Consider the following 57671-nt stretch of genomic DNA (forward strand, 5'->3'; position numbering starts at 1 on the left):
ACCCGCGCCGGGACGCTGGGTCAGCAACCCGGTGCTGTTTGCCGGCAAGGGCCGTCAAGGCGTCGGTGTTCTGGTCGATCCGTTCAACCCGGACAAGACATGGCTAGCGTCGATTCAGGTCGACCCTGACTGGCAAGGCCTGTCTGACCAAACGCTACCGTTGGGCGGCAACTGGTGTCGTTTCAAGCTGCAGCCGAGCGACAGCGATCCGATGGGTTCTGACTGGGTCGTCAGTGAGCGGTTTGAAATCGAATCAGTGCCGACGGATAAAACCCGGTTGTAAATTTCCGATGAGCGGTCATAAAACCTGTCATTTCTGACAGTTGGCAGCGACTGCGTTCAAGCGCTAAATCCTTATGCAACGCTGGGTCCGCCTGACACGACAGTCAGGCGGTCCAGGCCAGTTATCGACTCAAGGAAAGTGACCATGGCTGATTCACTCCGTCCCGCTGCGCAGTTGTTCATTCAGCTGTTTGGTGAGCAAACGTCCACTGTGCAAAACCGGCTTTCGAAGCTCTGGAGTTACGTTGAGCAGGGGGGATCGTTTTTCCCTCTGGTCGAAAAGGGTCTTCCGGTGCTGATGGGCGAGTACGGACTTGAGCAGGAGGAGGCCCGGCGCTTTTTGCGCCGGGCCAACAGCCTGGCGACCTATGTGCGGCGTCGGTTTATTGAACATCACGCGCAGCGGGACAAACTCGGGTCGACAGGACCGTCCAGCGGTTTGATGTCGATCGTTGACGGGCCGCAACTGCAGCGAATATTCGATCTGCAATTGGGAGCCAAATGCCCCTCGGATTCTCTGGAGTCCATGTTCGGGCCTTCGGCGTATCTGGTCTTCTTGTATCGCTTGATTCGCGACTTGATCGAATCCGTTGGTGACGACACCAAGCTGCCATTGCATGAGCGTCGCACGGATTTGATGAATTTGACGGTCGACAGTAAAACGGTGAACGCGCCGGAGCCATCAGTCGACGTGATCGTACGCGTGCTACAGGCGTTCATCACTACGAACACGGAGGTTCCAATTGAACAGGCATTGATCAACGCACGCTATCCCAATGGGCTGCCGTATTACCAACATTGGGACACGATTGATGGGGTTGCGGGTTTCAACGGACGATCAGTGGGGGATTTTGCCAACATTGTTGACGGGAAATTCCCCAACTTCTTGCACTCCGGGTCCCTGACCAGGCTTGCCGCTGCTGCCTTGGCTCATGCCTCTCGGCTTGGTCCGTACCAGCAGCGTTTGGTGACTGAGGAATACAAAAATTCCGAGGATATGTATCAGTTCTATCTGGAGAACTTTGGCACCGAAGACGTTGAGTATATGAATCTCAACCAGATATTTTATTTGGCTCAACGTACAAATCTTGTGGCCGAGGAGGTTACAAGTCTTTTTTCGGTTGGGGACTACGCGCCGCGGCGTTCGGCCAATGTGGACTACTCCAGTAAACCCGACGTCCCGGAAGGCGGCCGATCCGGCTCGGTTTACATCAATGATAACGCTCACCCCGCTATCGGTATCACCACGCAGTCAGGGAATAATCTTCATCGGATAATCGTTAATCCCAATACCCCAAAAGGCTTGAATACATTTGATCGGCTCAACCGCAAGTTACGCCTGGACAAATGGCTGAATCTGCCTCCTGAGCAGACTGACGCCTTGTTGGTGGCGGCGATCAGGGCTGAAGCACGTGGTGCCGAAAAACCTGAGGTGTGGGCGATTTCGGTAAACGTGATCCACGCATTGGGTCTGTTTCAGCGACTGCGTGAACGCTACAACTGCACGGCAGCGGATTTCGCCGTGTTTCTCGATGAACTGTCACTGTACGGTCGCGGTGATGCACTGTCGCAGTTCGATCAGGTCTTCAACAATCAGGACAACTATCGCAAGCCGCTGAAACTCGACGGCACACCGTTTGCGCTGATACCAACATCGGATCAAGACAATCTGACGGTCAGCCAGCTATGCGGTGGTTTGGGCATTGATCTTCAGACTTACCACTATCTGGCGTTGGCGATAGCCCAGGCTCATGATCTTACCGATGATCTGGTGCGCAGTTCGGCGGTCATCTCCAGTTTTTACCGTTTGGTAAAACTGCCCCGGCTGTTGAATATCACGCCGGTCGAAGGCGTGTTGATGCTCCGTGTACTAGGCGGAGAAACCTGGCTCGAAGGGCTGGCAGGCAAGCCGCGTATTGTCGACGTGGCGGTTGATGACAGCCGCACTGACGCTACGCCGGGTGTGCTGAGCCTGATCGAAGCCATGCAGGCCTGTGTGCAATGGTGCGAGCAAAGCAACATATCGGTGCTGTGGATGTTGCAGCACGTGAGTGCACCACTGCGTTTAAGCGAGTTCTCCGAGCAGGATCAGCAGTTCTTCGACAAGATCGGCGCCCTCCTGCCCAGCGCGCGGTTGTCCGGTAATTCTTTTCTCGTGGCCGGTATTCCGCCGGCCGGAGAAAGCGACTGGCTGGATTTACTCTCGATTGACAGTGAGGGGCTGGCGCCGGTTGTCGATGTCAATGGCCTGATACTGGCCACTGACCTGACGCCGGAAGATTATTTGGTCTTTGCCCGCGAGAAACTCGAATGGGCCGTCAGGAACGGCCTGGACATTGAGGAAACCCAGGTCAGCGTCTTGGCTGAGATCATGCTGACTGTTCTCCTGCAGGCCAGAGACGCGCAGGTGTCGCTGGTCAGGGAGTCGCTGGCAGTCTACGCCGGCATCGAGGGCGAATTGGCCATCATGGTGCTGAGCTGGGTCAATGCGTCGGTGTACCAACTGTTGCGCCAGGTGTATGACCGCACCGCACTCGAATCGCCAGCGGCGGAGCGCTGGCGCGACGAACCTTCGGATTCGTTACTCGAATTGCTGGTCGTTGTGCGCCAGCGCGCCGAAGTCGTTTCAATGCTTGGTTTGAGTGCGGCCCTGGTCCGGGATTATCTGGCTTATGGATTCGCCATGTGGGTCGACCAATTCACCATCATCGATCCCTCTCAAAAATATATCTTCTCGGTGGGCACTCTTTACGCAATGACCACGCTGACCCGCGCGTTCAGCTTGAGTGAACAGCCGGAGCAGAAATTGCTGGACTATCTGCGTCAAGTCCATTCGCTACCGTCCAGGCTCAGCGCCGATGCATTACGCGTGGTGCAGCAGGCAGCGGCCATCAAACTGGCTGAATTCTTTGCCTGGAGTGCGCAGGAAGTCAGCGAATGTGTTCGCCATATCGATCCTGAAACCCAAGTGTTGAAAACCCTGGAGCAACTGGATCTGCTGATGCGCGTTTATCAGTTGTCGATGCAGACCGGTATGGATGCCCAGACCATTTTGCGGATCGGTACCTTGCCGGAGACAACTGATGCCAGTGAGGCCTATGCACAAGCGGCTGAACTGGCTTTGCTGAGTCAGACCCAGACGCGTGTGCCGGTCGTGCAAATACCCGGCGAACTGAAACAGTTAGTCAGGATGACTTGCACCGTAACGCCTACAGAAGTCTTCGCGGGTAAACCAGGCGAGAAAGCGATCATCACGATGACGCTCACTGACGTCCGGGGCGCAGCGTTAAAAGGTGTTGCTGTTGACTGGCACTCCGAGCTAGGGACCATCAGTTCGGGTATCACCGATACTCAAGGAGTCCTCACGGCTGAGTATGTTCCGGGCAAAGTCTTGGGCACGGACAGCCTTTATTTTTCCATGAGCCTGCTCGAGCCTGAGTGGGCAGTGAGCATCAACGTCATTGCCGACGCCGACAGCATGAATTTCCCGACATTGCTCATGTCTCCGGTGCCAACGGACGTCGTGCCGCTTGGTCAGGCAATCACACTCTACGCCACGATGGTGGACCAGTACGGAAACCTTGGGGCCAACATGCTGGTGGACTGGGCCTGGGAAGACGGAACCGATCCCGAAAAAAGGCCAACGCTCCGCCCGGCACACGGTTTCACCAATCAGGACGGTAAAACCACGGTTTATATCACCAGCGATTTCAGCGGTGAATTCGAAGTCCGTGTACAGAGCCTGGCAAGCGGGAAGGGGACTGTCTTCGAACCCATCAGGTTTGGGTTGCCGCAAGGCCGCAGCCACTCGCTTGAACAAGCGTCACCGCCTTCCGACAGTGACGCGGGAACCTCTTCCACGGAGCAAGGATCATGACATCGAACAATATTGGTCTGTTGCAGGAAAAACGTCGTACCGCGTTGCTTGAGTATTGCATCGGGCAAGTAAGGGCGGAGCGTTACCCGCCTTTGCGGACCCCGGAGGACGTGTTCGAACTGCTGCGCATTGATCCGCTGGACAGTGCTCGGGTGCAGACGTCGGAGGTGGCCGAAGCGATCAGTTGTGCGCAGCAATATATCAGTGCGGTGTACAACAAAATGGAGCCCGGTTTCGAGAACCACAAGTTTCCCCCTGAGCAGCTGGAAAACTGGGCGCTGTACAACAACTACTCGGACTGGGCTGCGGTGCAGATGATCGCGCTCTACCCGGAAAACTACATCAATCCGTTTGTGCGTCAGCGCAAGACGGATCTGTTCAAGACCCTTGAAAACAATCTAAACCAGGCCCGTCTCAGCACCGATTCGGTTCAGGCGGCGCTGCAGGATTACTTGCAAGCCTTCGAGCAGATCTGCGATCTGGATGTCGTCAGTGGCTACATGAACGGCACAACCTCTGAGCGCGCCGATTATTATTTTGTCGGGCGTCAGCGGGTGCCGCCGTTCCAGTATTTCTGGCGCAAGGCGCAAATCGAGATCACGCCCACTTGCCGCGCCGTCAACCCGGCGGCGTGGAGTGAATGGAAAGCGGTGGACATTCAACCCGCCGGGCGGGTGCTGGACATGCGTCCGGTGGTCTGGAACGGCCGGCTGTGTCTGGTCTGGGCGGAGTGGCGGGACAAGGTCGGCGAGATCATCAAAGCCGATCCTCCGGGTGACGGAGAACTGCCATTGCCAGACGACAGATCCCGATTCGTGCCCCATCAGCTGGATATCAATGTGGCTTTCATGAGGCAGAACGGTCAGTGGTCGGCACCTTTGAATTTACGCCATCGCGAGTTTGATGAGGATCTCTCTGCAAGTGCCCGGCTGATTGCAACTGTGTGGGTCGACCCTCAGATCCCGAAAGGCAAGCTTGGGGTGATGCTGGTCAATGGTAAAACCGGCACGGGTGCCTTGAACGAGAAAGCGATCATCGATGTGCTGATGCGTCCCGTTACCGGGGACAGTGGTAACTGGCTTGAGCTGGCCAAGACGGATCGATTTGTTTCTGCCTTGACGGTTCAGCACCCCTTGGGCCTTGAAGTTAAGGTGGTGTCCACCGAGTCGCCGTCAGGCTCCATGGCCGCTTTTCTGGGGCTGAACGTCTTCGCCATGCGAGTGGATGACAACGACGTGCTGACGGTTGAGGGCTTTTGCAGGTCAACAGGGTTACCAGGCATCGAGAAGACTGCGTTTACCTTGCAGTTGGAACTTGCAAATGTTAACGACCCTAAACCTGTGAGAAGTGAGGTTGCAATCGCCGGCGATTGGACGATGCAGTTCTTGGGGACCTTCACTCGACCAAAAGGGGCTTGGAACAACGTCAGGTTCACTCTAAAGAATGATACTGAAGGCTTTGGCGGTAAACAGTTTGACCTGACGATTGGCGATCTCTCGGATTTCCTCGCGCCAACGCTGCTGAAAAACACCACGGATGCCGCCCAGTTCCTCGACTTTCAACTGGGCGCTGGCTGGGCGCTGCAATACGTTCGGCTCAATTCGCTGTTCGGACCCGAGTTGGTTACACGCTCCACTGTCTCTCCAGCGACTCTGATTAATTGGGACTCCCAGCATCTGTCCGAGCCGCCGCCTGCCGGTGTTGATTTCGAGGAACGCAATGGCGCTTTCGACGGTGCCAACGGGCTGTTCTTCTGGGAGCTGTTTTTCCATTTGCCACATTTGATCGCGACACGCTTGCGTGATGAAGAGCGGTTTGCCGAAGCACAGACGTGGTTGCATTTCGTCTTCGATCCCCGGGCTACTGCCGACAGCAGTTCGGTACCCGAACAACCCAGTTACTGGCGCTGCCGACCGTTGATCAACGATCTGGGCAATGTCGGCTGTGAAGCCGTGGCGCCCGCCGACCCGGATGCGATTGGATATTCGGCACCTGTGCATTTGAGGTTGCTGATGTTCATCGAGTATGTGAAGAACCTCATGGCCTGGGGGGACTGGCATTACCGCCAACTGACCCGCGAAAGCCTGGTGGCGGCAAAGCTGTGCTATGTGCAAGCAGGATCATTGATGGGCAAACCGCCTGTGACTCAATCGGTGAACTTGTGGCAGACCGCGACGCTGGGGAAACTTCTGGCGCAAAGTTGCACGCGTACGGCACTGGAAACGTTCGAGCAGACATTGAATTACAGCCTGGCAGATGTTCCGGCCGGCTCTGATACGGCTCCCATGCTGGGCATGTTGGGGTGTCCGCCGTTCAGGGCACCGATCAATGATGAGTTGTTCACTTGGTTCAACCAGCCGCAGTACCGCATGAACAACTTGCGCAACAACCTGACAATTGATGGCAAGCCCATGCTCCTGCCGTTGTTCAACCCACCGACTGACCCGAACCAATTGCTGCGCGCTCTGGCCGCAGGTGGTGTCGGTGGCGCCAGACCAATGGGCGGACGGCTGGTGGTGATTGCGTTTCGCTGGCGCGTGATCTTCGAGGTTGCCTTGCGTGCGGTGCAGGCCTTGCAGGATTACAGCAGCCAGGTACTCAATCTGCTTGAGCGGCGTGATCGTGCCGAGCAGGAAGAACTGCAGCAAAACCATCTGGTTGAGTTGGGCAACTACGCCAAAACCGTGCAGGAGCAATCCATCGCTCAGTTGGAAGCGAGCATGACGGCGCTTGAGCAGAGCCGGGCAGTGGCCCGGGAACGGGCTGATGCTTACGCAGCCCGCTATGACGAAAACGTGTCGGCTGTCGAATATCAGGTCATGGCAAACCTGGACCAGTCCAAAGAGCTGGCGCTGGCTGCCAAAATCCTCAAACCGATAGGCGCGGTATCTGCGACCTTTCCCAATATCTTCGGTATGGCGAACGGTGGTTTTCGGGTCGATAAAGTTACGGATGCCATCTGCTTTGGCCTGGAAATCGCTTCGTCGATGTTGCAGATCGATGCAGACAAGCAAGCCACCACCGAAGGTTATCGCCGTCGCCGCAATGAATGGGGACTGCAACGCGATCAGGCGCTGGCAGAAATCGCGGCCATCGATGCGCAAATTGTCGCGCAGAACCATGCGGTTGATGCGGCCCGAACCAACCTGGCGCAAACGCTGCGAGCTAACGCTCAGGCGTTGACGATGTACAACTATCTGAAAAAGCGCGCGACCAATGCCGAATTGTTCGGCTGGATGCTGGGCCAGCTCAAAGCCGTGCACTATCAGGCTTACGACGCGGTGGTCAGTCTGTGCCTCAGCGCGCAAGCGGCGATGAATGCCGAAACCGGCGATTACGATTCACATATTCCCTTGCCGCAGGTCTGGCAGGATCAACGCCATGGTTTGACCGCCAGCGAACATCTGCGCGCGCACCTGTTGCGTATGGAGCATGAGTACTTGCGACGTACCGAGCGACGGCTGGAGTTGGTGAAAACCATTTCCTTGCGTCGCCTGTTCAATGATGCAATTGACCCTCAGGGCATTGGTAGTTGGGAGGCTGCATTGGAGCAATTGCTGGCGACCGGCTCGCTGGTGTTCAACCTCACCCAATTGCTGTTCGATCGGGATTATCCGGGACATTACTGTCGGCAGCTCAGTTCGGTGGAAATGGACTTTGCAGTGCTGACGGGCCCATTCGAGGACGTGCGCGCGACCTTGCTGCAGGTCGGCAGCATGACGGCCAGCCGGGCTTCGCTGCAGTCAGTGCAGTACTTGCACAATCCGGATCCTGAGGCAGTGGCCCCTTCCGATGTGCTGTTCAACTTGCGTCCGGGCCAGCAGATCGCCCTGTCTGTGGGTATTGCCGACAACGGCATGACGGCGGCGAAGCCAGATGAAGGTTTGCTCTATCCATTTGAAGGTACCGGTGTGGTGTCCACCTGGGAGCTGAAATGGCCATGGCACAAAGAACCGCCGCAGGAGGCCATGCTGCGCTCGATGAACGATTGCATCTTGCGCATTCGCTATACGAGCAAGAACGGAGATCAGTCGTTTACCGATTCGGTGAAGGAGTTGGTCAATGCAGCGCAAAAGAGCCGGGCCGGCAAGGGCAAGGGAGTGCGCAGTCATGAATGATCCTATTGTTCAGGTGAATGAAAACCTGGTGTGCAACGGTGATTTCGAAGAAAGGTTCGAATATTGGGCAAGGACGGGGACCGTTGCCATAGGCACGGCGTATTACGACAACACGCCTGTCAAGCACATTAAAGCGCCGAAGGGCGCGGGTGTTACTCAGGACGTCACACTTCCCAGAGACCCCGATGGCAATGGTGCTTATTGGCTGAGTTTTCTATGGGAAAGCAGTTTCGGCCAATCAGGCTGGGTGAAGATTTCTCAGGATGGAATCAACCACTACTGCATCGAACTCAAGCCCGCCGGTAAACCTGATCAGACACAGCGCGAGGGTTTCGGATCAGGGTCAGAGAGGCGATTCAGTCCGACCCTGCATGAGGTAGAACTGACATCGCCCATCTCAAGTTCAAAGCCACTGCGCATCGAAATATACAGCTCGACAGAGTCTTCGAGTCCATTTGGCGAACTCTGGGTTACACGCGTCAAAGTCGAGTTAAAACTCGCGCCACTTGAGTTGCAGGAAATTGAGCTGGACGGCATGTCGTTCCTGCCCTTGCGCAAAATGTACCTGTGTCAGGGCGCCAGCAGCTTCGCAGCTTTTGGCAGCGACGCATTGATCACGCCCCACGTACTCGGTTTTGTACCTGTGCCTAATAACCCTTGGGACGGTACCCAGGTTGCATGGAGCATCGACAATAACCCGCAGGGCGCGATTGTCGCGACGCCTGCTTGGGACACCCTGCAATGCCTGAACGAGCCATGGACGCTCGATTGCCCGCTGATCGATGATCAGGAATACGAACTCACCCTGAGCTTGCGTAACCGTTACACCGCGCAGGCCTACGAGATCCCTGTATCGCTGGGGCATCACCGACTGATTTTTCGTGAGGTGGTCGAGGCCGCCTACTACCCATTGATTGAGCAAAGTGTCCGTTTGGGGGTGCAAGTGGCGTCGTATTATACCGGCCAGCCATTTGCCGGGCTTACGGTTAACTGGGCGACCGCCGAGCGGGGGGTGTTGGCGGCGGCCGTTACTGATGAACAAGGTTGGGCCTACTTCTGTTATGAGGCGAAGGCAGCAGGGGACTTCGTTATCGAAGCCTCTGTGGTCAGCCTTTATTACGAGCAGGGTGTGTGGACTCAGACGTTTGACGTGCGGGTACTGGGAGAGGATCCGTGGGCACAGATGACTGTCTGTGAGAATAACGAAATCAGGGACTGGATTGATAACAGTTATCCGAACCGGGGTTCTACCCATTCCATTGATGTAATGCTGGCGGCCAACAGTCCTCTGCGAGGCAGCGACTTCTATCTGCACTGGCACGGTGACAGGCATGAGCAACTGGGTGTCGTGGTCAGTCCGCCTCTGGAAACGGCAGTGCCCATGCCGATCGATGGTGAGGGCACTGCCTCGTGGAGTCTGAGTTGTGATGACCGGCGCGACGGGATGTTCGAATTGTCACTGGTCTGCTCGAAGCTGTTGTTGCCGTCGCCCAGAAAGCGCATGTCGCTGGCGCGCAACAGGATCAGGATCAAAGAGGTACGCCAGGCCGAGAATAGTCCGGTGGTGGAAGAGCAGGAAAGTGCCTACCTGCGCTTGCAAGTGGTGCATGTCACCGATCAGGGCGACGGCGAGCCGGTGATCGGTGCGAAGATCGAGTGGCAAACCGACGACGGCATTTTGCGCAGCCAGACGGGAAACGGTGGTTGGGGGAGCCTGAAGTTTTACACCAGAGAACCCGGGATTCACGCGATCACCGCGACGGTCCGAGCGCATGAATCGGCCGAGTCGCATGAGTGCGAATTTAGCGTGACCGCGATTGCCAGGAGTTCTTGGAAAGACAAGGTCAACATAACATTTGATCGTGGTCCGATCGAACGAGATCTAGGGGTTGCCTGCAAACGAGGTCTCACCCATTCCCTGGAGGTCACTGCCCTTGCCGGCAGTCCTCTTATCGGCCAGGAAATCACGCTGGCATGGGGCGTTGACGAACCAGACATCGGGCTGGCGGTGAGTGAGCTTGACGAACCCAGGGAGTTGCGGGCAGATGAACCGCTGATCTGGACTCTGAGTTCTGAATACGCCAAGAGCCGCAGCAGTATGTTCGGACTGCGGTTGTTGACCGATTCACTGGAAGATCGAGAGTTGCTCGGGCGCTTGGTTTCACCGGATATTAACGATGAGTTCACGCTTGTTCTGGATCAAATGAGCCCCGAACGAGGTCAGTCGCTGTATCCCTGCCTGGGCGCTGTGCACCGGTATATTTTTAGAACTCATGCGCTGAGTGCCCTTGTGGGTCTTACGATGGATTTGCAATGGAGCGGAACTCCAGCATCAGAATTGGGCATCGTCCTCGACCCTCCTCCAAAGAGCACCAATGTTATTGATGAAAGTGGCATGACTTGGACATTGAATTGTTTGGCGAGTCGGGTTGCCGGAAGTTTTAGAGTTAATTTTATTGTGGGGCTTGGGGGCCGAACCGATTCAAGCACGCTGCACTTGGGCCACAACAAACTCAGCATTGAAACCGTGCGTGAGTCTGCTGTTTTTCCGATCGTGGGTCAGGATCCGGCATGGATGTGGGCGAAGGTCCGTTCGGACTTCTCGGAAGATGCCATGGTTCAAGTACCAACGCAGTGGAAGGTTGATGGTCACTCTGAAGAACATGTGACTGCTGACGATGGCTGGGCAGGCTTTGCGCATTGGGCAACCACAGGCGGATCGGCGACGGTTGAGGTGTCTGTCAGCAGTCCGTATGACAATGTTACAGATACACGTTCGATGGCGGTCTGTTCGCTGGCCGACGATCCGTGGGTTCAATTGCAGTTCAGTATGGACGACGGGACTGCACAGCCTTTCGGCCAGGACACCGGTTTTGCGCGTCGCAAACAGACCCATAGAATCGATATAACTGCTCCGGAAGACACCTTCTTGTCCGGTAAAAGGTTGATGCTGGGCATGGTCGGCACCGGGCCTGAGGCACTCGGTATTCGTTTTACTCAACCAGTACTCGGTTTGCCACGGACCTTCAGCCGCGAGGCGGGATTCACCGATTCCTTCATGGTCGATGACAAGCGTAACGGCAGTTTCGGCTTGTTTCTGGCCTGCGAAAGCCTGGCTCGATGGTCACCTGTCAATGCAATCTCGGTGGGTGAAGGCGCGCAAGTGGTGAAGATTGCCGAGCGTTCGCGGCTTAGCCAGACGCTGTACTGGGGCGAGGCTGTGTCCGAGCGGATCACCCTTGTTTCGGCTGTCAGCGGCAGGCCGATGGCGGGGATGAATGTTGTCTGGCGCGCTCCGGATCTTGGCGAGGTGACGACGACCACCAACTTCTACGGCGAGGCGTGGATCCGCTTTGTGCCCAAGACTCCCGGAGCGGCGCAACTGACCGCGACGGTGGGGGACACGCAGTATTCGGAATCGATTTCATTGCCGTATTTCTTGCATGAGCCTCGACAGATCAAGGAACTGTTCAGTGATGTTTTGACCGGTTATCCGGGGCAAGAAATTTCAGCTCAGGCGTTGGTGGTTTCAGCCATTACCGGCGAGCCTTTGGCCAATGTCGAAGTGATGTGGGAATACGACACCACATCTTTACCGGCAACGCTGACGGGTACCGATGGGATGGCAACAGTGCGCTTTGTCTTGGGCACAGCAGGTGAGGCTTCGTTGTGGGCGTCGGTAAATGGCAGCTTGGCTGGCTGGGACGTGAAAGCGCTGTGGTTGACTGTCAATGAACGTCCAGCGGCTGTGAAGTCCGTTGTCGCCTCGCCGGATCCGGCTTTCGTGAACGACTGGGTAACCATGACTGCGTTGATCGTAGACAAGGCTTCTGGAGAGCCGATACAGAAAAGGAAAATTCTTGTCTCCATTAACGGGAGGCCATTCATTGAGTCCAGTACAAATGGCAGCGGTAAATACGAAACCTCCTGGAGGGTGATGGATCTGTCGGAAACCGTTTCCCTTGAGGTCAAAGTCGAAAATCCTGACGGGACCTCGAGCAGCGGATCTGTGCAAGTACGGATCCAGACATGATCAAAGCGCCGCACTTCTTTTCCAGCTCAGATACAGCGTCACCAGTTCGGCCCCCAATTCCGCGGGCCGGACATCCAACACCGGAACGCCATGAGCGCTCAATCGCTCATGGAGTTCTGCCCGCTCATTCATGTAGTTCACCGTGCCGCAGTAAGCCAACGCCTCGGGCAATGTTTGCACCGTGGTCTGACGTAACGTATCCAGCGTTTCTTCGCGCAGACTGGCGACCAGCACCCGATGCTGTGCGCTCAGGCGTTTGACCGCACTCAGCAGTTCCTCATCGTCTTCATCGCGCAGGTTGGTCACCAGCACCACCAGTGCCCGGCGTTTCTGGCGGCTCAGCAACTGATTGGCGGCGGCCTGAAAGTCGGCGGGGCGCTGCGTGCTGTCGAGGTCATAAACCGTGTTGAGCAGCACGTTCAGTTGCCCGCTGCCTTTGACCGGCGCGAGATGGCGTGGCTGATCGCAGGCGAAGGTATTCAAACCCACCGCATCGCCCTGACGCAGCGCCACATAACTGAGTAGCAGACAGGCATTGAGCGCATGGTCAAAGTGCGACAGCTCATCGTCCTGGCTGCGCATGCGGCGGCCGCAATCGAGCAGGAAGATGATTTGCTGGTCACGTTCGTCCTGATATTCCCGGGCAATCGGCGTGCGCTGGCGCGCGGTGGCTTTCCAGTCGATCTGGCGCAGGCTGTCGCCTTCACGAAATTCGCGCAGTTGATGGAATTCCAGGCCCTGACCGCGACGTTGCCGCTGGCGTACGCCGAGCTGGCTGAGCCAGTTGTCCACCGCCAGCAACTCACCGCCATAGAGTCGGGCGAAGTCGGGGTAGACGCGGGTCTGGTCGCTGACGTTGAGCAGGCGTTTGCCTGACCACAAACCCAAGGGGCTGGGCAGACTGATTTCGCAGTGGGCGAAGCTGAAATGACCACGCTTGAGTGGGCGCAGACGATAGCCGAGCAGGCTGCGCTGGCCGGGTTGCAGTTCAATCGCCAGCGGCAGGTTTTCGAAACTCAAACCTTCTGGCGGGTGGTCGAACAGTTCAATGTGTATCGGTTCGCTGAAGTCATGTTCGATTTCCAGGCGCACCTCACTCCAGCGACCGAGTGCCAGACTGCCGGGCATCTGCCGTGTGATGCGCGGTGTTGGCAGACGTTGCAGGCGTAGCGCATCCAGCGCCGCCAGAGCCAACAGCGCCAGCAGCAACCCCCAATTGATCGATACCAGGCTCGCTGGAGTTTCGATCTCCAGTGCGCGCAATGTGCCCAGCACAATACCGATGGCCAGCAGCAAGGCCAGCCAGATCAATAGCAGTTTCGACGGTTTCATGCCTTTACTCCCTGTAGGAGCTGCCAAAGGCTGCGATCTTTTTGGCTCATCGCGAATTTCACAGACGCGGCGCCGGAATCTGCTCGAGCAGTTGCTGAAGGACTTGATCGACCTGCAAACCTTCAATGTCCAACTCCGGGGCAATGCGTACTCGATGGCGCAGCACGGCCAGCGCGCAGCCCTTGATGTCGTCGGGAATCACGAACTCACCGCCACGCAACAAGGCGCGGGCGCGGGCGCAACGCACCAGGGCAATCGAGGCGCGCGGCCCGGCGCCAAGAGTCAGCCCCGGCCAGGTGCGCGTGCCGCGCGCCAGGCGCACGGCGTAATCGAGGACCTGATCGTCCAGTGGCAGGTCACTGGCGATACGCTGCAGGGCCTGCACATCCTTGGCCTGCAACACGGTGCGCAGTGGTTGCACATCGAGCATGTCGGCACGGGTCGAGCGGCAGACCTGACGCACCATGTTCAGCTCTTGATCAGCGTCGGGGTAGTCCATGCGTACCTTGAGCATGAACCGGTCGAGTTCGGCTTCCGGCAGGGGATAAGTGCCTTCCTGTTCGATCGGGTTCTGCGTTGCCAGGACCATGAACGGTTGCGCGATGGGCAGGGCACGACCTTCGAGTGTGACCTGACGTTCCTGCATCGCTTCGAGCAAGGCAGCCTGGGTTTTCGCCGGGGCGCGGTTGATCTCGTCGGCCAGCAGCAGATTGGTGAACAACGGGCCTTTGCGCAGCTTGAACTGTACGGTTTGCAGGTCGTACACGGCGTGGCCGGTGACGTCGCTGGGCATCAGGTCCGGGGTGAACTGAATCCGCGCAAACTCGCCACCGAAGCAACGGGCCAATGCTCGCACCAGCAGGGTCTTGCCCAGCCCCGGCACGCCTTCAAGCAACACATGACCACCGGCGATAAGTGCCGTCAGCACGTCGTCGATTACCTGGTTCTGGCCAATCAGCGCTTTCTGCAATTCGCCGCGCACCGCTTGTGCCAACTGGCTGGCACGCTGGCGTTGCTGGGCGGCGTGGCTGGCGCTGCGGGGCTCGATCTGTTCAGTCATAGCGTGTTCCTCAGGGTTTGCAGGTGGGCGACCTGGCGGCAGAAATCGGCGCTGGAGATCTGCCGGTTCGACACCGGGCTCAGGGCCTGGCTGATAGCGCGAGTGGATTGTCGGGTCAGGCGCGACAACGCCAGCCATTGTTCGGCAACGTTCAATTGGTCAAAGCCTGGATGGCGGCGGCGGGCGCGGCGCAGCACGTCCTGTTGCAGTGCTTGCAGCAGCGCCTGCTGGCCGTTGTGGCGCAACAGGAAATCGGCGCTGGCGCGCAGGTGTTCCTGCAATTGCCGACGCCCGCCTGGAGCGGGTAATTGCAATGGGCCGTGGCGTACGCCGACGTGCCAGAGCCACAGGCCGATCAATGCGAGCAGGGCGACGATGGCTTGCGGGAAGTAGCGCCAGAGCAAGGTGAGCAGACCATCATGCTCGGTGTTGTAGATCAACGTGACGTCGGTGTCGGCGCTCAAATACCAGAGCAGCCAGGCGTTGTCGTACTGGGCGATGGCTGCGGTTTTCCACAGATCGGCGTCGGTGACCACGGTAATCGTGCCCAGGCTGTAGGGCAGTTGCATCATGTGCGTGGCTTTGGCGCTGTTGGCCCAGGCTTGCGCAAGATTCTTCGGATCGTCGAGGTGGAAGTCGGTGTCGAAGCCAGCGTAGGCCGGTGCGTCTTCGTCTTCCAGATAGAGTTTGGTCAGTTGCGGGAAGCGATCGGGTTCAGCGTCGGCGGGCAAGTCTTTCAGATCCTTGCTCAGGGATTGATGCAGTTGCACCTGATCGAGCAACAGGTCGTTACTCTGTTTTGTCTGCTCGTCCCACAGCGATTCAGCGACGAACACCAGCCGCCCGCCGGCCCGCGTCCAGTTCAACACTTGATCGACCTGCCGCGGCGTCATTCGCGAGCGGTCGTTGAACAGGAGAAGCGTATGCCGGCGCGGATCGATATCGGGGAGCATCGCGAGGCTTTCGGCATGGCTGACGTTGAGGCCGCGCTCACGCAAAAACAGCTCGGCCGCCAGATAAGGATTGGCTTGCGCGGCGGGCGAGGGGCCGTGATCGACTGCTTCCTGATAAGGCTTGGCCTTGAGGACGAGGAAAACGCTCAGTGCGCCCAGCAGCAAGGCGATCAACGCAGCGACCCACCACAGTGTCCAGCGACTCAACGGGCGGCTCCGGGGCCGAACAAGGCGCGCCAGCCATCGCACAATTCCTGCTGCAGAGACGCCGCCGGCACGCGATGCCCATAGGCCATATTCTGCCAGTGGGTAGTGAGGTTGCGGCTGAACGCGAGCAGCTCGGGACGCTGCAATTGTTCAACGTGCGCCAGTACCTGGAGTTCGGTGTCGGCGGGTTTCAGCCTCAGGTCGAAATCGTGGAGCAGATGGCTGAGCAGCCCTCGATACAACAGACCCAGTGCTGCGCGGGGTTGGCTTTGCCAGAGTTGTCCGGCGCTGGTGGCGATGTCGTCAGGCAACGCGTCGCGGTTCAAGTCCAGGCCAAAGGCTTGCTGCGGCACCGCACGTTTGGGCTTTGCGGGCAGTCTCGGGCGGCGGCTGACGAAGGCTTGGAGAAATTCGCGATAACGCCAGATCAGCCAGCCGATTGCAGCGATGACCGCCGCCCACAGCAACACTTCAATGAGCTTCGCCAGCACGTTGAGGTGTTGCCCGTCGAGCCAGCCCAACAGGCTTTTCAGCCACTGCGGCGCTTCACCCGGCGTTTGCGCTTTGGCCGGTTCTGCGGGGTCCTCGCCGAAGCGATAGCGGGTGACGAATTCCTTGTTCTTGAACGGCGGTTGCTCAAGCAGTGCCTTGATGCTGTCGCGCGATGCCTGACTGGTCAGCGGCTGATTCAACAAGCGCGGTGTCTGTGGACCGTCATCGGGCTCGGCGGCCCAAACCGAAGGCACGTTCGGCACAATCAGACAGACTGCCAGCAGCAATCCCAACACACCGTTGTTGAGACGATGACGCAAGCGGCGGAATACCAGTTCGATGTCCCACGCTTCCAGTTGCGTGCGCCGGTTCAGATAAAGGCTGAAGCCGCAGGCGACGTAGACCGGTTCCCACACCACGAGCACCAGCGCATAGAAGACATTGGTCAGATGTTCCAGCCAGCGCCACTCGTTGTCCGCCGCGAGAACCAGCGACTGCCAGTCCCAATCCGTTTCGATCTGCTGCGGCAGCAACATGTAGAACAGCACCATCAGGCCGATCCACAACGCGGTTTCCAGATGCACGCCGATGATGGTCAGCCATTGCGCCGCGCCGGCGTTGCGTTGCAGCAGCACCTGCAGGCGTTGTTGTCGGGCGCTGCCGTCGAGGCCTTCGAGTTGCAGCACCGGCAATAAAAAGCTGCGGCTGAAACTCAGGCGGCGCCAGGTCAGGCTGGCCAGCAGTTGTGGTTTGAGCAGGCGCGGCCATTCACGCAAGGCTTGTTTGAGCGTCGGCGTTTCGCCAAACAGCGCTTTCGACAGGATGTACAACGGCAGGCGTTCATACGCCGGTTTCAGCCACCAGAAGATAAACACCGCCAGTGATGGCGAATCCCACAGCAACAGGCTGAGCAAGGCGAACAGCGGCAGGGTGACGATTGCCCAACTGGTCATCAGCAGGCGCCGATGTTGCTGGCTCATCAGCACACCAAGGTCCATGGCTTCCCAGGTTGTGCGCGGACGGATCACCACGGTGGCGTCACTCAGGCGCATGACGGGTCCTTCCGGCAAACGAGAGATAGAGCGCAACCAATGCCCAAAGCCCGGCCCCGACCAGATATTTGGTCAGCGGCGTGACGCTGGTTTTCGATGACCAATAGGCTTCGATAAACGCGGCAATCAGCAGGAACAACATGACTCCGCACACAAGCAATACGCTTTTGCGCGCCGCCCGTTTCAGTGCTTCGCCGCGGGTCAGCTGTCCGGGTGCGATCAACGCCCAGCCGAGTTCCAGGCCAGCTGCGCCAGCGAGGGCAATGGCGGTGAGTTCAAAGGCGCCGTGGGCGATGACGAATGACCAGAAAGTCTGGCCGAAACCGATCTCGCTCAGGTGCCCGGCCACCGCGCCGATGACCATGCCGTTGTAGAACAGAAAGAATGCACTGCCCACGCCCATCAGCAAACCGCTGGCAAAGGTCTGAAAGGCGATGCCGATGTTGTGCATCACGTAGTAACCGAACATCACCCAGTCTTCGCTGGCCGCGCGTTCGGCGGGGCGCCCGAGGTGGCCGGCGACCGGGTCGTACATGCCTTGCATTTCACGCACCTGATCGGCGGGGATCAGGTTGTAGACCAGCTCGGGAAACACATATACCAGCATGCCGACGCCAATCAGGCTGCCAAAGAACAGCAGGCTGGCAACCAGTACAAAGGGCCATTCGGCGCGCACCAGACGTGGAAAGTCAGCGAGAATGAAACTCAGCAGATTGGCACCGAGCCGGCTGCGGTGGCGGTACAACTGTTGATGCCCGCGTAATACCTGTTGCTGCAATGAGTCGATGAGAAAACTGCTGTAACCGCGCTCCTGTGCCAGCGCAAGATGCTGGCAAAGCCTGCGATAGGCCTTGGGGAAACCGGCGACTTGTGAGGTGTCCTTGCCCCGTTCAAGGCGTTCGAGGGCCAGCGCAAAACGCTCCCATTCGTCCTTGTAGCGACTTTCGAAAAGGCTTTGCTTCATGTCGGGCCCAACAAGCCGCGAGCGATGCCGTTGAGTTCAGCGACAGCTTTGGGCGCGGAAATATGCAGGGGCTGGGCGAGCAGGGCCGCCAGTTCATTGACCCGCGCTGGCGTTAACTCTCCTTGGCGCTCGGCGAAACCAAGCACGGCGCGTTGTTCGCTGAGGGTGAGTGGCACGGGTGAGCGCCGCGGTTCGGCGTCAGGCAATTGTGGACGGCTGAGCGGGCGTTCGCTGTAGATCACCAGCGTTCCGGCAGCCATGTCACCGAGGCGTTTGAAGGTCGGGTGTTGCAGGCAACTGAGGGTGCCGAGAAAGTAGCCAAAAGGCAGCAGATCGACAAAGCGCAGCAAGTTTCGCAATAGCGACGCCGACCAGCCGATCGGTGTGCCGTCGTCGTGCACCACGCGCAGCCCCATCCATTGTTTACCCGGCGAGCGGCCCTGACGCAGCACTTCGAACAGCACCATGTACCACCAGCTGATTGCAAACAGCAGCAGCGAACCAAGACCCATGCCGAGCTTGCCGAGAAACGCCAGGGCAATGAAAAGCACGCCCATGATCACGCCGCGAATAACCAGATCGAGCGCAAAGGCCACGGCACGCACCATCAACCCGGCGGGACGCAACGGCAGGTCGATGCCTTCCGGCGTTTCGACCTGATGCCGCGTATCCAGCGGCGGGGCCAGCGGTGCTTTCCTTGGCGGTGCTGTGGGCTCGAGCATGGGCTACCTGATGTTCGCCTGTTCGGAGTGCAAGTGAGGCCGATGCTAGCAGCCTCTCGGGGGGAAACGACATAACTATGTATTGCACAGTGATTGCCGCAAGGTGTTTGAATGTTTCAAGGCTGGCCGCGACGGCGGTCGAGCGCCTAGACTTTGCCGATCTTCAGTTCAGGAACCGCCCGTGACTTCAATCTTCTGGTACGACTACGAAACCACTGGCATCAATCCGCGTAACGACCGCCCGTTGCAGGTGGCCGGGATCCGCACCGACCATGCGCTCAACGAGATCGACGAGCCGGTCAATCTTTATTGCCAGCCCAGCGAAGACATCCTGCCGCATCCGGCAGCGTGCGCGATCACCGGCATCACCCCGAGCCAGCTCGCCGAAAAGGGTTTGAGCGAGGCTGATTTCATGACTCGCGTGCATGCCCAACTCGCGGCACCGGGCACCTGTGGCGCCGGTTACAACACGCTGCGCTTCGACGACGAAATGACCCGTTACAGCCTGTATCGCAATTTCTTCGACCCGTACGCCCGGGAGTGGCAGGGCGGCAACAGTCGTTGGGATCTGATTGATGTGGTGCGCGCCGCTTATGCGCTGCGTCCTGACGGCCTGGTCTGGCCGACCGATGACGAAGGCCGGGTGACCCTCAAGCTCGAACGCCTGACGGCCGCGAACAATATCGATCACGGGCATGCCCACGAAGCGTTGTCAGACGTACGCGCGACCATCGCACTGGCGCGGTTGATCCGCGAGAAACAACCAAAACTGTATGACTGGCTGTTCCAGTTGCGCAGCAAGCAAAAAGTCATGGATCAGATTCGCCTGCTGCAGCCGCTGGTGCATGTTTCCGGGCGTTTCTCGGCAGCACGCAGTTATGTCGGTGTGGTGCTGCCACTGGCCTGGCACCCGAAAAACCGCAATGCCCTGATCGTCTGCGACCTGCACCTCGATCCGCAGGGGTTGCTCGATCTCGACGCGCAAACCCTGCGCGAGCGTTTGTACACGCGCCGCGACGACTTGCTGGAAGGCGAGTTGCCGGTGCCGCTCAAGCTGATTCACATCAACCGTTGTCCGGTGGTGGCACCGCTTGCGGTTTTGCGCGCGCAGGATCAGCAACGTCTGGGGCTGGACATGGCCCTGTATCAACAGCGAGCACTGCGGCTAACTGACGCACAACAAGTTTGGAAAGATAAAGTAGCGGAAATTTATGTCAGCGAAGATTTCATTCCGAGTGAGGATCCGGAACAACAGTTGTACGACGGATTTATCGGTGACCGCGACCGGCGTCTATGTGAGCAAGTGAGGAGCGCCGACCCGTCACAACTAGCGCAAGAGCAATGGCCTTTCGATGACGAACGTTTGCCCGAATTACTTTTTCGATATCGCGCACGCAACTTTCCCGAGACGTTGAATTTCGAAGAGCAAGAACGCTGGAGATTATTTTGTCAGCAGCGCTTGTCCGCGCCTGAGTGGGGCGCGCCGAATACCTTGAAGTCTTTTACAGAAGCGGCAGAGCAGTGGTCACTTAATGCCACGCCGCTGCAGAGTGAAGTGCTCAATGAATGGCAAAATTATGTCCAGGCATTACGCAAACGTTTGAGTCTTTGAAATCGAACATGACCGGGCTTAAATGCCGGGCATAAAAAAAACGCCAGCATTCGCTGGCGTTTGTTTTTTCGCGGATATCTCTGCGAAGGCGTTGCGGCTTAGCCCAGCAGGGTAGCCCAGCCTTCAACCACGTCACCGCCCCACTTGGCTTTCCACTCTTTCAGAGTTTTGTGGTTGCCACCTTTGGTTTCGATGACTTCGCCGTTGTGCGGGTTTTTGTATTGTTTAACTTTGCGAGCACGCTTGGTGCCGGTAGTTTTTACTGCGCCGCCGCGTACTGCTTTGGTTTTTGCTTCCGGGTCCAGCAGCGCGATGATGTCACGCAGGGACTTGGAGTATTCGCCCATCAGGGTGCGCAGTTTGCCTTCGAATTCCAGCTCGGCTTGCAGTTTGTCGTCTTGGGACAGGTTCTTCAAACGGGCTTGCAGCTCTTTGATAGCTTCTTCGGTGGCGCGGTATTCGTTGATCAAGGACATGATTACTACCTTAGTAGAGTGCTGAATGGCAGGGGGACAGTGCCGCAATAATAGTCAGGCTGTTTCATCAAGTAAACATTTAACCTGAGTTTTTATTTAAATTAGTTACGAGAAACTGCCATCTATTGAATATTCAGTTAAATAGTGTGACCCAGTCATCACAGATATTCACAGTTGTCTGATCAAGCGATACCACGGGATCACTGTCAGGTGGACGATCACCCCGTCAAGCATCCGTCATGCCGAGCCTGCCCCGGACCGTGCTGATCAATACTGCAGTTTTCCTGCGCAGCCGCTAGAATGGCGGCCTTTGCGAAGTTCTGGAGTTTCCCCCTCATGCGCACTTTTCGGCTGGTGATTTCTTGCCCGGACCGCGTTGGCATTGTTGCCAAAGTCAGTAATTTTCTGGCAGCCCATAACGGCTGGATCACCGAAGCGAGCCACCACTCGGACAACCAAGTCGGCTGGTTCTTCATGCGTCACGAAATTCGTGCCGATTCGCTGCCTTTCGGTATTGAAGTGCTGCGCGAGAAGTTTGCGCCGATCGCCGAAGAGTTCTCGATGGACTGGCGCATCACCGACACCGAGCAGAAAAAGCGCGTTGTGCTGATGGCTAGCCGCGAATCCCACTGCCTCGCCGATTTGCTGCACCGCTGGCACAGCGATGAACTGGACTGCGAAATCTCCTGCGTGATTTCCAACCACGATGACCTGCGCAGCATGGTCGAGTGGCACGGCATTCCTTATTATCACGTCCCGGTCAACCCGCAGGACAAGCAACCGGCCTTCGACGAAGTGTCGCGCCTGGTCAAACAGCACGACGCTGAAGTGGTGGTGCTGGCGCGCTACATGCAAATCCTGCCGCCGGACATGTGCCGCGAATACGCGCACAAGGTCATCAACATTCACCACAGCTTCCTGCCGTCGTTCGTCGGCGCCAAGCCGTACCACCAGGCTTCCCTGCGTGGCGTGAAACTGATCGGTGCGACCTGCCACTACGTGACCGAAGAGCTGGACGCCGGCCCGATCATCGAGCAGGACGTGGTTCGCGTCAGCCACAGCGACAGCATCGAAGACATGGTGCGTTTCGGCCGTGACGTCGAGAAGATGGTGTTGGCGCGCGGCCTGCGTTATCACCTTGAAGATCGCGTGCTGGTGCACGGCAACAAGACTGTGGTGTTCTGATCGAACCCACACAGGCTTGAAAAACCAAGGGTCTGGGCGTTCAATCGTTCCAGGCCCTTTGCCGTTTCTGACCCGAGGAAATGTTCATGAGTGATCCACTGGACAAAGCCACTTCCAAAGCTCCGGCAACGTTGGGCGAGGGTTGTTTGAGTCGATATGATCCCGAGGACATGAGCCCTGAAGATGGTACCGAGTTTCCCGGCGCTGCCGAGTTGTGGGAACAACTCAAAGAACAGCAGCAGGACGACGTCAAGAAGCCTGTCTGACGTTCATCAGCTTCTTCAACAGCGGCCGCCCCAGCATCAACAGAAACACCGGGCCACCCACCAGCAGGTAAAAGTAATACGTCACCACCCGCCAGATCAGGATCGCCGCCGCTGCGGTGGATTTCCCCACCATCGGCGCCAATAAGGCCGCCGAGGTCAGTTCCGCCGCCCCCGCACCGCCCGGCAGCAGACTGAATTGCCCGGCGCCCAGCGACAGCATCTGCACCAGAAAACTCCAGGCCCATTGCAAGTCTGCGCCCAGGCCGCGCAACGCCAGATACAACACGCTGTAACGCAGCAACCAATGCACACACGTCAGGGCGAAGACTTTGCTCAGCGTCTGCCAGGGCAACTTCAGCGTGTCGGTGAACGCGGCGAGAAAGTGCAGCAACTTGCGCGCCCAGCGGCGTCGAGTGCTGGCCTTGACGTTCATTCTGGCTAACAGGCGCCCGCTCAGGCGAATCAATGCGCGGTGATAACGCGCGAGCAATACACAACTGAACAAGCCACCGAACAACGAAACGGCGCTGACCATCAGCAGCCACTCCAGCCGATCGCTGAGGTGTTGAAACAACGCATAAATCAGAATCCCGCTGAGGGCGCAGAGAAAGAACAGCAGGTCACTCAGCTGATCCATGGCAAACACTGCGCTGCCTCGCGCCGGGCGCACACCCGATCGGGCCAGCAGGGCCATGATCGTCAGTGGTCCGCCGCTGCCACCGGGTGTCGCGCAATAGGCGAATTCGGCGGCCATGACCACGCCAAGACTCTTCAACGGCGTGACGCGATCGCACTGATCGCCGAGCAGCAAACGTAAACGCAGGGTATTGATGCCCCAGCACTGCAGGATCATGCCGAACATCACCAGCAGCCAGTGCAGCGGAAAGCTTTGCAGGCGCGCCCAGGTTTCGCTGCCGCCGAGCACCACCGGAATCAGCACGGCCGCGAGCAGGCCGATCAGCAGCAGAATGCCGCGACTCATGCGGCGCGCTCCCATTGGCTGTGCTGTTGCGCCAGCCAGTCGATTTTAGTCATCGGTACGCGTCCTTCCGCCAGCAGTCGTTCAAGGGTTTTCAACCAGTAATCGCGGGAGAAACGGTGGCGCATGTCCACCGGGTGCAAGCCTAGCCGAATCACCGGTGCCTGGCACCAGCGCTGTTCCCGCTGCTCGCAGACTAATTTCGACAAGCCTCGGCGCCAGGCACTGCGGGCGCTCCAGACCAGACCTGGAGCATTGATGGCGGTGAACTCCGGCAACCGATACAGATGCTGCGGATCACTGGTATAGCTCAGCGGCAACTCACGCAGGGCCTGGCGGGTGCCGTCACTCATCAGCCAGGCAGGGGCGACGAAACCGTGCAGGGGCCAGTCGTAACGCTGAAATACATCGATACCCGCGCGCAGACGGGCGAGGGCGGACTCGCGGGACAAGCGGTAGAACTCGCCTTCATGGGTGTAGACCCGGCGCATGAACCAGTCGTGCGGGGTTGTCGGGCCGGGTTCCTGATCATCATGGAAGTAACCGTGCAGGGCCAGTTCATCGCCACGGGCAACGCGTTCATCGAGCAATCGGCGAAACGCCGGGTGAGCATTGAGGGCGTTGTGCCGATGGAAATCCGGCACCACCAGCCACGTCACCGGCACTTGTCCCAATGCGTCGACCGCTGCGACAAACGGTTGGTAATCCGCCCAAGTCGAGGGCGCCACGTCGTGCAGCACCAGCAGCACAGCCGGGAAATTCGTCGATTCAGCCATTGGCGACTCGTGGCAGTGTGTGGCCGAGGACGGCGTGATAGTGATCGAGCAGACTGTCGACCACCGTGTCCCACGCGTAATGCTGTTCAACATGCTCGCGCGCCTGTTGGCCGAGTTTCACGCAGCCTCGACTAAACAGTTCGCGCACGGCATTGGCCATCGCTTGCGGGTTGTTCGGCGCGCACAGCAAGCCACAGGACTCGCTGATGATTTCCTCGAAGGCACCCGCGGCCACGGCGACCACTGGAATGCCACAGGCCATGGCTTCAAGAATCACCAGACCGAAGGTTTCCTGATCACCGGCATGGACCAACGCGTCTGCGCTGGCCATCAATTGCGCGACTCTGTGTGGCGGGCAGAACTCATCGATCACACTGACGTTGTCCGGTACGGCAGCGGGCATTGATGAGCCGACCAACAGCAAGTGATAACGCGGGCCAAGGCGTTTCATGCAATTGAGCAGTACTGGCAGGTTTTTCTCTTTCGAACCGCGCCCGGCGAAAATCAACAGGCGCGTCTCTTCGGCGATGCCCAGTTCCGCGCGCAGATTGCGGTTGCCCGCGTCTGGATGAAAGGTCTGCAGGTCCACGCCCAATGGCTGCACGAAAACATTGCGCACGCCGAGTCCGCTGAGCTTGTCAGCCATGACCTGACTGGGCGCCAGGACCCGGTCGAAGTTGCCGTAAAGCCGGGTGACATAGGCCTCGATATTCGGCGTTACCCAATGGCCCATGCGATTGCCGACCAGCAAGGGCAGATCCGAGTGATAGAAACCGATCACCGGCACGTCCAGTTGCCGCCGCGCATCCAGCGCAGCCCAGGCGGTCAGATAAGGATCGCCGACTTCGATCAGATCGGGCTGCAAATCCTGCAGCACATTGCGCCATGGCGCGAGGCGTACAGGGAAGCGGTAACCTTTGCCGAACGGCAGGGCAGGGGCGGGAACCGTGTAAATGCCGTCGTGTTCGCCGAAATGCGCGCCGGGAATCAACAGACTGTGGCGAATGCCGGGTTTGACCCCGAGCCGGCGGTGTTTGGCATCCAGATAAGTGCGCACGCCGCCGCTGGCCGGGGCGTAGAACATAGTGATGTCGGCGATATGCACGGTGACCAACCCTCCGCTGCGTGGTTCTCCCTTGGTTGACCTTTATCAAGAATAGATGTTCGGTCGGGATTGCGCGGTAGAGCTGAAGAGCTTCAGAGCGGAAGAGCCCCTCACCCTAACCCTCTCCCGGAGGGAGAGGGGACTGACCGAGGTGTTTGGGTTTTATGCATCGACCTGAAAGTCTTCAGTCGAACTCAGGTTCTGAACAGCATGAAGATCGGCTCCCTTTCCCCCTCGCCCCCTGGGGGAGAGGGCTGGGGTGAGGGGGTAAAGCTTTTGATCTTCAGATGCGGAAACTACCCACCAACTGTTTCAACCGCGAAGCCTGCTGCTCCAGATCCGAACAAGCACGCAACGTCGCCTGCAAGTTCTCCACGCCCTCCTGATTCAGCGTATTGATCTCGGTGATATCGACGTTGATCGATTCCACAACAGCGGTCTGCTCCTCGGTCGCCGTGGCCACCGACTGATTCATCCCGTCGATCTCGCCAATGCGCTGCGTCACGCTGTTCAAGCGCTCCCCGGCGAGGTTGGCAATCTCGACGCTGTCCTGGCTGTGGCGCTGGCTGTCGCTCATGGTGCTCACCGATTCACGAGCGCCAACCTGCAGTTCCTCGATCATGGTCTGTACCTGTTGCGCCGACTCCTGGGTACGGTGCGCCAGATTGCGCACTTCATCGGCCACCACGGCAAAACCACGGCCGGCCTCACCGGCACGTGCCGCTTCAATCGCAGCGTTGAGCGCCAGCAGGTTGGTTTGCTGGGAAATGCTGGTGATCACTTCGAGAATCTGACCGATGTTCACGGTCTTGCTGTTCAGCGACTCGATATTGCTGCTCGATGCGCTGAGCATGCTCGACAGTTGATTCATCGCCTTGATGCTGCGATCGACCACTTGCTGGCCGTCTTCAGCCAGACCGCGAGCGTCGCTGGCCTGATTCGAAGCCTGGGCGGCATTGCGGGCGATTTCCTGCGCCGCAGCACCAAGCTGATTGATCGCTGCAGCGACACTACTGGTGCGCGAGGCTTGCTGATCGGAGTTGTACATCGACGAGTTCGACGCGGCGACTACACGCAGGGCGACCTCGTTAACCTGGCCGGTCGCCGAAGACACTTCGCGGATCGAACCGTGAATTCGCTCGACGAAACGGTTGAACGCGGTACCGAGGATGCCGAATTCATCGTTATTGACGATGGTCAGGCGTTTGGTCAGATCACCTTCGCCGTCGGCAATGTCTTCCATGGCGCGGGTCATTACATGCAGCGGCTGGATCAGCAGGCGGATCAGCATGCCGAGCAGGGCAATGATGATCGCCACGGCAATCACTGTCGCGATCACTGCCGAGGTGCGGAACTCGCTGAGCATCGCGAACGCCTGATCTTTGTCCACCGACAGACCGATGTACCAGTTCACTGACGGCAGGCCTTTGATCGGCGCGAAGGTGACGATGCGGGTCTTGCCATCGACGGTGACTTCACTGAAGTCGCTGCTGATGCGCGGGGTGTCCTGCGGATAGGCTTCTTTCAGTGATTTCATCACCAAGGCCTTGTCCGGGTGCACGAGGATCTTGCCGTCGGCACTGACCAGGAACACATAACCCATGCCGTCAAAATCGCGGGCGGCGAGGGTGTCGACCAGCGATTGCAGGCTCAGATCGCCGCCGACTACGCCCACGCTCTGGCCAGCCTTTTTCGAGGCGGTGGCGATGGAGATGATCAACTGGCCAGTGGCGGCGTCGATGTACGGCTCGGTCAGGGTCGAGGTGCTGCTGCTCTCGGCACCTTTATACCAAGGGCGCACCCGTGGATCGAAACCGTCCGGCATCTTCGCATCCGGGCGGATGGTGAAGTGGCCGGTGGCATCACCGAGGTAGGACGCCATGAACGTCGAGGTCAGGGCTTTCTGTTCCAGCAGGCTGGCGACATTGACCGGTTCCGGGTTGATGGCGATGTTCTGGGCGGCGTTCTCGATCAACAGAATGCGGCCGCTGAGCCAGGTCTGGATATTGCCGGCAGTGACTTCGCCCATCTCATTGAGATAGTTGTTCAGGTCATCGCGGATCGCATTGCGCTGCAACCAGTCGTTGTACAGCGTAAACGAGGCGAAAGCGGCGATGACGATGAGGGCGGCGGCAAGCAAAATTTTATGGCTGAAGCGCAGATTTTTGTTCATGGCTTGGGGTTCCGCTAAGGTCTTAATGTCCAGGGCGTGCTTTTATAGAAGCGCGCAAAATGGGCAAGGGTGAAAACAAGCTGATATTTCCGTCTCTCCTTAGGGAAATGTCCGGCCTGACTTGTGGTCGGGTCTCTCACTCCTCTGTATCGGCCATGCGTAATCAAAGATTAACCATTGGGTGACAAAATGCCTGACTCCTCGCAACTCGTAATCGGCGCCGATCTCGCAGGCCAGCAGATTGCTCAGGCCATGCGCCTGGCGAACCGCCACGGACTGGTCGCTGGCGCCACCGGTACCGGTAAAACCGTCACCTTGCAGCGTTTGGCCGAGGCGTTCAGTGACGCCGGGGTCGCGGTATTTGCCGCTGACATCAAGGGCGATCTGTGTGGTCTCGGTGCGGCCGGCAACCCGCAGGGCAAAGTGGCCGAGCGTATCGCCGGGATGCCATGGCTCAACCACAAGCCGCAGGCGTATCCGGTGACCTTGTGGGATATCCACGGTGAGTCCGGTCATCCGTTGCGCACCACCTTGAGTGAAATGGGCCCGCTGTTGATCGGCAGCCTGCTGGAACTGACTGACAGCCAGCAATCGGCGCTTTACGCAGCCTTCAAGGTCGCTGATCGCGAGGGCTTGTTGCTGTTGGATCTGAAAGATCTGAAGGCGCTGCTCAATCATCTCAAGGACAATCCGCAACTGCTGGGCGAAGACGCGGCGTTGATGACCACCGGTTCCAGTCAGGCGCTGTTGCGCCGCCTGGCGATCCTTGAGCAGCAGGGCGCCGAAGCCTTGTTTGGCGAACCGGCACTGCAACTCGAAGACATTCTGCAACCGACTGCCGAGGGGCAGGGGCGCATTCATCTGCTCGACGCCAGCCGTCTGGTGCACGAGGCGCCGAAAGTCTATGCAACGTTCCTGTTGTGGCTGCTGGCTGAGTTGTTCGAGCAGTTGCCAGAGCGAGGCGATGCCGACAAACCGCTGCTGGCGTTGTTTTTCGATGAGGCGCATTTATTGTTTGGCGATACGCCCAAGGCCTTGCAGGAGCGCCTCGAGCAAGTGGTGCGCCTAATCCGCTCCAAAGGTGTTGGCGTGTATTTCGTCACGCAGTCACCGGCGGATTTGCCCGATGACGTGCTGGCGCAACTCGGTCTGCGCATCCAGCACGGCTTGCGTGCGTTTACCGCTAAAGAGCAGAAATCCCTACGTGCAGTGGCGGACGGCTTCCGGCCGAATCCGGCGTTCGACAGTTTGTCGGTGTTGACTGAATTGGGGATCGGCGAGGCGTTGGTCGGCACGCTGACCGAGAAAGGCACGCCGGAAATGGTTCAGCGCGTACTGGTCGCACCGCCGCAATCGCGGATCGGGCCGCTGACCGAAACCGAACGCACGCTGCTGATTGCCGGCTCGCCGTTCAAGGGGCGCTATGACAAGCCGATTGATCGTGAATCGGCTTATGAAATTCTCATGGGGCGCAAAGGCCTGGCGCCTGAAGCCGAGGCGCCCGCCGGCAAGCCTGCGCCTGAAGAGCCGAGCCTGGCCGACAGAGCAGGAGAGTTCCTCGGCACCGCTGCCGGGCAAGCGCTGAAATCGGCGATGCGCCAGGCTGCCAATAACCTTGGCAAACAACTGGTACGCGGCTTGATGGGCTCTTTACTCGGTGGCAGCAAACGCCGCTGACCTAATGTAGGAGTGAGCCTGCTCGCGATTGCGGTATGCCAGTCACGACAATGTCGACTGTTTCACCGCTATCGCGAGCAGGCTCACTCCTACAATTATTGATAGCTGTCAGGACTTGTCTTTGGCGTGCGCCGCCAGGCGCTCCAGCGCCGCGCGCAATCCCGGATCAGTGATCCCGTCTGCCGTGGCCTGAATCGTCGCCGCTGCATCCGTGGACAAATCCATCGTGTGCCCGGCTGACCCGCGTTGAACCGTCGGCGGCTGCACCTTGAACAGAATCCGCGTCAGACTCGCGAACTCGTCAAACATCTGCAATTGTCGCTGCAAGCGTTTTTGCTGGTAACGCAGGCGCGTGGCCCAGTGACCATCGGTGACGATCAACAACAAACTGCCCTCACGCCACGACGCTACATGGCAATGTTCGCGGGCGGCGGGCTGCAATTGGCTTTCGAGCAGGCGTTGTAAATGGCCCAGGCGCTGGGCATGGCCGAGGATGGCTTTGAGCGGCTTGGCTTCGCGCAGGAGAACGGCGGGTGCTTTAGCCGTAAGAGGGCGAAATGCCATGATCGAACACCTGAAGTAACAGAATCGCCATGGTAGCAGAAAGGCCAAACTCACTCGCCCATTGCTTTTGCCCCCGCTTTACCCATTAAATCAACAACTAACTTCTGCCTTGTATGACTTGAAGTTGAGCAAAACGCCCCTATTTTAAGTGAGCCCCGTCAAAGCGCAGTGCCAGCATCGTGGAACATCGCCACTTTCCTCACTTCCGTTTCCGGGTAGAATGCTCGTTCGCATGCGGCCATGAGGGCTGCACGGGCGACGCTCACGGGGCCGCCCTCCATCCCTTTAGTGTGGAAGATCCTGCCGATATGTTTGCGCCTTTGTTAAAGAAACTTTTTGGAAGCAAGAACGAGCGTGAAGTCAAACGCATGCTCAAGACGGTGCAGCTCGTCAATGCCTTCGAAGAGCAAATGGTGGCCCTTTCGGACGATCAATTGCGCGCCAAGACCAATGAGTTCAAGGCCCGCATCGCCAAAGGGGAAACCCTCGACAAGCTGCTGCCAGAAGCCTTTGCGGTCGCCCGCGAAGCCGGCAAGCGCATCATGGGTATGCGCCACTTCGACGTGCAGCTCGTCGGTGGCATGACCTTGCACGAAGGCAAGATCGCCGAAATGCGCACCGGTGAGGGTAAAACCCTCGTAGCGACCCTGGGCGTTTACCTCAACGCACTGTCCGGCAAGGGCGTGCACGTTGTGACGGTGAACGACTACCTGGCGCGTCGTGACGCCAACTGGATGCGTCCGCTGTATGAATTCCTCGGCCTGACCGTTGGCGTCGTGACGCCGTTCCAGCCGCCGGAAGAGAAACGTCTGGCGTACGCCGCCGACATCACCTACGGCACCAACAACGAATTCGGTTTCGACTACCTGCGCGACAACATGGCGTTCAGCATGGAAGAAAAATTCCAGCGCGAACTCAACTTTGCCGTGATCGACGAAGTCGACTCCATCCTCATCGACGAAGCGCGTACCCCGCTGATCATCTCCGGTCAGGCCGAGGACAGCTCCAAGCTGTACATGGAGATCAATAAACTGATCCCGCAGCTGGAACTGCACGTTGAAGAAGTCGAAGGCGAAGTCACCAAGGCTGGCCACTACACCGTTGACGAGAAGACCCGTCAGGTCGAACTCAACGAAGCCGGTCACCAGTTCATCGAAGACATGCTCACCCGCGTCGGCCTGCTGGCTGAAGGCGAGAGCCTGTACTCGGCACACAACCTGGGCCTGTTGACCCACGTGTATGCCGGTCTGCGTGCGCACAAGCTGTTCAATCGCAACATCGAATACATCGTGCAGGACGGCCAGGTCGTACTGGTCGACGAACACACCGGCCGTACCATGCCGGGTCGTCGTCTGTCCGAAGGCCTGCATCAGGCCATCGAAGCCAAAGAAGGCCTGAACATCCAGGCCGAGAGCCAGACCCTGGCCTCGACCACGTTCCAGAACTACTTCCGTCTGTACACCAAGCTGTCCGGCATGACCGGTACCGCTGACACCGAAGCGTTCGAATTCCACCAGATCTATGGTCTGGAGGTCATGGTCATTCCGCCGAACAAACCGTTGGCGCGTAAAGACTTCAACGACCTGGTGTTCCTGACCGCCGAAGAGAAATACGCGGCGATCGTTGCGGACATCAAGGAAAGCATGGCGGCCGGTCGTCCGGTGCTGGTGGGTACTGCCACCATCGAAACCTCCGAGCACATGTCCGCATTGCTCGTGAAAGAAGGCATCGAACACAAGGTTCTGAACGCCAAGTTCCACGAAAAAGAAGCCGAGATCATCGCGCAGGCCGGTCGTCCGGGCGCCCTGACCATCGCCACCAACATGGCCGGTCGTGGTACCGACATCCTGTTGGGCGGTAACTGGGAAGTTGAAGTTGCCTCGCTGGAAAACCCGACCCCTGAGCAGATTGCCCAGATCAAGGCCGACTGGCAGAAGCGTCACCAGCAAGTGCTGGAATCCGGCGGTCTGCAGGTGATTGCCTCCGAGCGTCACGAATCGCGTCGTATCGACAACCAGCTGCGTGGCCGTGCCGGCCGTCAGGGTGACGCCGGTTCCAGCCGCTTCTACCTGTCGCTGGAAGACAGCCTGATGCGCATCTTCGCTTCTGATCGAGTGAAGAACTTCATGAAAGCCCTGGGCATGCAGCCGGGCGAAGCGATCGAGCACCGCATGGTGACCAATGCGATCGAGAAGGCGCAGCGCAAGGTTGAAGGCCGTAACTTCGACATCCGTAAGCAACTGCTCGAGTTCGACGACGTCAACAACGAACAGCGTAAAGTGATCTATCACATGCGTAACACGTTGCTGGCCGCTGACAACATCGGTGAAACCATCGCCGATTTCCGTCAGGACGTGCTCAACGCCACCGTCAGCGCACATATTCCGCCGCAATCGCTGCCTGAGCAGTGGGACGTGGCTGGTCTGGAAGCGTCGATTGCCAGCGATTTCGGCGTGACATTGCCGATTCAGCAATGGCTCGACGAAGACGATCACCTGTACGAAGAAACCCTGCGCGAGAAGCTCATGACCGAGCTGATGGCGGCGTACAACGAGAAAGAAGATCAGGCCGGTGCCGACGCACTGCGCTCGTTCGAGAAACAAATTGTGCTGCGCGTGCTGGACGATCTGTGGAAAGACCACCTGTCGACCATGGACCACTTGCGTCACGGTATCCATCTGCGTGGCTACGCTCAGAAGAACCCGAAGCAGGAATACAAGCGCGAGTCGTTCACTCTGTTCTCCGAGCTGCTGGATTCGATCAAGCGCGACTCGATCCGCGTGCTGTCGCACGTTCAGGTGCGCCGCGAAGATCCGGAGGCCGAGGAGCAACGTCTGCGTCAGGAAGCCGAAGCGCTGGCCGCCCGCATGCAGTTCGAACACGCCGAAGCGCCAGGTCTGGAGCAGCCGGAAGTACTGGGTGAAGAGGTCGATGTCGCCCTCGCCACCGCCCCGGTTCGCAATGAGCAGAAGCTGGGCCGCAACGAACTGTGCTACTGCGGTTCGGGCAAGAAATTCAAGCATTGCCACGGGCAGATCCAGTAAAACCCGTTTCAATCGCTGAAATACCCGCGCCGCGACCGGCTCTTGCCGTCGCGGCGTTTTGCCATTTAAACCACCGTTGCCGCGCGCGACGGTGCTGACATCATTGAGTAAGGAGCGCATTCATGGCTGTTGGTCTTGGTCCTTTGCCAACGTTGCACCCGGTTGCCGGTTTTGAACTCGGTATCGCCTCGGCCGGCATCAAGCGCCCCGGGCGCAAAGATGTTGTTGTGATGCGCTGCGCCGAAGGTTCGACCGTGGCGGGCGTGTTCACCTTGAACGCCTTTTGCGCAGCGCCGGTGATTCTGGCGAAGAAACGCGTACAGAACGCCGTGCGTTATCTGCTGACCAATACCGGCAATGCCAACGCGGGCACTGGCGAGCCAGGCCTGGCTGCCGCTGAGCGCACCACCGCCAGACTGGCCGAACTGACCGGTGTTGATGCCAGCCAGATTCTGCCGTATTCCACCGGCGTGATCGGCGAGCCACTGCCGGTCGAGAAGATCGAAGGCGCGCTGCAAGCCGCGCTGGACGACCTGTCGGAAAACAACTGGGAAGCCGCTGCTACCGGGATCATGACCACCGACACCCTGCCGAAGGGCGCCAGCCGCCAGTTCGAGCATGACGGCGTCACCATCACCGTCACCGGCATCAGCAAAGGCGCGGGCATGATCCGCCCGAACATGGCGACCATGCTTGGCTACATCGCCACTGACGCTAAAGTCTCCCGCGAAGTCCTGCACAATTTGATGCTCGACGGCGCCAATAAATCGTTCAACCGCATCACCATCGACGGCGACACCTCGACCAACGATTGCTGCATGCTGATCGCCACCGGCAAGGCTGCGCTGCCGGAAATCACCCGCGCCGAAGGCGAGCTGTTCGGCAAACTGAAGCAAGCGGTGTTCGAAGTGTGCATGGACGTGGCCCAGGCCATCGTGCGTGACGGCGAAGGCGCGACCAAGTTCGTGACGGTTGAAGTGAATGGCGGCGGCAATCATCAGGAATGCCTCGACGTCGGCTACACCGTGGCGCACTCGCCGCTGATCAAGACCGCGCTGTTCGCCTCCGACCCGAACTGGGGCCGTATCCTCGCCGCTGTCGGCCGTGCCGGCGTGCCGGATCTGGACGTGAGCAAGATCGACGTGTTCCTTGGCGACGTGTGCATCGCCAGCCGTGGTGCTCGCGCCGCGACCTACACTGAGGCGCAGGGTTCGGCAGTGATGCAGCAGGAAGAGATCACTATCCGTATCGAGTTGGGTCGCGGCGATTGCAGCGAAACCATCTGGACCACCGACCTGTCGCATGAATACGTGAAGATCAACGCTGAATATCGCACGTGATCTAACCTGAGACCGAGTCGCCTGCATCGCCAGCAGGCTGGCTCCCACAGGGATCTGTGTCTTTCACAAATCCCTGTAGGAGTGAGCCGGCTCGCGATGGCGACCTGTCAGGCACCGAAGATCCGGCCTGTCCATCCTGATGAAAGGCACCCAACCATGTCCCTGCACCTGATCATCGGCGACAAACTGCTTTCCTCCTGGTCCCTGCGTGCCGCCCTGGCGCTTGAACTGACCGGCGCACCCTATACCGAAGAACTGATCAAACTCGGCAAGCCCGATACCCGCGAACGGCTGCTCAAGCACTCGCCGACCGCCAAGGTGCCGCTGCTGCAAACCTCGCGCGGTACCGTCGCGGATTCGCTGGCCATCGCCGAATACCTCGCTGAACAGTTCCCGTCCGAGCAGCTCTGGCCGAGCGATATCTTCGCCCGTGCGCAGGCGCGATCCGCCTGCGCGCAAATGCACAGCGGCTTCTTCGCCATGCGCAATCACATGCCGTTCAACCTCAACCATGACGCACCGCTGAACCCGGTACCGCCGGAGGTCAAGGCTGATATCGAGCGCATGCTCGCGCTGTGGGCCGAGTGCCGTGCCGCTGCCACCGAGAGCGGCCCCTATCTGTTTGGCCGTGTGAGCCTGGCCGATGCCTTCTTCGCGCCGATTGCCGTGCGTCTGCGCACTTATCAGGTGAGGCTGCCGGCCGCCGACGAAGCCTATGTTGAAACCGTCTACCAATGGCCCGCCTTCAAGGTGTGGCAAAAGGCTGGACTGGAGGAGTTGAATCCGTGAAACGTGTACACGTCGCCGCTGCCGTCATTCGTGACGACAGCGGCAAAATCCTCATCGCCCGCCGCGCCGACACCCAGCATCAGGGTGGTCTGTGGGAGTTTCCCGGCGGTAAGGTCGAGGCCGACGAGTCGGTCGAAAGCGCACTGTCCCGTGAGCTGCACGAAGAGTTGGGCATCGTCGTTGGCGCCGCCCGACCGCTGATCAAAGTGCGTCACGACTACCCGGACAAGCAAGTGTTGCTGGATGTCTGGGAAGTTTCGGCATTCACCGGTGAACCGCACGGTGCCGAAGGCCAGCCATTGGCCTGGGTTACCGCGAAAGAACTGGCGAACTACGAGTTCCCGGCCGCCAACCAGCCGATCGTTGCCGCCGCGCGTTTGCCCGCGGAGTATCTGATTACCCCGGAAGACCTGGAAACCCCGGCGTTGCTGCGCGGTATCCAGAAGGCGATTGCCGGCGGGATCAAGTTGATCCAGCTGCGCGCACCGAGCGGCTATGACCCCAAGTACCGTGATCTGGCTGTAGACGCGGCGGGGCTATGTGCCGGTAAGGCGCAGTTGATGATCAAGGGGCCGTTCGAATGGCTCGGCGATTTCCCGTCGGCCGGTTGGCACATCACCTCCGCACAGTTGCGTAAATACGCGGCGGCGGGGCGTCCGTTGCCGGCGGAGCGCTGGTTGGCGGCGTCGTGCCACAGCGCTGAGGAACTGGCGCTGGCCGAGCAGATGGGCGTGGATTTCGTCACGCTGTCGCCGGTACAACCGACCTTGACCCACCCGGATGCGCAGCCGCTGGGTTGGGAGCAGGCTCAGGTGTTGATCGAGGGCTTCAGTAAACCGGTATTTTTGTTGGGTGGGGTTGGCCCGGCGGAGCGCGAAAAAGCCTGGGGCGTGGGTGCGCAAGGCGTGGCGGGGATTCGCGCGTTCTGGCCTGACTCTCTGTAAAGGCTAGCGGCCTCATCGCTGGCAAGCCAGCTCCCACAGGTTTTAGTGCCGTTCACAAATGTTGTGTACACCATGAAACCCTGTGGGAGCTGGCTTGCCAGCGATGGCGGCCGATCAAACACTACATCTCTGCGGGTTTTGCCGCCGGCTGCCAAAGAATCTCCGCAATCCCCTGCCGCCGCGCAATCAACCGCGCCGCGACAAACAACAAATCCGATAACCGATTGATATACGCCAGCCCAACGCCGGCCAACGGCTCCAGCGCATTCAAATGCTGACAGCGCCGCTCGGCACTCCGCGCCAGGCTCCGGCATACATGCGCCTGCGCAATCAACATCGACCCGCCCGGCAGAATGAAATTCTCCAACGACCCCAATTCCTCGTTCCACACATCGATCGCGGCTTCCAGTCGTTCGATCTCTGCGGCATTCAACGCCTGATACGCCGGCATCGCCAACTCGCCACCCAGATCAAACAAGCGGTGCTGACAAGGCGCCAACACCTCGATCAGTTCATTCAACCCCGGAAACGTGTTGCGTTCGGCAATCAACCCGGCCAACAACACGCCGACCTGACTGTTCAGCGTATCGACCTCACCAATCGCTTCGATGCGTGGGTGATCCTTGGGCACGCGGCGGCCATCGCCCAGGCCGGTTTCGCCTTTGTCACCGGTGCGGGTGTAGATTTTCGACAGGCGAAAGCCCATGGGTTACCTCGATAATGGATTGGTTTCGGCAGCGATGGACAGCGGTTGCGTCAGCGGCAGGCGCAAGGTGAAACAGGTGCCCTGGCCCGGTGCTGACTGCACCTCCATCTGCCCTTTGTGATTGTTGGTAATAATGAAGTACGACACCGACAAGCCAAGCCCTGTGCCCTGGCCGATTTCCTTGGTGGTGAAGAAGGGCTCGAAGGTGCGCTTGCGCACGTTCTCGCTCATGCCGATGCCATTGTCTTCAACCTGAATCTCGGCCCACGGCGGATTCAGTTTGGTGCGCAGGATGATCCGCCCCGGCTCACTGTCGTCTTCGCGCTGGTGAATCGCCTGCGCGGCGTTTTTCAGCAGATTGAGCAGCACCTGTTCCAGTTCGTTGGCAGTGCCCGGCACCGGACCGAGCGCCGGGTCAAACTGGCGGATGATCGCTTGCCCCTTGAAGTCGAAACCGATGGCCAGATCGAAGTCGTTGCCGGCGATCTCCACGGCTTGATCGATCAGCGCCGGCAGATCGCACGGCGCCATTTGCCGGGTGCTGCGCCGGCTGAAGCTGAGCATGTGCGTGACGATTTTCGCCGCACGGGCGCCGGCCTGTTGAATGCCGTCGAGCAGTTGCGGCACTTCCCGGCCCTGCAGGTAGCGGTTCACGGTATCCAGTTCGATGCCCAGTTGCTCGGCGGTTTCGAGGTTCTTCGGCAGATCGGCGGACAGGCGCCGCCGGATGTTCTGCACGTTGTGCAGGATCGCGCCCAGCGGGTTGTTGATTTCGTGGGCCATGCCAGCGGCGAGACCGCCGACCGAGAGCATTTTTTCCGACTGCACCATCATTTCTTCCAGCGACAGACGCTGGGTGATGTCGTCGATACGGATCACCACGCCACGCCCGGCACCGCCCATCAATGGGTAGAAGGTCAGCGCGTAATGCTTCGGTTCGTCGTCCTTGAACCAGGTTACCCGTTCGATTTTCGCCACGGTGTGCTGCTCGACGGTCTGCTTGAGCTGCGGCAGAAACGGCTTGAGCGGTTCGAAGGCGAGGAAGATCGGCTGGTTCAGCGCTTCGTCGAGTCGGGTGCCGGAGAGGGCGCTGGCCTCCTGGTTCCACTGGGTGACGTAAAGCTGCTCGTCGAGGGCGATCAGTGCCGAGGGCATCGAGTCGATGATGCTGTTGAGGTAATTCTGGAAGCCGGTGAGCTTCTTCTCGATCTTGCTGCGCACCTGGACTTCCAGTTCCAGCTTGCGGTTGGTGTGGCGGGTTTCCTCGGCCAGCCCCTGCGCCTGATCATAGGCCGCTTGCGAGTCATCGCGGGCGCGTTTGAGTTGCTGTTCGCGGGCTTCGATGCGCGACAGCATGGTATTGAATGCTTCGGCGAGGCTGCCGATTTCGTCATGATTGCCGCGCGAGGCACGCAGAGCGTAGTTCTCCTCGCGGGTGACCTGACGCGACAGTTCCTCGAGTTGATGGATCGGCCGGGTGATCAGGCGTTTGATCTGCCGGGCAATCACCAGCCACAGCAACACACTGAAAATCAGAATGCCGAGGCTCGCGGTCAGGGTGCCGGTGTAGAACGCCATCGGCAGTTCGCTGCTGGCGACCAGCAACAGATGGCCCGGCGCGGTGCCGGGGCGGGGCAGGGTGATCAACTGGTTGCTGCGAAATTCAGTCAGTTGCCACGCTTCGATGTGCCGATAGCGCTCCGGCAAGTTGAGTTTATCGCCACGCTGGACTTGCGCCAGGCGTTCGCCCTTGCCGTCATACAGCGCGGCGGCGCGTAGCGGTGAGTAACTGTCGAGTTCTTTGAGCAGGCGCTCGGCGCTTTGCGGTGATTGCAGGGCTTCGCTGACCAGACTCGGGTTGGAAATCAGTCGGCCGATGGTCTGCAAGGCCTGCGGTGCCATGCTTTCCTGGGAGATGTAATAGGCGGCGCTGATAAAGGTCAGGTTGGCGACCAGCAGAACAGTGGTCAACAGCACCAACAGGGCAGCCAGCAGTTTCTGGCCGACCGGCAGGTTTTCGAGACGCTGGCGCAATGGCATCAGGTTTTTCGCAGCAAAGGAACAAGTGGCCAGCGTAGCCGCTGCTCAGTCGCTGGGCAATCCAAGGCTGTGCAGATGAGTGACCAGGCGCTGCTGCAATTGATTGAGGTGCGGCAGGTTCAGTTGATGGCGCGCGGCGACTTTGCAGGCGTGGCCCAACAGATAGCTGATCTCGGTGCGGCGCTGGTTGGCGACGTCCTGATACATCGACGAGTAATTGGCGGCGGTCGCGTGGATGACCCGTTCGACTTCCTGTTGCAGATTGTCGGCGGCGGCCGGCTGGCCGCAACGCTCCAGCAGCTCGGCGAGTTCGCCGCACAGGGTGGCGACTTCGCAGTGATGCTCCTGCAGCCCGCCATTGCGACAGTTGTGCAACACCGTCAGCGGATTGATCGCGCAGTTGAGCGCCAGTTTGCGCCACAGCCGCGTGAGAATATCGATGCTCCATTCGTGGGGGATTTTCGCGGCCTCCAGATCGTCCAGCCAGATCGGTGCGACGGGATGGCCAGCGTCGCCCAGCCAGGTGAAACCGTGGCCGGCAAACACTACGCGCCAGTCGCCATCGCGAAATGCACCCTCAGTACTGGAGGCACTGATGCAGCGCGCCTGTGGCACTCGCGTGGCCACGGCGTCCTGACTGCCGAGGCCGTTTTGCAGAAGGATCAGTTCGGCGTCCGCTGTCAGTCGTGGGGCGAGGCGGGCGACGGCGTTTTCTGCGTCGTAGGCTTTGCAGGCCACCAGCAAACGGCTGATCGGCTCGGGACTATCCGGTGTCTCGCCGGGGATCGCGTAGGTGCTGGCCAAGCCATGTTCGACCAGCGTCAACCCGCCCGCTGCTTCATAGCTGCGCAAGCGCTCGGCATCACGCACGATCAATCTGACCGGTAGGCCGGCGCGGGCCAGACGTGTAGCCCACAGCGTGCCGAGGCTGCCGGCGCCCAATACATGCCAGGGGGTGGACATCAGTTTTTTGCTCGATTGCGTACAGGCATGTGCGGCTCGCCGTGTCGGTGGGAAAAGACCCGTTATAATGAGCCCGATTTTAACCGCAAGCCAAGCGCGCTCCATCCACATCGAGCGCGCCTTTTTATTGGAGAGATTACATGCCGTCGTTCGACGTGGTATCCGAACTGGACAAACACGAACTCACCAACGCGGTCGAGAACGCCGTCAAGGAACTTGATCGTCGTTATGACCTGAAAGGCAAAGGCAGCTTTGAGTTCAAGGAAAAGGACCTCACCGTCAGCCTGACCGCCGAAGCCGGGTTCCAGCTGGAAGCGATGATCGAAATCCTCAAGCTGGCGCTGGTCAAGCGCAAGATCGACGTGCAGTGCCTTGAAGTCAAAGACGCCTACGCATCGGGCAAACTGATGAAGCAGGACGCCGTGCTCAAGGAAGGCATCGACAAGGAGCTGGCGAAGAAAATCGTCGGCCACATCAAGGACGCCAAACTCAAAGTGCAGGCTGCCATTCAGGGCGAGCAAGTGCGTGTGACCGGCAAGAAGCGTGATGACCTGCAAGAGGCCATCGCGGCACTGCGGGCCAAGGAATTCGGCATGCCCCTGCAGTTCAACAACTTCCGCGACTAAGCTTCCCGGTCGGGGAACCTCTCGGCGTTTTCAGCGTCCGAGGCCCAAGCAACGGCAGAAACGATTGAGCCCCAACAGGTTCAGTCTTTCTGCCGCTGATTTTTTACAGCCCGGGTAGCCGGAAATCAGGAGATAGAACATGGATTTGAATGCTGAGGTGGACAACCTGGTCAAGGCATCCCAGGCGTGGATCCCGATGATCATGGAATACGGCAGCCGCGTGCTGTTGGCAGTGATTACCCTGGCCATCGGCTGGTGGCTGATCAACAAGGTCACGCAAAAGCTCGGCGGTCTGTTGGCTCTGCGCAACGCTGACTTGGCGCTGCAAGGCTTTATCAGCAGCCTGGCGAACATCATTCTCAAAGTGTTGCTGATTGTCAGCGTCGCTTCGATGATCGGCGTTGAAACCACCTCGTTCGTTGCGGCGATCGGTGCGGCTGGTCTGGCCATCGGTTTGGCGTTGCAGGGCAGTCTGGCGAACTTCGCTGGCGGCGTGCTGATTCTGCTGTTCCGTCCGTTCCGTATCGGTGACTGGATTGAGGCGCAAGGCGTGTCGGGTACGGTTGACAGCATCCAGATTTTCCACACCGTGCTGCGTACCGGTGACAACAAAACCATCATCGTGCCAAACGGCAACCTGTCGAATGGCATCATCACCAACACCAACCGTCAGCCGACCCGCAAAGTCGTATTTGATGTAGGCGTTGATTACGAAGCCGATCTGCAGAAGGCCCGTCAGGTGTTGCTGGATCTGGCCAAGGATGAGCGCGTGTTGCAGGATCCGGCGCCGCAGGCCGTGATTTCGACCTTGGGCGACAGTTCGATCACTGTTTCGCTGCGTGTGTGGGTTAAAACTGCAGATTACTGGGACGTGATGTTCATGTTTAACGAACAGTCGCGCGATCGTTTAAAGACTGCAGGTATTGATATTCCTTTTCCACAACGGGTGATTCGTGTGGTGCAGGAATCGGCAACACAATGATAGGTTGCTAATTAATTGCCTGACTTGTCGGTCAGGCAACTATTGCAAGTGACCGGCAATAAAAAAGGCCCATCGCAAGATGGGCCTTTTTTTATGCTTCCAAACTAACCACTGACAATTACAAGATGTTCAGTGGGTATTCGGTGATCAGACGGAACTCTTTGACATCGCCTTCGCCTTGGTCAGCGTTGGCAGTGTGCCAGGCTTGACGAATGCGGAAGGACAGGTCTTTAGCCGGGCCAGACTGAACAACATACTTGGCTTCAAAGTTGGTTTCGTGGTGTTTGCCATCTTCACCGTACAGACCGGTGTAAGGGCTGCCAGCTGGAGTGCTGGTACCGTCGATGTCCCAACCTTTAACGTAACGAACCATGAAGCTCAGGCCTGGAACGCCGTACTCGGCCATTTTCAGGTCGTAGCGAGCTTGAACGGATTTCTCGCCAGGACCGTTGAAGTCAGAGTACTGGATGGAGTTAGCCAGGAAGATCGAGTCGCCACCGCGGTTGTTCTTGCCCACGCCGATGTAGTCGAACGGGGTATCGCCGTTGACCTTCTGGAAGGCCAGGGTGAAGGTGTGTGCTTTCAGGAACGACAGCGCGGTTGCCAGGGAGAAGGCAGTGTTGCTGATGTCACCTGCCAGCTTGTCACCGGTGTCGGTGGTGCGGTAGATGTTGAAGTCAGTGTTCAGCGAAGTGTCACCACTGAATGGGGTGGTGAGGTTCACGTTGGCGTAGTACTGGTTCCAGATATCTTCCAGCTTGGCGCCGTAGAGCGATGCGCTCAGGTTTTCGGTGATGCTGTATTTACCACCGAAGTAGTCGATCGAGTCGGCTTCTACGCCTGCGTAGTTAGCGTACAGACCGCCGTTACGGGCGTTTTTGTCCTGGCTGGAAGCCGAGTAGAAATGACCGGCTTCGAGGTCAAGGTCTTTGACTTCGCTGCTCTGCAACTGGAAGCCAGTAGCCGTTTGCGGAAGGATACGGGAGCCGCCGACAGCGAACACTGGAGCAGTGCTTGGCTGCATGTCGCCGAATTTCAGTTCGGTTTTGGAAACGCGGAATTTGACCGACGCGCCGGCTTTGCCCTGGCTGTCGTTAACGTCGCGAGCGCCGTTGTTCGGGTTAACGGTATCGCTGCGGCTCATGTTGCCCGAACCGGAAGTACCGTCGCCGCCGTCCAGTTTCAGTGCCAGGTAACCGTAGGCATCGATACCAACACCGACAGTACCTTGGGTGTAACCGGAGTTGAAGTTACCAAGGAAGCCCTGGGTCCAGTCTTTCTGGTCGCGGCCGCCGTTCTTGTTGTCGCGGTTGAAGTAGTAGTTCTTCAACGTCTCGGTGAGTTTCGCGTCTTCAACAAAACCTTTGGCTTCAGACTGGTCACTTACAAACGGTGCGGCCGTAGCCATTTGAGTACTGGCTGCTGCTGCAACTGCCAGTGCGATCATGCTCCACTTCATCACGCGCATCGTGATTTGCTCCTTTGGTTTTAGAAGAGTACTGCCGTCCCACCTGTTTTATTATCTGGGCGGCTCTTTCTTTTTGTGTCGGCGCAAACTTATATCACGCCGACAATGTTGGCGATACTTGCTAATCCAACCTTTCAGCATCTTTACGACGTTGTCGCAAATGGCGTGGTGGATGTCGCAAATTCACAGTACCGACGCAGCCGGACTGACAACTTTCTCGCTGTTTATGGGCCTTTTTGCATCGGTAAAAAAGAGTCCCTGGCAAAACACTTGAATCTCCATCGGGCAACCCTGCCACTGTTCTTATGGGGCTTAAGGCATCCACTTCCAGTGGTGCGCTTATAGTCCATATGGGTACGAATGCAACAAGCGTGCACAAACCGCAATTTTGCTGCGGTTATTTTTCTGAACACCCGCCTGTGTTTGTGAAAACCTTGTGAAAGCGGGGCTTCAAGCCTGATTTTTTCTGTGCTTGACGCCATACCTCCTATGGTGTTGCCACGCCGAGAAACGCGCGTGACAACCAAAAACGTTACCGGTTCACCCCGCCAGTGAGTATTTGGCGGATGCCCGACGCAGTGAGCGTAGACGCACTGTGCAGTTTTGGTGCAAAAAAATTTACAGCTGTTCTGAATTCATACAGCTTGCAGGGGCGATGACGCTGAACGTCTCTGCTGTTTTCGGTCATTTTGTCGGGCTGAGTCTGGATGCTGGTTTCATGCTGGTGCGTTGTGCTCGCAAATGTCACATGTCGGGGCGTTCGCAGGGCGATGGGGTACACCGTCGCCGTGAAGGCAGGCGCATTCGCAGGTATGCTGCCGTCCTGTCGCTTGGTGCGCCGTCCATAAGGATCGCCGCTAAGCTGAATAATGAAGATCAGCCGGGAGTGCGCGCAGTGTTTGCTTTAGATTCACGACTTCAACAGGACACGCTGACCATCGGTGATTTCCCTCTCTGCCGACTGCTGCTGTCCAATGACGCCAACTTCCCTTGGTTCATCCTGGTGCCTCGTCGCGACGATATCAGTGAGTTGTTTCAGTTGGATGTCGCCGATCAGCAACAGTTTTGGCTTGAAACCACCGCGCTGGCTGAGCTGCTCAAGGATCTGTTCGATGCCGACAAAATGAACGTCGCCACCCTGGGTAACGTTGTCAGCCAGATGCATATGCATGTGATTGTGCGCAAACGCGATGACGCAGCCTGGCCGGCGCCGGTCTGGGGCAAGCTCCCGGCCAAGCCTTACAATGCCGAGCAAGTAGAGGCCATTCGCGCAAAGTTGCGTCTGGTGTTGACCGAAGACTTTACGTTTCTGGAGGGCTGATTCATGAGCCTGGAAGACCGCGTTACCGATCTGGAAAGCCGTCTGGCATTTCAGGATGACACTATTCAGGCATTGAACGACGTACTGGTCGCTCAGCAGCGCGTGGTCGAGCGCCTGCAATTGCAAATGGCAGCAATGCTCAAGCGTCAGGAAGAGATGGTCGGTCAGTTCGAGTCCTTTGAGGATGAGGCGCCCCCGCCACACTACTGAGGCAGGTACTTTTCATCAGGCGTAAAAAAACCGCGAACAGCAGGCTGCTCGCGGTTTTTTTATGCCTGGATCAGCGTCGCGGCAGTGCGGCGATCACATCCTCGGCTTGCAGGCCTTTGTCGCGGTTCATCACCGAGAACTCCACGCGCTGGCCTTCGACCAGTACGCGATGACCTTCGCCACGGATCGCGCGAAAGTGCACGAAAATATCATCGCCGGAATCCCGGGAGATAAAACCGAAGCCTTTGGAGGTGTTGAACCACTTGACGGTACCGGTATCACGATTGGTCATGTCATAGCTGGTTGGAGCAGCAGCAGGTGAAGAACGATAGAAGCTCACAGCCAGATGCAGGACCACGGCAACCAGCGCGATCACCAGGGTGAACAGTACGGCTGGCTGGCCGGCGATGACGGGCATCGGCGCGATCAGGGTCAGGGTTTGCAGGACGACAGTCAGTACCAGCAGCGCGCTGACCAGGTTTTGCAGATGCTGACGAGGGCCTTTGTTCCAGAAAGGAATCACAGGAGCAATCACCAGGTTCAGCAGGCCGAAAAAGGCCAGGTAAAGTGCATCGGGTTGTTGCAGGTAGGGAACGGCTTCGGATTTCAAGCTGGGTATGAACGACAGCAGCAGTGCCGCTGCGCCCATTAGCAGGTGGACGATTTTCAACATTTTGATTGGCTCACGTTTATGACGGCTCACAAGGAAGAGCTGAAGGCGCACGGTTCGCTTCGGGACAAAATAAGAGGCGGTGGACACGTTCACGGCATCAGCCTATGCGCAACGCCCCGAAAAATGGGGCATGGCGACACACTGTCTATTTAACAGCAAAGCCTGCGGCTACTCAAATCAGCCCGGCCAGCGGCATGGCGTCGGTCGATTTGTCGCAGTGTGTGCATCTGATCGGGGCTGCGGGGTGTCGACAGCCTTGCTAGAGTGGGTCTGCACCTGTTGGATGAATTCAATCGCCGTTAGGGGGTAAACATGGCAATCGATATCGGTATCAGTGAAGAAGACCGCAAGTCCATCGTCGAAGGCTTATCGCGTCTGCTGTCGGACACCTACGTGCTGTATCTGAAAACCCACAACTTCCACTGGAACGTCACCGGTCCGATGTTTCGGACGCTGCACTTGATGTTCGAAGAGCAATACAACGAACTCGCGCTGGCCGTTGATTTGATTGCCGAGCGTATTCGCGCCTTGGGCTTTCCGGCGCCAGGCGCCTACGCCACCTACGCACGCCTTTCTTCTATCAAGGAAGAAGTGGGTGTGCCGAGTGCCGAAGACATGATCAAACAACTGGTCGACGGCCAGGAAGCCGTGACCCGCACGGCGCGTGGCATTTTCCCGCTGCTCGACAAGGTCAGCGATGAGCCGACCGCAGACCTGTTGACCCAGCGCATGCAGGTTCACGAGAAAACCGCGTGGATGCTGCGCGCCTTGCTGGAAGCGTAAATCTGCCGGTGCGCGGGCCAGCAGCAGAAGGCTCGCGCGCTGTCCGCAATCCCACCTGTATCGTTGGCTTTTCCTACGTTGTCGGTCAATAAGTCGTCTGGCTATAACGTTGTGTCTGCGCTTTTATGAAAGCCACAGGATGTGACTTTTCAAACAAGCAGAGATGGCAAAGGAGTGTCACCGATATGGTAGAGGGAGACAGGCGAGGCGACAGGATTGTCGGCTTGCCACATGAATTGAAAGTCGATCCGTTCGTCCACGAATTCGACATGGCATTGGTTCAGCCATCGTCACGATCCGTGCGTCTGAACGGTTATGCGACCTGCCTGCGGCTGGAGCGGGTCTACTGGAACATCCTTGGCAATATGGCCGCAGACAACTGCTGTTCGATCAGCTCGCTGTTGTCCCACGTCGACCGTGAAGTGCATCTGCGTCATGGCGGGGTGAGAAATTTCAGCGCGCTGGTGCGGGTGGTGTGTGTCATGAACGGCGTCAAGCAAGCTACACCTGTCGAATCGCTCTGAAACGGCAGTTGCAAACGAGGTCGCGGCCTGTGCAGTCTTACGGCTGCACAGGCCGCATTTAATCGATATAATCCCGCTCTTTCGCCGCAAAGCCCTGCGCGCGGTGGCAATCTGATCGCCGAGACACCCCCCATGCCGATGTACGATTATCAATGTGCTTCCTGTGGTCATCAGTTGGAAGCCATTCAAAAGATCAGCGAGGCACCGCTGGTCGACTGCCCTGCCTGTCAGGCGCCAGAGCTCAAGAAGCAACTGTCGATGCCAGGCTTTCGCCTCAGTGGCGGCGGTTGGTACGAAACCGATTTCAAGACCGGCGCCAAGAAGAACCTGGCCGGTGGCGACAAATCTGACTAGGGTTCAACCCCGGGTTGAACGACACGCGTGAGTTTCCGCATTGCTTGAAAAGCAATGGGAGCTCCACCGAATTTTTCGAATTACGAGAAGCGAACCACGACCATGATGCGCAGCCACTATTGCGGCCAACTGAACGAAAGCCTGGAAGGCCAGGAAATTACCCTTTGCGGATGGGTTCACCGTCGTCGCGACCACGGCGGGGTGATTTTCCTCGATATCCGTGATCGTGATGGTCTGGCTCAGGTAGTGTTCGATCCGGATCGCGCCGAGAGCTTCGCCGCTGCCGATCGCGTGCGCAGCGAGTACGTCGTGAAGATCACCGGTAAGGTGCGTCTGCGTCCGGCCGGTGCCACCAACGCCAACATGGCGTCGGGCATGATCGAAGTGCTGGGTTATGAACTGGAAGTGCTGAACGAGTCGGAAACCCCGCCGTTCCCGCTGAACGAGTTCTCCGACGTTGGCGAAGAAACCCGTCTGCGTTATCGCTTCCTCGACCTGCGTCGTCCGGAAATGGCCGAGAAGCTGCGTCTGCGCTCGCGCATGACCACCAGCATCCGTCGCTTCCTCGACGAGAACGGCTTCCTCGACGTTGAAACGCCGATCCTGACCCGCGCTACGCCTGAAGGCGCGCGTGACTATCTGGTGCCTAGCCGTACCCATGCCGGTTCGTTCTTCGCCCTGCCGCAATCGCCACAGCTGTTCAAGCAACTGCTGATGGTCGCTGGCTTCGACCGTTACTACCAGATCGCCAAGTGCTTCCGCGACGAAGACCTGCGTGCCGACCGTCAGCCAGAATTCACCCAGATCGACATCGAGACCAGCTTCCTCGATGAAAAAGAGATCATGGGCCTGACCGAGCAAATGATCCGCAACCTGTTCAAGGAAGTGCTGGGTCTGGAGTTCGGCGAATTCCCGCACATGACCTTCGAAGAAGCCATGCGCCGCTACGGTTCCGACAAGCCAGACCTGCGTAACCCGCTGGAACTGGTCGACGTCGCCGATCAGCTCAAAGAAGTTGATTTCAAAGTGTTCAGCGGCCCGGCCAACGATCCGAAATGCCGTATCGCCGCACTGCGCGTTCCAGGCGGCGCAAGCATGCCACGCAAGCAGATCGACGATTACACCAAGTTCGTCGGCATCTACGGTGCCAAGGGCTTGGCGTACATCAAGGTCAACGAGCGTGCAGCCGGTGTTGAAGGTCTGCAATCGCCGATCGTGAAAAACATCCCGCTGGAAAACCTCAACGCCATCCTCGATCGCGTGGGTGCAGTTGACGGCGACATCGTGTTCTTCGGCGCCGACAAGGCCAAGATCGTCAGCGAAGCCTTGGGCGCACTGCGCATCAAGCTCGGTCACGACCTCAAGCTGCTGACCTGCGAGTGGGCACCAATGTGGGTCGTCGACTTCCCGATGTTCGAAGAAAACGACGACGGCAGCTTCTCCGCGCTGCACCACCCGTTCACCGCGCCGAAGTGCTCCCCGCAAGAACTGGAAGCCAACCCGGCCGGCGCTCTGTCCCGCGCGTACGACATGGTGCTGAACGGCACCGAGCTGGGTGGCGGTTCGATCCGTATCCACCGCAAGGAAATGCAGCAAGCGGTATTCCGCCTGTTGGGCATCAACGAAGCGGAACAGGAAGAGAAATTCGGCTTCCTGCTCGACGCGCTGAAATACGGTGCGCCGCCGCACGGTGGTCTGGCCTTCGGTCTGGACCGTCTGGTAATGCTGATGACCGGCGCCCAGTCGATCCGTGAAGTGATCGCATTCCCGAAAACCCAGAGTGCTGCCGACGTGATGACGCAAGCGCCGGGTGTCGTGGATGCCAAGGCACTGCGCGAGCTGCACATTCGTTTGCGCGAAACGCCAAAGGCTGAGTAAGACGGGCCTGAAGGCGCATCTTCGGATGCGCCTTTTTTCTTTCTATAGAGAGCAGGTCGAGATTTTTTTGTTTGCTGGCCGCTGCATGAGCAGGGCGGGCAACGTTTCAAAGAGAATTCGGAGCGAGTTATGGCAGGTCATTCCAAGTGGGCGAACATCAAGCACCGCAAAGAACGTCAGGATGCCAAGAGAGGCAAGATCTTCACCAAGTGGATCCGCGAACTGACCGTTGCGGCCCGTCAGGGTGGCGGTGATCCCGGATCCAACCCGCGTCTGCGTCTGGCCCTGGACAAGGCGCTGAGCGCGAACATGAGCCGTGACATCATCGATCGCGCCGTGGCGCGCGGCGCCGGTGCCACCGAAGCGGACAACGTTGAAGAACTGACTTACGAAGGTTACGGCCCGGGCGGCGTCGCGGTGATGGTCGAGTGCATGACCGACAACCGCAACCGTACTGCGGCAGCCGTTCGTCATGCTTTCAGCAAGTGCGGTGGCAACCTCGGCACCGACGGTTCGGTGGCGTATCTGTTCGAACGCAAAGGCCAGATCAGCTTCGCGCCGGGCGTCGATGAAGATGCGCTGACCGAAGCGGCGCTGGAAGCCGATGCCGATGACGTGGTCAGCCATGAAGACGGTTCGATTGACGTGTTTACCTCGTTCACCAGTTTCTACGCGGTGCGTAACGCGCTGGAAGCCGCCGGGTTCAAGGGGGATGACGCGGAAATCGTCATGCAGCCGACCACCAGCGCCGAGCTGGATCTGGAAGGTGCGGAGAAGGTACTCAAGCTGATCGATATGCTCGAGGACCTGGATGACGTGCAGAACGTTTACTCCAACGCGGACATTCCGGAAGACGTGGCCGCTCAGCTCGGTTGATGCAAATAGAAAGGTCGCAGTTTTTGCTGGCTCTACACTTCACCTGTAGGAGCTGCCGAAGGCTGCGATCTTTCTGTTTTTGAAAGATCAAAAGATCGCAGCCTTCGGCAGCTCCTACATGTACCCTCAGCTTTCGCACCAATTTCTGCAGGCGTTATGACTTTAATTCTTGGTATCGACCCCGGTTCGCGCATCACCGGTTACGGCATTGTTCGAGATACCGGGCGTGGCGGTTGTATTTATGTGGCTTCCGGCTGCATTCGTACCGGTGCGGGCGAACTGCATGAACGCCTGCAAATCGTCTATCGCGGAGTGCGGGAGATCATTCAGACCTACGGTCCGGTGACCATGGGCATCGAAAAAGTCTTTATGGCGAAAAACGCCGATTCGGCGCTGAAGCTCGGTCAGGCTCGCGGCGCTGCAATCGTGGCTGGCGCTGAAGAGAGTCTGGAGATCGCCGAGTACACCGCCACTCAAGTTAAACAGGCTGTGGTCGGCACCGGCGCGGCGAATAAAGAACAGGTGCAAATGATGGTCATGCACATGCTCAAACTAACCAGCAAACCACAAATCGATGCCTCGGACGCCCTGGCCATTGCCATTTGCCATGCGCACACGCGTTCCAGTCTGCTGCCCCACGGTTTGGGAACGGCACGCAGTCGTGGCGGGCGCCTGCGTCTCTGATAGCATCAGCATCAATTTTCTTGAAAGTGGATTTCCTGCGCCTGAGTCGTCGGCGCGAAATTCGCCTTTCGATAGTCGCCAGCCCACGGCTGGCCAACGCTCAAGGATCTGAAACGTGATTGGACGCTTGCGCGGCACCCTGGCTGAGAAACAGCCGCCGCACCTGATTCTGGATGTAAACGGCCTCGGGTATGAGCTGGAAGTGCCCATGACCACCCTTTATCGTCTGCCGTCGGTCGGTGAACCGCTGACCCTGCACACCCATTTGGTCGTACGCGAAGACGCGCAGTTACTCTATGGTTTTGCCGGCAAGCGTGAGCGAGACTTTTTTCGCGAGTTGATCCGTCTCAATGGTGTCGGGCCAAAATTGGCCCTGGCGTTGATGTCGAGCCTGGAAGTCGATGAGCTGATCCGCTGTGTGCAGTCGCAGGACACCTCGGCCTTGACCAAAGTGCCGGGAGTCGGCAAGAAAACCGCCGAGCGCTTGCTGGTTGAGTTGAAAGACCGCTTCAAGGCCTGGGAAACTTCGCCGGCGATGTTTGCCCTGGTACCGAATCAGCCTGATGGCCCGGCGCCGGTCAATACCGCCGAGAACGATGCGGTCAGCGCGCTGATTTCCCTGGGCTACAAGCCGCAGGAAGCGAGCAAGGCGATTACCGCCATCAAGGACAAGAGTTTGAGCAGTGAAGACCTGATCCGCCGTGCCCTGAAGGGAATGATTTAAGTGATTGAAGCTGATCGTCTGATCACCGCCGCGCACAGCCCGCGTGAGCGCGAAGAAGTCCAGGACCGGGCCATTCGCCCGGTCAGTCTGGCCGACTACATTGGCCAGCCGACCGTGCGCGAGCAGATGGAACTGTTCATCCAGGCCGCCCGTGGCCGTAGCGAATCCCTCGACCACACCCTGATCTTCGGCCCGCCTGGTCTGGGCAAGACCACGCTGGCGAACATCATTGCCCAGGAAATGGGCGTGTCTATCAAGAGCACATCCGGTCCGGTACTTGAGCGTCCGGGTGATCTGGCGGCGCTGCTGACCAACCTCGAACCGCACGACGTGCTGTTCATCGACGAAATCCATCGCCTGTCGCCGATCGTTGAAGAAGTGCTGTACCCGGCGATGGAAGATTTCCAGCTCGATATCATGATCGGTGAAGGGCCGGCCGCGCGTTCGATCAAACTCGATCTGCCGCCGTTCACTTTGGTGGGCGCAACCACTCGCGCCGGCATGCTGACCAACCCGTTGCGTGACCGCTTCGGTATTGTCCAGCGTCTTGAGTTCTACAGCACGGCCGATCTGGCGACGATTGTCAGCCGTTCGGCGGCGATTCTCGGTCTGCCGCTGGATCCGGAAGGATCGTTCGAAATCGCACGTCGTGCCCGTGGTACGCCGCGAATCGCCAACCGTCTGTTGCGCCGCGTGCGTGACTTCGCCGAAGTCCGCGCCAAGGGCCACATCACCAAGGCGGTGGCGGATCTGGCGCTGAACCTGCTGGACGTCGACGAGCATGGTTTCGATCATCAGGACCGGCGTCTGCTGTTGACCATGATCGAGAAGTTCGATGGCGGCCCGGTCGGTATCGACAGCCTCGCCGCTGCGATCAGTGAAGAACGTCACACCATTGAGGATGTGCTGGAACCGTATCTGATCCAGCAGGGTTACATCATGCGCACGCCACGGGGCAGGGTGGTGACGCGCCATGCGTACCTGCACTTCGGTTTAAACATTCCGTCACGAATGGGTGAAATGCCCGTGGCAGACGAGTTTCTCGATGCCGTGGACGATTAATACACATTTGTTGTCGATTTATTCAGGGTTTGTACGGTCACAGGACGGTACTTTTGCGGTAAAGCTCTGAAACCATGAAAAACAGTTGCCTGGCCGGATTGGCAACCTGAGGAGTAAGCACTAGAGTATGCGCGCGCAAAACGGGCTTGAGCCGTTCGCACATCGTTGTCGCGTTTATTACGAGGACACCGATGCGGGCGGCATCGTGTATTACGTTAATTACCTCAAGTTTATGGAACGGGCTCGAACCGAGCGGCTTCGCGAACTGGGCTTTGCCCAATCGCAGCTGGCAGGGGAGGACCTGTTGTTTGTCGTGCACTCCAGCGAAGCGCGCTATCACGCGCCGGCGCGACTGGACGACGAACTGCTGGTAAGCGCTGATGTAATCGAATTGAACCGGGTCAGCCTGCGCTTCAAACAGCAGGTCAGGCGGGCAACGGATAATGTGCTGCTCTGTGAGGGGCAGTTTTTGGTGGCCTGTGTGCGCACTAACAGTTTGAAACCCCGGGCCCTTCCCGAAGATTTGCGTGCGGCCTTCGCCGACGCGGTCGGCCCGGGTACACACTCAAAGCAGGAGATAAAGCGTGGAAGCTAACGTCGTCGACCATTCCTCCATGTGGAGCCTGGTCAGCAATGCCAGCATCGTGGTGCAGTTGGTAATGTTGACCCTGGTGGCCGCATCGGTGACCTCATGGATCATGATCTTTCAGCGCAGCAATCTGCTGCGCGCCGGTCGACGCGCCCTGGAGAGCTTCGAAGAGCGCTTCTGGTCGGGTATCGACCTGTCCAAGCTGTACCGTCAGGCGGGCAGCAACCCGGATCCGGATTCGGGCGTTGAGCAGATCTTCCGTGCCGGCTTCAAGGAGTTCTCGCGTCTGCGTCAGCAGCCAGGCGTCGATCCTGAAGCGGTGATGGAAGGCGTGGCCCGGGCCATGCGCGTCGCCATCTCCCGCGAAGAAGAGAAACTGGAGCAGAGCCTGCCGTTCCTCGCCACTGTCGGTTCGGTCAGCCCGTACATCGGTCTGTTCGGTACCGTGTGGGGCATCATGAACTCCTTCCGCGGTCTGGCCAGCGCCCAGCAAGCCACTCTGGCCACTGTGGCCCCGGGTATCGCCGAAGCCCTGATCGCCACCGCGATCGGCCTGTTCGCGGCAATCCCGGCAGTTATCGCTTACAACCGTTTCTCTGCCCGCAGCGAAACCTTGCTGAGCCGCTACTACACCTTCGCCGATGAATTCCAGGCGATCCTGCACCGCAAAGTGCACACCAGCGAAGAATAAGCAGGTAATTTCCAATGGCTTTAATCGCTCGAGCTCGCAAAAAGCGCAAGCCGGTCGCCGAGATGAACGTGGTGCCATACATCGACGTGATGTTGGTGCTGCTGGTCATCTTCATGGTGACTGCGCCGATGCTCAATCAGGGCGTGAAAGTTGATCTGCCCAAGGTTTCCAGCGAAGCCTTGCCGCAGGACAACAACACGCAGGTCCTGACTATTTCGATCAAGGCTGACAAGACCTACTACTGGAACCTTGGCAGCGAAGTCGACACCGAGAAGCAACAGGACAGGGCCATGACCCTGCCGCAAATGACCGACGCGGTGACCAAGATCATTCGTGCCGGCACCGAAGGCGGCAAGCGTACCCAGGTCTTCATCCGCGGTGACAAGACCGTCGACTATGGTTCTGTCATGGGCGCCATGGGCGGGTTGCAGAAAGCCGGGGTCGGTAATGTTGGTTTGATTACCGAGGCCCCCTGATGCAGCAACAGCGAGAGCCGTCCGCCTCGGAAAGCTACTTCTGGCCTAGTGTTCTGGCAATTGTCCTGCACGTGCTGGTGTTCGGCATGCTGTTCGTCAGTTTTGCCTTCACACCAGAGCTGCCGCCGGCCAAGCCGATTGTCCAGGCGACCCTGTACCAACTGAAATCGAAAAGTCAGGCAACCACCCAGACCAATCAGAAGATTGCGGGTGAGGCGAAGAAATCCGCCGCGCGCCAGACTGAAGTCGAGCAGATGGAACAGAAAAAGGTCGAGCAGGAAGAGATCAAGGCCGCTGCGGAACAAAAGAAAGAAGAAGCGGCTCAAAAAGCCGAGGAAGCCAAGAAGGCCGATGAGGCTAAAAAAGCGGATGAAGCTAAAAAGGCGGATGACGCCAAGAAAGCTGACGACGCGAAGAAAGCCGAAGCCAAGAAGGCCGAAGAGAAACAATTGGCTGATATAGCCAAGAAGAAGGCTGAAGAAGAGGCTAAGGAAGAAGCCAAGAAAGAAGCCGCTGAAGAAGCCAAGAAGAAGATCGTCGAAGACGCGAAGAAGAAAGCCGCCGAAGACGCCAAGAAGAAAGCTGAAGCTGAAGAGGCGAAGAAGAAAATCGCCGACGAAGCGAAGAAGAAAGCTGCTGCCGATGCTGCGAAGAAGAAAGCGCAGGATGCAGCACGTAAATCGACCGAAGACAAAAAGGCTCAGGCCTTGGCCGATTTGCTTTCCGATACGCCGCAGCGCCAGCAGGCCTTGGCCGATGAGCAGGGCGACGAAGTCGCGGGCAGTTTCGATGACCTGATTCGTGCGCGAGCTGCAGAAGGCTGGGCCCGTCCACCTTCGGCACGCAAAGGCATGACGGTGGTGTTGCAGATCGGCATGTTGCCGGACGGTACGGTGACTTCGGTCAGCGTGGCCAAATCCAGTGGCGATGGTCCGTTCGATGCTTCGGCAGTGGCAGCGGTCAAAAATATTGGACGTTTGACAGAAATGCAGGGAATGAAGCCGAGCGATTTCGCTCCGTATCGTTCATTCAAGATGACATTCACACCTGAGGATCTAGCCTTGTGAGAAACCTTCTTCGAGGAATGCTGGTCGTGATCTGCTGCATGGCAGGGATCGCGATGGCGGATGAAAAGAACATTCTGGTCACCAGCGGCAGCGATCGGGCAACCCCGATCGCCGTTGTACCGTTTGGTATGCAGGGCGGTGCCGTGCTGCCGGACGACATGGCTGAAATCATTGGTAACGATTTGCGCAACTCGGGCTACTACTCGCCGATTCCAAAGCAAAACATGATCAGCCAGCCAAGCCAGCCGAGCGAAATCATCTTCCGTGACTGGAAGGCGGTGGGTGCTCAATACATGATGGTCGGCAGCATTGCGCCAGCGGGCGGTCGCTTGCAGGTGCAGTGGGCGCTGTTCAACGTAGCCACCGAGCAAAAAGTGGCAGACGGCAGTGTTTCCGGTACCACCGAGCAATTGCGCGACATGGCGCACTTCATCTCCGATCAGTCGTTCCAGAAACTGACCGGTATTGAAGGTGCGTTCTCGACGCGTCTGCTGTACGTGACGGCCGAGCGCTTCTCCGAGAAGAACACCCGTTACACCCTGCAGCGTTCGGACTACGACGGTGCTCGCGCCGTGACGCTGTTGCAATCGCGTGAGCCGATTCTGTCGCCGCGCTTCGCACCGGATGGCAAACGCATCGCCTACGTGTCGTTCGAGCAGAAGCGTCCGCGCATCTTCATGCAGAACATCGACACCGGTCGCCGTGAGCAAATCACCAATTTCGAAGGCCTGAACGGCGCGCCAGCCTGGTCGCCGAATGGTGATCGCCTGGCGTTCGTACTGTCGAAAGACGGTAACCCGGACATCTATGTGATGAATCTGGCTTCGCGTCAGATCACCCGCGTGACCGCAGGTCCTGGCATCAACACCGAACCGTACTGGGGCAAGGATGGCTCGACCATCTACTTCACCTCGGACCGCGGCGGCAAGCCTCAGATCTACAAAACCAGCGCCAGTGGCGGTGGTGCCGAGCGTGTGACGTTTGTAGGTAACTACAACGCCAACCCGAAACTTTCGGCAGATGAAAAGACTTTGGTGATGATCCATCGTCAGGATGGCTTCACCAATTTCAAGGTGGCAGCTCAGGATCTGCAGCGAGGTAGTGTAAAGATCCTCACTGATAGCACTCTGGACGAGTCACCTACTGTTGCGCCCAACGGCACCATGGTAATCTACGCCACCCGCCAACAGGGCCGGGGAGTCTTGATGCTCGTGTCCATTAATGGACGCGTTAGGCTCCCGCTTCCTACCGCTCAAGGCGAAGTCAGAGAACCGTCCTGGTCCCCTTACCTGAAGTGAGCGGGCGCTACACGTTTTACTTAACACACTGGGGTTCATTAGGAGTTTCACGATGGAAATGCTGAAGTTTGGTAAATTTGCTGCGCTGGCTCTGGCCATGGCTGTAGCTGTAGGTTGCTCGTCCAAAGGCGGCGACAACGCCGGTGAAGGCGCTGTTGATCCAAACGCTGGTTACGGCGCAAACACTGGTGCCGTTGACGGTTCCCTGAGCGAAGAAGCTGCTCTGCGCGCAATCACCACCTTCTACTTCGAATACGACAGCTCGGACCTGAAGCCAGAAGCCATGCGCGCTCTGGACGTTCACGCCAAAGACCTGAAAGCAAACGGCGCTCGCGTTGTTCTGGAAGGCAACACCGACGAACGTGGTACTCGTGAGTACAACATGGCACTGGGCGAGCGTCGTGCGAAAGCCGTTCAGCGCTACCTGGTACTGCAAGGTGTTTCCCCAGCTCAGCTGGAACTGGTTTCCTACGGCGAAGAGCGTCCAGTTGCTACCGGCAACGACGAGCAGTCCTGGGCTCAAAACCGTCGCGTCGAACTGCGTAAGTAATTCGATATGCGAACGTGCCGTCGTGCTGTAACTGTTCTGGCTCTCAGCCTCGCGCCGCTTGCGGCGTGGGCTGCGGTTCCTGTGGTCGATGACAACTCCGGTTATAACAATAGCGGGAGCAGTTATCCGCCTGCAGGTTACGGTACGAACGGCGCCTATGCCGGGGGAGCGGCTTCGGCCCCTGCCTCGGCACAAGGCATGCTGTTCAACCAATTGCAACAGATGCAGGATCAGATATCGCGCCAGCAAGGTGTGATCGAAGAACTGCAGAATCAGGTTGCGCGCATGAAGCAGGAATCCCTGGAGCGATACCAGGATCTTGATCGACGCATAGGATCCGGCGTTGCACCTGCCGCGACTCCTGAGAATTCTTCTGCCGGTGGCGATGCAAGTGCTGCTGCCGGTGCTGCTGCTGGCGCCGGGGCTGCTGCCCAGGCACCTGCTGCAAGCAGTGAACCGGGTGATCCGGCCAAGGAAAAGCTGTATTACGATGCCGCTTTCGACCTGATCAAAGCCAAGGATTTCGACAAGGCCAGCCAGGCTTTTGCCGCTTTCCTGCGCAAATACCCGAACAGCCAATACGCGGGTAACGCCCAGTACTGGTTGGGTGAAGTGAATCTGGCCAAAGGCGATCTGCAAGGCGCAGGTCAGGCTTTCGCCAAGGTTTCGCAGCTGTATCCCAAGCACGCCAAAGTGCCGGATTCGCTGTACAAGCTGGCTGATGTAGAGCGCCGCCTCGGTCATACCGACAAGGTCAAAGGCATTCTGCAGCAGGTGGTGGCCCAGTATCCGGGTACCTCGGCTGCTCAGTTGGCCCAGCGCGATCTGCAACGCATGTAAGCAGGCTTGACCCGTTTGGAAGAAACCCGCGCTTGTCGCGGGTTTTTTCGTTAGAATTCACGCCCTTTTTCTGAAACACGCTTCTTGCGGTCTACGCGTTGGCGGGATTGCCTGAAGTGCCTGACGGAGGCGGACAGCCTGTTTAGCTGTTACGCCCGTGGCGACTATGCAAGACACATTGAGAATCACCGAAGTTTTCTACTCTTTGCAGGGGGAAACGCGGACTGCCGGGCTGCCCACGGTTTTTGTGCGCCTGACCGGTTG

At 58.4% G+C, this 57671-nt stretch carries 48 protein-coding genes and 2 pseudogenes (1 of these 50 running past the window's edge); 32 read left to right on the forward strand and 18 right to left on the reverse strand.

Annotated elements, in window-relative coordinates:
• The 4 genes and pseudogenes from ACM6IN_RS04365 to ACM6IN_RS04380 form a co-directional block, all read left to right on the forward strand.
• A pseudogene (locus tag ACM6IN_RS04365) lies at positions 1-283 on the forward strand (hypothetical protein); the annotation flags it as partial.
• A gap of 144 nt (positions 284-427) precedes the next feature.
• On the forward strand, positions 428-4159 hold the full coding sequence (locus ACM6IN_RS04370) for a Tc toxin subunit A (protein WP_414915480.1): 3732 nt from the start codon (positions 428-430) through the stop codon (positions 4157-4159).
• A complete protein-coding gene (locus tag ACM6IN_RS04375) occupies positions 4156-8277 on the forward strand; it encodes a neuraminidase-like domain-containing protein (RefSeq protein ID WP_414915481.1) in 4122 nt (1373 codons plus the stop codon). The genes ACM6IN_RS04370 and ACM6IN_RS04375 overlap by 4 nt, the downstream gene beginning before the upstream one ends.
• Complete coding sequence (locus tag ACM6IN_RS04380) at positions 8270-12310, forward strand: hypothetical protein (RefSeq protein ID WP_414915482.1); 4041 nt, start codon at positions 8270-8272, stop codon at positions 12308-12310. Before ACM6IN_RS04375 ends, ACM6IN_RS04380 begins: the two co-directional genes overlap by 8 nt.
• On the opposite strand, the gene ACM6IN_RS04385 is transcribed toward ACM6IN_RS04380, so the two are convergent.
• Genes ACM6IN_RS04385 through ACM6IN_RS04410 form a run of 6 tightly spaced genes read right to left on the reverse strand, consistent with a single transcriptional unit; the run spans position 12311 to position 19092 of the window.
• On the reverse strand, positions 12311-13642 hold the full coding sequence (locus tag ACM6IN_RS04385) for a DUF58 domain-containing protein (protein ID WP_414915483.1): 1332 nt from the start codon (positions 13640-13642) through the stop codon (positions 12311-12313).
• A 58-nt stretch (positions 13643-13700) separates the two neighbouring features.
• Entirely contained in the window at positions 13701-14702 is a 1002-nt protein-coding gene (locus tag ACM6IN_RS04390) for an AAA family ATPase (RefSeq protein ID WP_414915484.1), read from the reverse strand.
• Positions 14699-15862, reverse strand: coding sequence for a DUF4350 domain-containing protein (locus ACM6IN_RS04395; RefSeq protein ID WP_414915485.1), 1164 nt, complete (start codon positions 15860-15862; stop codon positions 14699-14701). The genes ACM6IN_RS04390 and ACM6IN_RS04395 overlap by 4 nt, the downstream gene beginning before the upstream one ends.
• Positions 15859-17406, reverse strand: coding sequence for a DUF4129 domain-containing protein (locus ACM6IN_RS04400; RefSeq protein ID WP_414915486.1), 1548 nt, complete (start codon positions 17404-17406; stop codon positions 15859-15861). Before ACM6IN_RS04400 ends, ACM6IN_RS04395 begins: the two co-directional genes overlap by 4 nt.
• Positions 17393-18370, reverse strand: coding sequence for a stage II sporulation protein M (locus tag ACM6IN_RS04405; protein WP_414915487.1), 978 nt, complete (start codon positions 18368-18370; stop codon positions 17393-17395). Before ACM6IN_RS04405 ends, ACM6IN_RS04400 begins: the two co-directional genes overlap by 14 nt.
• A complete protein-coding gene (locus tag ACM6IN_RS04410; RefSeq protein ID WP_414915488.1) occupies positions 18367-19092 on the reverse strand; it encodes an RDD family protein in 726 nt (241 codons plus the stop codon). The genes ACM6IN_RS04405 and ACM6IN_RS04410 overlap by 4 nt, the downstream gene beginning before the upstream one ends.
• A gap of 181 nt (positions 19093-19273) precedes the next feature.
• Between ACM6IN_RS04410 and sbcB the strand changes: the two genes are divergently transcribed.
• Entirely contained in the window at positions 19274-20704 is a 1431-nt protein-coding gene (gene sbcB, locus ACM6IN_RS04415; RefSeq protein ID WP_007912776.1) for an exodeoxyribonuclease I, read from the forward strand.
• Positions 20705-20802: 98 nt separating this feature from the next.
• Here the strand turns inward: sbcB and mvaT are convergent, their stop codons facing one another.
• Positions 20803-21180: a histone-like nucleoid-structuring protein MvaT gene (gene mvaT / locus ACM6IN_RS04420; RefSeq protein ID WP_007912775.1), complete on the reverse strand. Its 378-nt coding sequence runs from the start codon at positions 21178-21180 to the stop codon at positions 20803-20805.
• Between the two features lie 336 nt (positions 21181-21516).
• On the opposite strand from mvaT, the gene purU reads away from it, so the two are divergent.
• Together purU and ACM6IN_RS04430 are read left to right on the forward strand one after the other, a co-directional pair.
• A complete protein-coding gene (gene purU, locus ACM6IN_RS04425) occupies positions 21517-22365 on the forward strand; it encodes a formyltetrahydrofolate deformylase (RefSeq protein WP_007912774.1) in 849 nt (282 codons plus the stop codon).
• A gap of 86 nt (positions 22366-22451) precedes the next feature.
• On the forward strand, positions 22452-22631 hold the full coding sequence (locus tag ACM6IN_RS04430; RefSeq protein ID WP_007912773.1) for a hypothetical protein: 180 nt from the start codon (positions 22452-22454) through the stop codon (positions 22629-22631).
• Here the strand turns inward: ACM6IN_RS04430 and ACM6IN_RS04435 are convergent.
• The 5 genes and pseudogenes from ACM6IN_RS04435 to ACM6IN_RS04455 all read right to left on the reverse strand — a co-directional run.
• Positions 22615-23613, reverse strand: coding sequence for a lysylphosphatidylglycerol synthase transmembrane domain-containing protein (locus ACM6IN_RS04435; protein WP_414915489.1), 999 nt, complete (start codon positions 23611-23613; stop codon positions 22615-22617). The two genes, ACM6IN_RS04430 and ACM6IN_RS04435, sit on opposite strands and share 17 nt — an antisense overlap.
• On the reverse strand, positions 23610-24386 hold the full coding sequence (locus ACM6IN_RS04440) for a DUF2334 domain-containing protein (RefSeq protein ID WP_414915490.1): 777 nt from the start codon (positions 24384-24386) through the stop codon (positions 23610-23612). Before ACM6IN_RS04440 ends, ACM6IN_RS04435 begins: the two co-directional genes overlap by 4 nt.
• Positions 24379-25491, reverse strand: a complete 1113-nt coding sequence (locus ACM6IN_RS04445; protein WP_007912770.1) for a glycosyltransferase family 4 protein — start codon at positions 25489-25491, stop codon at positions 24379-24381. The genes ACM6IN_RS04440 and ACM6IN_RS04445 overlap by 8 nt, the downstream gene beginning before the upstream one ends.
• A 283-nt stretch (positions 25492-25774) precedes the next feature.
• On the reverse strand, positions 25775-26539 hold the full coding sequence (locus ACM6IN_RS04450) for a methyl-accepting chemotaxis protein (RefSeq protein WP_371043227.1): 765 nt from the start codon (positions 26537-26539) through the stop codon (positions 25775-25777).
• Between the two features lie 93 nt (positions 26540-26632).
• Positions 26633-27664: pseudogene (locus tag ACM6IN_RS04455) on the reverse strand (cache domain-containing protein); the annotation flags it as partial.
• 189 nt (positions 27665-27853) lie between these two features.
• Between ACM6IN_RS04455 and ACM6IN_RS04460 the strand changes: the two are divergent.
• A complete protein-coding gene (locus ACM6IN_RS04460) occupies positions 27854-29341 on the forward strand; it encodes a helicase HerA-like domain-containing protein (protein ID WP_414915491.1) in 1488 nt (495 codons plus the stop codon).
• A gap of 108 nt (positions 29342-29449) precedes the next feature.
• Here ACM6IN_RS04460 and ACM6IN_RS04465 read toward each other — a convergent pair whose 3' ends face one another.
• Positions 29450-29905, reverse strand: a complete 456-nt coding sequence (locus ACM6IN_RS04465) for a DUF721 domain-containing protein (RefSeq protein WP_007912767.1) — start codon at positions 29903-29905, stop codon at positions 29450-29452.
• A gap of 308 nt (positions 29906-30213) precedes the next feature.
• On the opposite strand from ACM6IN_RS04465, the gene secA reads away from it, so the two are divergent.
• The 4 genes from secA to ACM6IN_RS04485 all read left to right on the forward strand — a co-directional run bounded on the left by secA (position 30214) and on the right by ACM6IN_RS04485 (position 36022).
• A complete protein-coding gene (secA, locus tag ACM6IN_RS04470) occupies positions 30214-32949 on the forward strand; it encodes a preprotein translocase subunit SecA (RefSeq protein ID WP_414915492.1) in 2736 nt (911 codons plus the stop codon).
• 122 nt (positions 32950-33071) lie between these two features.
• Entirely contained in the window at positions 33072-34289 is a 1218-nt protein-coding gene (gene argJ / locus ACM6IN_RS04475; RefSeq protein ID WP_007912763.1) for a bifunctional glutamate N-acetyltransferase/amino-acid acetyltransferase ArgJ, read from the forward strand.
• 156 nt (positions 34290-34445) lie between these two features.
• Positions 34446-35078, forward strand: coding sequence for a glutathione S-transferase family protein (locus tag ACM6IN_RS04480; RefSeq protein WP_414915493.1), 633 nt, complete (start codon positions 34446-34448; stop codon positions 35076-35078).
• Positions 35075-36022, forward strand: coding sequence for a Nudix family hydrolase (locus tag ACM6IN_RS04485; protein WP_414915494.1), 948 nt, complete (start codon positions 35075-35077; stop codon positions 36020-36022). Before ACM6IN_RS04480 ends, ACM6IN_RS04485 begins: the two co-directional genes overlap by 4 nt.
• Before the next feature lie 121 nt (positions 36023-36143).
• On the opposite strand, the gene ACM6IN_RS04490 is transcribed toward ACM6IN_RS04485, so the two are convergent.
• The 3 genes from ACM6IN_RS04490 to ACM6IN_RS04500 are packed head-to-tail and all read right to left on the reverse strand — an operon-like array spanning position 36144 to position 39731.
• Positions 36144-36728, reverse strand: a complete 585-nt coding sequence (locus ACM6IN_RS04490) for a cob(I)yrinic acid a,c-diamide adenosyltransferase (protein ID WP_414915495.1) — start codon at positions 36726-36728, stop codon at positions 36144-36146.
• Positions 36729-36731: 3 nt separating this feature from the next.
• Positions 36732-38768: a HAMP domain-containing sensor histidine kinase gene (locus tag ACM6IN_RS04495; RefSeq protein ID WP_095112283.1), complete on the reverse strand. Its 2037-nt coding sequence runs from the start codon at positions 38766-38768 to the stop codon at positions 36732-36734.
• A gap of 45 nt (positions 38769-38813) precedes the next feature.
• Complete coding sequence (locus ACM6IN_RS04500; RefSeq protein WP_414915496.1) at positions 38814-39731, reverse strand: putative 2-dehydropantoate 2-reductase; 918 nt, start codon at positions 39729-39731, stop codon at positions 38814-38816.
• 140 nt (positions 39732-39871) lie between these two features.
• Here ACM6IN_RS04500 and ACM6IN_RS04505 point away from each other — a divergent pair, with 140 nt between their 5' ends.
• The gene (locus ACM6IN_RS04505; protein ID WP_007912755.1) at positions 39872-40357 is read left to right on the forward strand and encodes a YajQ family cyclic di-GMP-binding protein; all 486 of its coding nucleotides are present in this window, start codon (positions 39872-39874) and stop codon (positions 40355-40357) included.
• Between the two features lie 139 nt (positions 40358-40496).
• Positions 40497-41339 carry a mechanosensitive ion channel family protein gene (locus tag ACM6IN_RS04510; RefSeq protein ID WP_034153426.1) on the forward strand — a complete coding sequence of 281 codons (843 nt, stop codon included), beginning with the start codon at positions 40497-40499 and terminating at the stop codon, positions 41337-41339.
• Positions 41340-41457: 118 nt separating this feature from the next.
• Here the strand turns inward: ACM6IN_RS04510 and ACM6IN_RS04515 are convergent, their stop codons facing one another.
• Complete coding sequence (locus ACM6IN_RS04515; protein WP_414915497.1) at positions 41458-42807, reverse strand: OprD family porin; 1350 nt, start codon at positions 42805-42807, stop codon at positions 41458-41460.
• A gap of 895 nt (positions 42808-43702) precedes the next feature.
• Between ACM6IN_RS04515 and ACM6IN_RS04520 the strand changes: the two genes are divergently transcribed.
• Positions 43703-44128: an HIT domain-containing protein gene (locus ACM6IN_RS04520; RefSeq protein WP_414915540.1), complete on the forward strand. Its 426-nt coding sequence runs from the start codon at positions 43703-43705 to the stop codon at positions 44126-44128.
• Positions 44129-44131: 3 nt separating this feature from the next.
• A complete protein-coding gene (locus tag ACM6IN_RS04525; RefSeq protein WP_007912748.1) occupies positions 44132-44338 on the forward strand; it encodes a SlyX family protein in 207 nt (68 codons plus the stop codon).
• 70 nt (positions 44339-44408) lie between these two features.
• Here ACM6IN_RS04525 and ACM6IN_RS04530 read toward each other — a convergent pair whose 3' ends face one another.
• On the reverse strand, positions 44409-45011 hold the full coding sequence (locus ACM6IN_RS04530) for a cold-shock protein (protein WP_007912746.1): 603 nt from the start codon (positions 45009-45011) through the stop codon (positions 44409-44411).
• Positions 45012-45323: 312 nt separating this feature from the next.
• Here ACM6IN_RS04530 and ACM6IN_RS04535 point away from each other — a divergent pair, with 312 nt between their 5' ends.
• From ACM6IN_RS04535 to queE, 16 genes are all read left to right on the forward strand, one after another.
• A complete protein-coding gene (locus tag ACM6IN_RS04535; RefSeq protein ID WP_007912745.1) occupies positions 45324-45794 on the forward strand; it encodes a Dps family protein in 471 nt (156 codons plus the stop codon).
• A 185-nt stretch (positions 45795-45979) separates the two neighbouring features.
• The gene (locus ACM6IN_RS04540) at positions 45980-46318 is read left to right on the forward strand and encodes a ribbon-helix-helix domain-containing protein (RefSeq protein WP_007912743.1); all 339 of its coding nucleotides are present in this window, start codon (positions 45980-45982) and stop codon (positions 46316-46318) included.
• A gap of 132 nt (positions 46319-46450) precedes the next feature.
• The gene (locus ACM6IN_RS04545) at positions 46451-46672 is read left to right on the forward strand and encodes an FmdB family zinc ribbon protein (RefSeq protein WP_007912741.1); all 222 of its coding nucleotides are present in this window, start codon (positions 46451-46453) and stop codon (positions 46670-46672) included.
• Between the two features lie 102 nt (positions 46673-46774).
• A complete protein-coding gene (gene aspS, locus ACM6IN_RS04550; RefSeq protein ID WP_007912740.1) occupies positions 46775-48550 on the forward strand; it encodes an aspartate--tRNA ligase in 1776 nt (591 codons plus the stop codon).
• Between the two features lie 129 nt (positions 48551-48679).
• Positions 48680-49426 (forward strand): YebC/PmpR family DNA-binding transcriptional regulator, encoded by a 747-nt coding sequence (locus tag ACM6IN_RS04555; RefSeq protein ID WP_007912738.1) that lies wholly within the window; start codon positions 48680-48682, stop codon positions 49424-49426.
• Positions 49427-49582: 156 nt separating this feature from the next.
• The gene (gene ruvC / locus ACM6IN_RS04560; protein WP_007951206.1) at positions 49583-50110 is read left to right on the forward strand and encodes a crossover junction endodeoxyribonuclease RuvC; all 528 of its coding nucleotides are present in this window, start codon (positions 49583-49585) and stop codon (positions 50108-50110) included.
• Between the two features lie 115 nt (positions 50111-50225).
• The gene (gene ruvA / locus ACM6IN_RS04565; protein WP_414915498.1) at positions 50226-50834 is read left to right on the forward strand and encodes a Holliday junction branch migration protein RuvA; all 609 of its coding nucleotides are present in this window, start codon (positions 50226-50228) and stop codon (positions 50832-50834) included.
• Complete coding sequence (ruvB, locus tag ACM6IN_RS04570; RefSeq protein WP_007912736.1) at positions 50835-51896, forward strand: Holliday junction branch migration DNA helicase RuvB; 1062 nt, start codon at positions 50835-50837, stop codon at positions 51894-51896. It abuts the gene before it with no gap.
• Positions 51897-52023: 127 nt separating this feature from the next.
• The gene (gene ybgC / locus ACM6IN_RS04575) at positions 52024-52491 is read left to right on the forward strand and encodes a tol-pal system-associated acyl-CoA thioesterase (RefSeq protein ID WP_007912735.1); all 468 of its coding nucleotides are present in this window, start codon (positions 52024-52026) and stop codon (positions 52489-52491) included.
• Positions 52481-53176, forward strand: a complete 696-nt coding sequence (tolQ, locus tag ACM6IN_RS04580) for a protein TolQ (protein ID WP_007912733.1) — start codon at positions 52481-52483, stop codon at positions 53174-53176. The genes ybgC and tolQ overlap by 11 nt, the downstream gene beginning before the upstream one ends.
• 23 nt (positions 53177-53199) lie before the next feature.
• Complete coding sequence (gene tolR / locus ACM6IN_RS04585) at positions 53200-53652, forward strand: protein TolR (RefSeq protein WP_161806672.1); 453 nt, start codon at positions 53200-53202, stop codon at positions 53650-53652.
• Positions 53652-54719 (forward strand): cell envelope integrity protein TolA, encoded by a 1068-nt coding sequence (tolA, locus tag ACM6IN_RS04590; protein WP_007912728.1) that lies wholly within the window; start codon positions 53652-53654, stop codon positions 54717-54719. Before tolR ends, tolA begins: the two co-directional genes overlap by 1 nt.
• A gap of 17 nt (positions 54720-54736) precedes the next feature.
• Complete coding sequence (gene tolB / locus ACM6IN_RS04595; RefSeq protein WP_016983828.1) at positions 54737-56017, forward strand: Tol-Pal system beta propeller repeat protein TolB; 1281 nt, start codon at positions 54737-54739, stop codon at positions 56015-56017.
• Positions 56018-56069: 52 nt separating this feature from the next.
• The gene (gene pal, locus ACM6IN_RS04600; protein ID WP_003178634.1) at positions 56070-56567 is read left to right on the forward strand and encodes a peptidoglycan-associated lipoprotein Pal; all 498 of its coding nucleotides are present in this window, start codon (positions 56070-56072) and stop codon (positions 56565-56567) included.
• A 6-nt stretch (positions 56568-56573) separates the two neighbouring features.
• On the forward strand, positions 56574-57407 hold the full coding sequence (gene ybgF, locus ACM6IN_RS04605; RefSeq protein WP_007912724.1) for a tol-pal system protein YbgF: 834 nt from the start codon (positions 56574-56576) through the stop codon (positions 57405-57407).
• 166 nt (positions 57408-57573) lie between these two features.
• Positions 57574-57671, forward strand: partial view of a 7-carboxy-7-deazaguanine synthase QueE gene (gene queE, locus ACM6IN_RS04610; RefSeq protein ID WP_414915499.1) — the start only. It continues 550 nt past the right edge of the window; only the first 98 of its 648 coding nucleotides appear in the window; its start codon is at positions 57574-57576; its stop codon lies beyond the right edge, outside the window.

Origin of the sequence: Pseudomonas sp. IT-P395 (genome assembly GCF_949767675.1) — a bacterium.
GTDB lineage: Bacteria > Pseudomonadota > Gammaproteobacteria > Pseudomonadales > Pseudomonadaceae > Aquipseudomonas.

Bases quoted from the DNA above. Each gene is read 5' to 3' on its own strand.
- ACM6IN_RS04370 (WP_414915480.1), top strand. From the start codon at position 428: ATGGCTGATTCACTCCGTCCCGCTGCGCAGTTGTTCATTCAGCTGTTT.
- ACM6IN_RS04375 (WP_414915481.1), top strand. From the start codon at position 4,156: ATGACATCGAACAATATTGGTCTGTTGCAGGAAAAACGTCGTACCGCG.
- ACM6IN_RS04380 (WP_414915482.1), top strand. From the start codon at position 8,270: ATGAATGATCCTATTGTTCAGGTGAATGAAAACCTGGTGTGCAACGGT.
- ACM6IN_RS04385 (WP_414915483.1), bottom strand. From the start codon at position 13,642: ATGAAACCGTCGAAACTGCTATTGATCTGGCTGGCCTTGCTGCTGGCC.
- ACM6IN_RS04390 (WP_414915484.1), bottom strand. From the start codon at position 14,702: ATGACTGAACAGATCGAGCCCCGCAGCGCCAGCCACGCCGCCCAGCAA.
- ACM6IN_RS04400 (WP_414915486.1), bottom strand. From the start codon at position 17,406: ATGCGCCTGAGTGACGCCACCGTGGTGATCCGTCCGCGCACAACCTGG.
- ACM6IN_RS04405 (WP_414915487.1), bottom strand. From the start codon at position 18,370: ATGAAGCAAAGCCTTTTCGAAAGTCGCTACAAGGACGAATGGGAGCGT.
- ACM6IN_RS04410 (WP_414915488.1), bottom strand. From the start codon at position 19,092: ATGCTCGAGCCCACAGCACCGCCAAGGAAAGCACCGCTGGCCCCGCCG.
- mvaT (WP_007912775.1), bottom strand. From the start codon at position 21,180: ATGTCCTTGATCAACGAATACCGCGCCACCGAAGAAGCTATCAAAGAG.
- purU (WP_007912774.1), top strand. From the start codon at position 21,517: ATGCGCACTTTTCGGCTGGTGATTTCTTGCCCGGACCGCGTTGGCATT.
- ACM6IN_RS04430 (WP_007912773.1), top strand. From the start codon at position 22,452: ATGAGTGATCCACTGGACAAAGCCACTTCCAAAGCTCCGGCAACGTTG.
- ACM6IN_RS04435 (WP_414915489.1), bottom strand. From the start codon at position 23,613: ATGAGTCGCGGCATTCTGCTGCTGATCGGCCTGCTCGCGGCCGTGCTG.
- ACM6IN_RS04440 (WP_414915490.1), bottom strand. From the start codon at position 24,386: ATGGCTGAATCGACGAATTTCCCGGCTGTGCTGCTGGTGCTGCACGAC.
- ACM6IN_RS04450 (WP_371043227.1), bottom strand. From the start codon at position 26,539: ATGTACAACTCCGATCAGCAAGCCTCGCGCACCAGTAGTGTCGCTGCA.
- ACM6IN_RS04460 (WP_414915491.1), top strand. From the start codon at position 27,854: ATGCCTGACTCCTCGCAACTCGTAATCGGCGCCGATCTCGCAGGCCAG.
- ACM6IN_RS04465 (WP_007912767.1), bottom strand. From the start codon at position 29,905: ATGGCATTTCGCCCTCTTACGGCTAAAGCACCCGCCGTTCTCCTGCGC.
- secA (WP_414915492.1), top strand. From the start codon at position 30,214: ATGTTTGCGCCTTTGTTAAAGAAACTTTTTGGAAGCAAGAACGAGCGT.
- argJ (WP_007912763.1), top strand. From the start codon at position 33,072: ATGGCTGTTGGTCTTGGTCCTTTGCCAACGTTGCACCCGGTTGCCGGT.
- ACM6IN_RS04480 (WP_414915493.1), top strand. From the start codon at position 34,446: ATGTCCCTGCACCTGATCATCGGCGACAAACTGCTTTCCTCCTGGTCC.
- ACM6IN_RS04490 (WP_414915495.1), bottom strand. From the start codon at position 36,728: ATGGGCTTTCGCCTGTCGAAAATCTACACCCGCACCGGTGACAAAGGC.
- ACM6IN_RS04495 (WP_095112283.1), bottom strand. From the start codon at position 38,768: ATGCCATTGCGCCAGCGTCTCGAAAACCTGCCGGTCGGCCAGAAACTG.
- ACM6IN_RS04500 (WP_414915496.1), bottom strand. From the start codon at position 39,731: ATGTCCACCCCCTGGCATGTATTGGGCGCCGGCAGCCTCGGCACGCTG.
- ACM6IN_RS04505 (WP_007912755.1), top strand. From the start codon at position 39,872: ATGCCGTCGTTCGACGTGGTATCCGAACTGGACAAACACGAACTCACC.
- ACM6IN_RS04510 (WP_034153426.1), top strand. From the start codon at position 40,497: ATGGATTTGAATGCTGAGGTGGACAACCTGGTCAAGGCATCCCAGGCG.
- ACM6IN_RS04515 (WP_414915497.1), bottom strand. From the start codon at position 42,807: ATGCGCGTGATGAAGTGGAGCATGATCGCACTGGCAGTTGCAGCAGCA.
- ACM6IN_RS04525 (WP_007912748.1), top strand. From the start codon at position 44,132: ATGAGCCTGGAAGACCGCGTTACCGATCTGGAAAGCCGTCTGGCATTT.
- ACM6IN_RS04530 (WP_007912746.1), bottom strand. From the start codon at position 45,011: ATGTTGAAAATCGTCCACCTGCTAATGGGCGCAGCGGCACTGCTGCTG.
- ACM6IN_RS04535 (WP_007912745.1), top strand. From the start codon at position 45,324: ATGGCAATCGATATCGGTATCAGTGAAGAAGACCGCAAGTCCATCGTC.
- ACM6IN_RS04540 (WP_007912743.1), top strand. From the start codon at position 45,980: ATGGTAGAGGGAGACAGGCGAGGCGACAGGATTGTCGGCTTGCCACAT.
- ACM6IN_RS04545 (WP_007912741.1), top strand. From the start codon at position 46,451: ATGCCGATGTACGATTATCAATGTGCTTCCTGTGGTCATCAGTTGGAA.
- aspS (WP_007912740.1), top strand. From the start codon at position 46,775: ATGATGCGCAGCCACTATTGCGGCCAACTGAACGAAAGCCTGGAAGGC.
- ACM6IN_RS04555 (WP_007912738.1), top strand. From the start codon at position 48,680: ATGGCAGGTCATTCCAAGTGGGCGAACATCAAGCACCGCAAAGAACGT.
- ruvC (WP_007951206.1), top strand. From the start codon at position 49,583: ATGACTTTAATTCTTGGTATCGACCCCGGTTCGCGCATCACCGGTTAC.
- ybgC (WP_007912735.1), top strand. From the start codon at position 52,024: ATGCGCGCGCAAAACGGGCTTGAGCCGTTCGCACATCGTTGTCGCGTT.
- tolA (WP_007912728.1), top strand. From the start codon at position 53,652: ATGCAGCAACAGCGAGAGCCGTCCGCCTCGGAAAGCTACTTCTGGCCT.
- tolB (WP_016983828.1), top strand. From the start codon at position 54,737: ATGCTGGTCGTGATCTGCTGCATGGCAGGGATCGCGATGGCGGATGAA.
- pal (WP_003178634.1), top strand. From the start codon at position 56,070: ATGGAAATGCTGAAGTTTGGTAAATTTGCTGCGCTGGCTCTGGCCATG.
- ybgF (WP_007912724.1), top strand. From the start codon at position 56,574: ATGCGAACGTGCCGTCGTGCTGTAACTGTTCTGGCTCTCAGCCTCGCG.